The sequence below is a fragment of the Pararhodobacter marinus genome, assembly GCF_003122215.1.
Lineage (GTDB): Bacteria > Pseudomonadota > Alphaproteobacteria > Rhodobacterales > Rhodobacteraceae > Pararhodobacter > Pararhodobacter marinus.
On the sequence record NZ_QEYD01000007.1, the window covers coordinates 1 to 55,885 of the forward strand.

Annotated in this window: 54 protein-coding genes and 2 pseudogenes (1 of these 56 cut by a window edge); 26 read left to right on the forward strand and 30 right to left on the reverse strand. The window is 67.2% G+C overall.

What is annotated here, in order from left to right; translation table 11 throughout:
• Positions 1-137, reverse strand: a pseudogene (locus C4N9_RS12180) (MBL fold metallo-hydrolase); the annotation flags it as partial.
• A gap of 88 nt (positions 138-225) precedes the next feature.
• Between C4N9_RS12180 and C4N9_RS12185 the strand changes: the two are divergent.
• Entirely contained in the window at positions 226-654 is a 429-nt protein-coding gene (locus tag C4N9_RS12185; RefSeq protein ID WP_210404029.1) for a MarR family winged helix-turn-helix transcriptional regulator, read from the forward strand.
• An 11-nt stretch (positions 655-665) separates the two neighbouring features.
• Positions 666-1,565, forward strand: a complete 900-nt coding sequence (locus C4N9_RS12190; protein ID WP_109533618.1) for a patatin-like phospholipase family protein — start codon at positions 666-668, stop codon at positions 1,563-1,565.
• Between the two features lie 582 nt (positions 1,566-2,147).
• Here C4N9_RS12190 and C4N9_RS12195 read toward each other — a convergent pair.
• Both C4N9_RS12195 and C4N9_RS12200 read right to left on the reverse strand, forming a co-directional pair.
• On the reverse strand, positions 2,148-4,439 hold the full coding sequence (locus C4N9_RS12195; RefSeq protein WP_109533619.1) for an arginine/lysine/ornithine decarboxylase: 2,292 nt from the start codon (positions 4,437-4,439) through the stop codon (positions 2,148-2,150).
• 166 nt (positions 4,440-4,605) lie between these two features.
• Positions 4,606-5,094 carry a MarR family winged helix-turn-helix transcriptional regulator gene (locus C4N9_RS12200; protein ID WP_109533620.1) on the reverse strand — a complete coding sequence of 163 codons (489 nt, stop codon included), beginning with the start codon at positions 5,092-5,094 and terminating at the stop codon, positions 4,606-4,608.
• A gap of 235 nt (positions 5,095-5,329) precedes the next feature.
• Here C4N9_RS12200 and ectA point away from each other — a divergent pair, with 235 nt between their 5' ends.
• The 8 genes from ectA to C4N9_RS12240 all read left to right on the forward strand — a co-directional run bounded on the left by ectA (position 5,330) and on the right by C4N9_RS12240 (position 13,214).
• Complete coding sequence (gene ectA, locus C4N9_RS12205; protein ID WP_109533621.1) at positions 5,330-5,857, forward strand: diaminobutyrate acetyltransferase; 528 nt, start codon at positions 5,330-5,332, stop codon at positions 5,855-5,857.
• 47 nt (positions 5,858-5,904) lie between these two features.
• The gene (ectB, locus tag C4N9_RS12210) at positions 5,905-7,197 is read left to right on the forward strand and encodes a diaminobutyrate--2-oxoglutarate transaminase (protein WP_109533622.1); all 1,293 of its coding nucleotides are present in this window, start codon (positions 5,905-5,907) and stop codon (positions 7,195-7,197) included.
• A 6-nt stretch (positions 7,198-7,203) separates the two neighbouring features.
• Positions 7,204-7,596: an ectoine synthase gene (locus C4N9_RS12215; RefSeq protein ID WP_109533623.1), complete on the forward strand. Its 393-nt coding sequence runs from the start codon at positions 7,204-7,206 to the stop codon at positions 7,594-7,596.
• Positions 7,597-7,675: 79 nt separating this feature from the next.
• Positions 7,676-9,067 (forward strand): aspartate kinase, encoded by a 1,392-nt coding sequence (locus tag C4N9_RS12220; protein WP_245902529.1) that lies wholly within the window; start codon positions 7,676-7,678, stop codon positions 9,065-9,067.
• Positions 9,068-9,291: 224 nt separating this feature from the next.
• Positions 9,292-9,951 (forward strand): paraquat-inducible protein A, encoded by a 660-nt coding sequence (locus C4N9_RS12225; RefSeq protein WP_245902530.1) that lies wholly within the window; start codon positions 9,292-9,294, stop codon positions 9,949-9,951.
• Positions 9,918-10,547 (forward strand): paraquat-inducible protein A, encoded by a 630-nt coding sequence (locus C4N9_RS12230; RefSeq protein ID WP_109533625.1) that lies wholly within the window; start codon positions 9,918-9,920, stop codon positions 10,545-10,547. Before C4N9_RS12225 ends, C4N9_RS12230 begins: the two co-directional genes overlap by 34 nt.
• Entirely contained in the window at positions 10,544-12,625 is a 2,082-nt protein-coding gene (locus C4N9_RS12235) for a PqiB family protein (protein ID WP_109533626.1), read from the forward strand. Before C4N9_RS12230 ends, C4N9_RS12235 begins: the two co-directional genes overlap by 4 nt.
• Before the next feature lies 1 nt (position 12,626).
• A complete protein-coding gene (locus C4N9_RS12240) occupies positions 12,627-13,214 on the forward strand; it encodes a PqiC family protein (RefSeq protein WP_168192219.1) in 588 nt (195 codons plus the stop codon).
• A gap of 73 nt (positions 13,215-13,287) precedes the next feature.
• Here the strand turns inward: C4N9_RS12240 and C4N9_RS22250 are convergent, their stop codons facing one another.
• Positions 13,288-15,918 carry a mechanosensitive ion channel domain-containing protein gene (locus C4N9_RS22250; RefSeq protein WP_245902531.1) on the reverse strand — a complete coding sequence of 877 codons (2,631 nt, stop codon included), beginning with the start codon at positions 15,916-15,918 and terminating at the stop codon, positions 13,288-13,290.
• Positions 15,919-16,056: 138 nt separating this feature from the next.
• Positions 16,057-16,770 (reverse strand): orotidine-5'-phosphate decarboxylase, encoded by a 714-nt coding sequence (gene pyrF / locus C4N9_RS12250; protein WP_109533628.1) that lies wholly within the window; start codon positions 16,768-16,770, stop codon positions 16,057-16,059.
• A 103-nt stretch (positions 16,771-16,873) separates the two neighbouring features.
• On the opposite strand from pyrF, the gene C4N9_RS12255 reads away from it, so the two are divergent.
• Positions 16,874-18,025 carry an alpha/beta hydrolase family protein gene (locus C4N9_RS12255; protein WP_109533629.1) on the forward strand — a complete coding sequence of 384 codons (1,152 nt, stop codon included), beginning with the start codon at positions 16,874-16,876 and terminating at the stop codon, positions 18,023-18,025.
• Positions 18,026-18,053: 28 nt separating this feature from the next.
• Here the strand turns inward: C4N9_RS12255 and C4N9_RS12260 are convergent, their stop codons facing one another.
• From C4N9_RS12260 to truB, 5 genes are all read right to left on the reverse strand, one after another.
• Positions 18,054-18,509 (reverse strand): universal stress protein, encoded by a 456-nt coding sequence (locus C4N9_RS12260; protein ID WP_109533630.1) that lies wholly within the window; start codon positions 18,507-18,509, stop codon positions 18,054-18,056.
• 62 nt (positions 18,510-18,571) lie between these two features.
• A complete protein-coding gene (locus tag C4N9_RS12265) occupies positions 18,572-19,345 on the reverse strand; it encodes a hypothetical protein (protein WP_146195162.1) in 774 nt (257 codons plus the stop codon).
• Positions 19,346-19,462: 117 nt separating this feature from the next.
• Entirely contained in the window at positions 19,463-20,245 is a 783-nt protein-coding gene (locus tag C4N9_RS12270; RefSeq protein ID WP_245902532.1) for a potassium channel family protein, read from the reverse strand.
• Positions 20,242-21,099, reverse strand: a complete 858-nt coding sequence (locus C4N9_RS12275) for a branched-chain amino acid aminotransferase (protein WP_109533632.1) — start codon at positions 21,097-21,099, stop codon at positions 20,242-20,244. Before C4N9_RS12275 ends, C4N9_RS12270 begins: the two co-directional genes overlap by 4 nt.
• 186 nt (positions 21,100-21,285) lie before the next feature.
• The gene (truB, locus tag C4N9_RS12280; protein WP_109533857.1) at positions 21,286-22,191 is read right to left on the reverse strand and encodes a tRNA pseudouridine(55) synthase TruB; all 906 of its coding nucleotides are present in this window, start codon (positions 22,189-22,191) and stop codon (positions 21,286-21,288) included.
• Positions 22,192-22,402: 211 nt separating this feature from the next.
• On the opposite strand from truB, the gene C4N9_RS21690 reads away from it, so the two are divergent.
• Positions 22,403-23,122, forward strand: coding sequence for a hypothetical protein (locus C4N9_RS21690; RefSeq protein WP_146195163.1), 720 nt, complete (start codon positions 22,403-22,405; stop codon positions 23,120-23,122).
• 129 nt (positions 23,123-23,251) lie between these two features.
• Here the strand turns inward: C4N9_RS21690 and C4N9_RS12285 are convergent, their stop codons facing one another.
• From C4N9_RS12285 to rocF, 3 genes are all read right to left on the reverse strand, one after another.
• Positions 23,252-24,256 carry a tetratricopeptide repeat protein gene (locus C4N9_RS12285; protein ID WP_168192220.1) on the reverse strand — a complete coding sequence of 335 codons (1,005 nt, stop codon included), beginning with the start codon at positions 24,254-24,256 and terminating at the stop codon, positions 23,252-23,254.
• A gap of 213 nt (positions 24,257-24,469) precedes the next feature.
• Complete coding sequence (locus tag C4N9_RS12290) at positions 24,470-25,528, reverse strand: ornithine cyclodeaminase (RefSeq protein WP_109533634.1); 1,059 nt, start codon at positions 25,526-25,528, stop codon at positions 24,470-24,472.
• Positions 25,529-25,538: 10 nt separating this feature from the next.
• Positions 25,539-26,471: an arginase gene (gene rocF, locus C4N9_RS12295; protein ID WP_109533635.1), complete on the reverse strand. Its 933-nt coding sequence runs from the start codon at positions 26,469-26,471 to the stop codon at positions 25,539-25,541.
• A gap of 119 nt (positions 26,472-26,590) precedes the next feature.
• Here rocF and C4N9_RS12300 point away from each other — a divergent pair, with 119 nt between their 5' ends.
• A complete protein-coding gene (locus tag C4N9_RS12300; RefSeq protein ID WP_109533636.1) occupies positions 26,591-27,028 on the forward strand; it encodes an Lrp/AsnC family transcriptional regulator in 438 nt (145 codons plus the stop codon).
• Positions 27,029-27,254: 226 nt separating this feature from the next.
• On the opposite strand, the gene C4N9_RS12305 is transcribed toward C4N9_RS12300, so the two are convergent.
• Positions 27,255-27,776 (reverse strand): helix-turn-helix domain-containing protein, encoded by a 522-nt coding sequence (locus C4N9_RS12305; RefSeq protein ID WP_168192221.1) that lies wholly within the window; start codon positions 27,774-27,776, stop codon positions 27,255-27,257.
• A 277-nt stretch (positions 27,777-28,053) separates the two neighbouring features.
• Here C4N9_RS12305 and C4N9_RS12310 point away from each other — a divergent pair, with 277 nt between their 5' ends.
• The 3 genes from C4N9_RS12310 to C4N9_RS21925 all read left to right on the forward strand — a co-directional run bounded on the left by C4N9_RS12310 (position 28,054) and on the right by C4N9_RS21925 (position 29,846).
• Positions 28,054-29,271: an AAA family ATPase gene (locus tag C4N9_RS12310; RefSeq protein WP_109533638.1), complete on the forward strand. Its 1,218-nt coding sequence runs from the start codon at positions 28,054-28,056 to the stop codon at positions 29,269-29,271.
• A gap of 70 nt (positions 29,272-29,341) precedes the next feature.
• On the forward strand, positions 29,342-29,482 hold the full coding sequence (locus C4N9_RS21920) for a hypothetical protein (RefSeq protein ID WP_168192222.1): 141 nt from the start codon (positions 29,342-29,344) through the stop codon (positions 29,480-29,482).
• A gap of 202 nt (positions 29,483-29,684) precedes the next feature.
• The gene (locus C4N9_RS21925) at positions 29,685-29,846 is read left to right on the forward strand and encodes a hypothetical protein (protein ID WP_168192223.1); all 162 of its coding nucleotides are present in this window, start codon (positions 29,685-29,687) and stop codon (positions 29,844-29,846) included.
• A 293-nt stretch (positions 29,847-30,139) separates the two neighbouring features.
• On the opposite strand, the gene C4N9_RS12315 is transcribed toward C4N9_RS21925, so the two are convergent.
• Positions 30,140-30,451 (reverse strand): phosphoribosyl-ATP diphosphatase, encoded by a 312-nt coding sequence (locus tag C4N9_RS12315; RefSeq protein ID WP_109533639.1) that lies wholly within the window; start codon positions 30,449-30,451, stop codon positions 30,140-30,142.
• Positions 30,448-31,209, reverse strand: a complete 762-nt coding sequence (gene hisF, locus C4N9_RS12320; protein ID WP_109533640.1) for an imidazole glycerol phosphate synthase subunit HisF — start codon at positions 31,207-31,209, stop codon at positions 30,448-30,450. The genes C4N9_RS12315 and hisF overlap by 4 nt, the downstream gene beginning before the upstream one ends.
• Before the next feature lie 148 nt (positions 31,210-31,357).
• On the opposite strand from hisF, the gene C4N9_RS12325 reads away from it, so the two are divergent.
• The 5 genes from C4N9_RS12325 (at position 31,358) to C4N9_RS12345 (ending at position 36,636) form a co-directional block, all read left to right on the forward strand.
• Complete coding sequence (locus C4N9_RS12325) at positions 31,358-31,783, forward strand: hypothetical protein (protein WP_146195164.1); 426 nt, start codon at positions 31,358-31,360, stop codon at positions 31,781-31,783.
• A 76-nt stretch (positions 31,784-31,859) separates the two neighbouring features.
• Positions 31,860-32,285 carry a hypothetical protein gene (locus C4N9_RS12330; protein ID WP_109533642.1) on the forward strand — a complete coding sequence of 142 codons (426 nt, stop codon included), beginning with the start codon at positions 31,860-31,862 and terminating at the stop codon, positions 32,283-32,285.
• Between the two features lie 34 nt (positions 32,286-32,319).
• Positions 32,320-33,342, forward strand: coding sequence for a cysteine synthase A (locus C4N9_RS12335; protein ID WP_109533643.1), 1,023 nt, complete (start codon positions 32,320-32,322; stop codon positions 33,340-33,342).
• Positions 33,343-33,379: 37 nt separating this feature from the next.
• Complete coding sequence (locus tag C4N9_RS12340; protein WP_109533644.1) at positions 33,380-35,923, forward strand: DUF3772 domain-containing protein; 2,544 nt, start codon at positions 33,380-33,382, stop codon at positions 35,921-35,923.
• Positions 35,920-36,636 (forward strand): alanyl-tRNA editing protein, encoded by a 717-nt coding sequence (locus C4N9_RS12345; protein ID WP_109533645.1) that lies wholly within the window; start codon positions 35,920-35,922, stop codon positions 36,634-36,636. Before C4N9_RS12340 ends, C4N9_RS12345 begins: the two co-directional genes overlap by 4 nt.
• Positions 36,637-36,963: 327 nt before the next feature.
• On the opposite strand, the gene C4N9_RS12350 is transcribed toward C4N9_RS12345, so the two are convergent.
• Both C4N9_RS12350 and puuE read right to left on the reverse strand, forming a co-directional pair.
• A complete protein-coding gene (locus C4N9_RS12350) occupies positions 36,964-37,398 on the reverse strand; it encodes a hypothetical protein (protein ID WP_146195165.1) in 435 nt (144 codons plus the stop codon).
• A 277-nt stretch (positions 37,399-37,675) separates the two neighbouring features.
• Complete coding sequence (puuE, locus tag C4N9_RS12355; protein WP_109533647.1) at positions 37,676-39,058, reverse strand: allantoinase PuuE; 1,383 nt, start codon at positions 39,056-39,058, stop codon at positions 37,676-37,678.
• Positions 39,059-39,243: 185 nt separating this feature from the next.
• Here puuE and uraH point away from each other — a divergent pair, with 185 nt between their 5' ends.
• Positions 39,244-39,600 (forward strand): hydroxyisourate hydrolase, encoded by a 357-nt coding sequence (gene uraH / locus C4N9_RS12360; protein WP_109533648.1) that lies wholly within the window; start codon positions 39,244-39,246, stop codon positions 39,598-39,600.
• Between the two features lie 20 nt (positions 39,601-39,620).
• On the opposite strand, the gene C4N9_RS12365 is transcribed toward uraH, so the two are convergent.
• From C4N9_RS12365 to C4N9_RS12375, 3 genes are read right to left on the reverse strand one after another with little or no spacing between them, the layout of a single operon-like run.
• Positions 39,621-40,451, reverse strand: coding sequence for a metallophosphoesterase family protein (locus C4N9_RS12365; protein ID WP_109533649.1), 831 nt, complete (start codon positions 40,449-40,451; stop codon positions 39,621-39,623).
• Positions 40,448-41,380, reverse strand: a complete 933-nt coding sequence (locus C4N9_RS12370) for a diacylglycerol/lipid kinase family protein (protein WP_109533650.1) — start codon at positions 41,378-41,380, stop codon at positions 40,448-40,450. The genes C4N9_RS12365 and C4N9_RS12370 overlap by 4 nt, the downstream gene beginning before the upstream one ends.
• Entirely contained in the window at positions 41,364-42,368 is a 1,005-nt protein-coding gene (locus C4N9_RS12375) for a LysR family transcriptional regulator (RefSeq protein ID WP_109533651.1), read from the reverse strand. The genes C4N9_RS12370 and C4N9_RS12375 overlap by 17 nt, the downstream gene beginning before the upstream one ends.
• Positions 42,369-42,464: 96 nt before the next feature.
• Here C4N9_RS12375 and C4N9_RS12380 point away from each other — a divergent pair, with 96 nt between their 5' ends.
• Entirely contained in the window at positions 42,465-43,682 is a 1,218-nt protein-coding gene (locus C4N9_RS12380; protein WP_109533652.1) for a urate hydroxylase PuuD, read from the forward strand.
• A 181-nt stretch (positions 43,683-43,863) separates the two neighbouring features.
• Here the strand turns inward: C4N9_RS12380 and C4N9_RS12385 are convergent, their stop codons facing one another.
• The 5 genes and pseudogenes from C4N9_RS12385 to C4N9_RS22255 all read right to left on the reverse strand — a co-directional run.
• A complete protein-coding gene (locus C4N9_RS12385) occupies positions 43,864-45,291 on the reverse strand; it encodes an amidase family protein (protein WP_109533858.1) in 1,428 nt (475 codons plus the stop codon).
• A gap of 120 nt (positions 45,292-45,411) precedes the next feature.
• Entirely contained in the window at positions 45,412-45,879 is a 468-nt protein-coding gene (locus C4N9_RS12390) for a DoxX family protein (protein WP_109533653.1), read from the reverse strand.
• Positions 45,876-46,610 carry an HvfC/BufC N-terminal domain-containing protein gene (locus C4N9_RS12395; RefSeq protein ID WP_109533654.1) on the reverse strand — a complete coding sequence of 245 codons (735 nt, stop codon included), beginning with the start codon at positions 46,608-46,610 and terminating at the stop codon, positions 45,876-45,878. Before C4N9_RS12395 ends, C4N9_RS12390 begins: the two co-directional genes overlap by 4 nt.
• Positions 46,594-47,472, reverse strand: a complete 879-nt coding sequence (gene bufB, locus C4N9_RS12400) for an MNIO family bufferin maturase (RefSeq protein ID WP_210404030.1) — start codon at positions 47,470-47,472, stop codon at positions 46,594-46,596. Before bufB ends, C4N9_RS12395 begins: the two co-directional genes overlap by 17 nt.
• 165 nt (positions 47,473-47,637) lie before the next feature.
• Positions 47,638-47,973 (reverse strand): annotated as a pseudogene (locus tag C4N9_RS22255) (BufA1 family periplasmic bufferin-type metallophore); the annotation flags it as partial.
• Positions 47,974-48,143: 170 nt separating this feature from the next.
• Here C4N9_RS22255 and C4N9_RS12410 point away from each other — a divergent pair.
• On the forward strand, positions 48,144-48,692 hold the full coding sequence (locus C4N9_RS12410) for a sigma-70 family RNA polymerase sigma factor (protein ID WP_245902533.1): 549 nt from the start codon (positions 48,144-48,146) through the stop codon (positions 48,690-48,692).
• The gene (locus C4N9_RS12415) at positions 48,689-49,321 is read left to right on the forward strand and encodes an NrsF family protein (RefSeq protein ID WP_109533657.1); all 633 of its coding nucleotides are present in this window, start codon (positions 48,689-48,691) and stop codon (positions 49,319-49,321) included. The genes C4N9_RS12410 and C4N9_RS12415 overlap by 4 nt, the downstream gene beginning before the upstream one ends.
• A 205-nt stretch (positions 49,322-49,526) precedes the next feature.
• Here C4N9_RS12415 and C4N9_RS12420 read toward each other — a convergent pair whose 3' ends face one another.
• The 3 genes from C4N9_RS12420 to putA form a co-directional block, all read right to left on the reverse strand.
• The gene (locus C4N9_RS12420; RefSeq protein ID WP_109533658.1) at positions 49,527-50,459 is read right to left on the reverse strand and encodes a pirin family protein; all 933 of its coding nucleotides are present in this window, start codon (positions 50,457-50,459) and stop codon (positions 49,527-49,529) included.
• A 132-nt stretch (positions 50,460-50,591) separates the two neighbouring features.
• The gene (locus C4N9_RS12425; protein WP_342748802.1) at positions 50,592-51,398 is read right to left on the reverse strand and encodes a rhomboid family intramembrane serine protease; all 807 of its coding nucleotides are present in this window, start codon (positions 51,396-51,398) and stop codon (positions 50,592-50,594) included.
• Complete coding sequence (putA, locus tag C4N9_RS12430) at positions 51,395-54,817, reverse strand: bifunctional proline dehydrogenase/L-glutamate gamma-semialdehyde dehydrogenase PutA (RefSeq protein WP_245902534.1); 3,423 nt, start codon at positions 54,815-54,817, stop codon at positions 51,395-51,397. The genes C4N9_RS12425 and putA overlap by 4 nt, the downstream gene beginning before the upstream one ends.
• 135 nt (positions 54,818-54,952) lie before the next feature.
• On the opposite strand from putA, the gene C4N9_RS12435 reads away from it, so the two are divergent.
• Positions 54,953-55,411, forward strand: a complete 459-nt coding sequence (locus C4N9_RS12435; RefSeq protein ID WP_109533660.1) for an Lrp/AsnC family transcriptional regulator — start codon at positions 54,953-54,955, stop codon at positions 55,409-55,411.
• 127 nt (positions 55,412-55,538) lie between these two features.
• Here C4N9_RS12435 and recO read toward each other — a convergent pair whose 3' ends face one another.
• On the reverse strand, positions 55,539-55,885 hold the 3' end of the coding sequence (gene recO / locus C4N9_RS12440; protein WP_109533661.1) for a DNA repair protein RecO. It continues 376 nt past the right edge of the window; 347 of the gene's 723 nt are visible here — the last part of the coding sequence; its start codon lies off the right edge, out of view — the gene reads right to left on this strand; it ends in the stop codon at positions 55,539-55,541.

A 55,885-nucleotide genomic window follows, 5' to 3' on the forward strand; every position in this document is an offset into this window, starting at 1 on the left:
ATCACGCTGTCATCGCCGATGATCACGCCCGTATTCGGATCCCCCTCGGCGGTGAAGGCGTAAAGCCCCTCGCCCACCTGCGTGAAGGAGATCGTCTTCTCGTCCATATCCCCGGCTGAGGCAAAGGCTTTGGCCATGATCAATCTCCCGTTTCCTGTCTGTACGAATCATGTTTGGGAAGGATATTAGTTGAAAATGTAACTATCAACGTGGATTGATACAGATATGTTTTTGAAAGGATATCTTCCCTATCGTCTGAATCTTCTGGCCGAATTGACCTCGGAGAACACGCAGGCGATCTACCGGCGCCGGCACGGGCTGACGCGCATGGAATGGCGGGTTCTGGTCAATCTGTCCGAGGCGCCGACGCTGACGGCGAGCGAGCTGTGCGAAAGGGTTCCCGCGCACAAGACCAAGGTCAGCCGCGCGCTGGCGGCACTGGAGACGCGCGGCTGGGTGACGCGGCGCAGCGACGAGGCCGACCGCCGTTTCGCCCATGCCGCCCTGACGCTGAAGGGCAAGCGGGCCTTCAACCGAATCCGCCCCGAGATGGTCGCCGCGACCGAGGAATTGCTGGCGCCGCTCAGCGCGGAGGATCGTCACAAGATCGACGAAGGGCTTAAGGTATTGGAAAGACTCTTCGGGCAGGATTGAGGGGACGCGACATGACAAGGCCGGTGATCGGGCTGGCGCTGGGATCGGGCGGCGCGCGCGGCTGGTGCCATATCGGCGTGCTGCGCGAACTGGAAGACATGGGCATCCGCCCCGACGTGGTGGCCGGCTCTTCCATGGGCGCGCTGGTGGGCGCGGCCTACGCGGCGGGCAAGCTCGACGCGCTGGAAGACTGGGCGACGGGATTGACGCTGCGCACGATCCTGCCGCTGATCGATGTGGGCATTGCCGGGGCCGGGCTGGTCGGCGGCGCGGGCATCCTGACCATGCTCAAGGGGCTGGACATGCCCGAGACGATCGAAGAGCTGGCTTTGCCCTTTGCCGCCGTCGCGACGGAATTGCGGCACGGGCGCGAAATCTGGCTGCGCAAGGGGAAGCTGGCGACGGCGGTACGGGCCTCGGTGTCGATCCCCGGTCTGCTGCGCCCGCAATTGCACGAGGGGCGCTGGCTGATCGACGGCGGCGTGGTGAATCCGGTGCCGGTTTCTGCGGCGCGGGCCCTTGGCGCCGAGTCGGTGATCGCGGTCAACCCCGATGCGGGCATCGCCGGGGGGTTCTATGACGTGGCGGAAGCGCAGCCGCGCGGCGCGGCCATCGGTGCGCTGATCCCCGAGGCTTTGCGCAATCTCTGGACCGACAGCAAGGAGGAGAACGACGCCGAACCCGCCCCGCCAGAGCCATCCTACATGACGCTGGCCATGGCAGTGATCGACATCATGTCCGAACAGATCCGCCGCTCGCGTCTGGCGGGCGACCCGCCGCAGGTTTTGCTGGGCGCGCGGCTGAAAGGCGTGTCCATCATGGACCTGCACCGCGCGCCCGAATGCATCGCGGAGGGCCGCAGGCTGGTCCGCGCGCAGGCCGAGCACATGGCGGACGCGCTGGGATTGTGAGCGACGGGGATCGGACGGGTCCGCGCCCCACCGGCAAGCCTGTCTCGGTCGGGCGCGGGGTTGCCGGGCAACGCCCGAAGGCAAGCTGTCGGACACAGGCGGCCGGGCCGATGCGACCCCATGGGCGGGGCTGGTCCGAACGTCAAACGCTCCTGCCCCGCAACCCGACATCCCATTATGGCCGCAGCGCGCTGGGGGTTTGTCGAGACAGGCAGGAGGTCGACCGGGGCTTTCGCAACGCGTCGTCCGGGCCAAGGGGCATCTTCCGGCCTCGGATTACAGGGCCAGACGCGACACTCCGCGCGAGACGTACCCACGCAAGGCGCGCCACGAAAGGCCCCCTCCGGGAACCAACCCTTCGCGAAAGCTCAGACAGAAAAGCATTCGGGAAAGATCGCGCCACGACCGCGATCAGGGCTCCGAGGTCGGGCACCCGCCACCTGCGCGCTGCGCGGCGACCGGGGCGCGGGCCATCCCGGAGGCCGGAGAGGTCCGACCTTGGCCCGGCCTCGCCGCAGGTTCGGTCCCGCACCGACCAGCGCCCCGGGACAGCGCCGACCGCCACCGGCCGGCGCCCGCCCCCTATTCCGCGACACAATCCGCGTAGTGATGCACGACGCCCTCGTCGTCGGTTTCCAGCACCAGACCGTGGATATCCGTCTCGAATCCCGGACAGGTGCGGCCGAATTCGCGGTTGAAGCGCAGGTAATCGACGATCTTCGCGTTGAACACCTCGCCCGGGATCAGCAGCGGGATGCCCGGCGGATAGGGGGTCACCAGCGAGGTCGTCACCCGCCCCTCGAGCTCGTCGATCGGCACGCGCTGCGTCTTGCGGCGCGCGATATGCGCGAAGGCGTCCGAGGGGGTCATCGCCGGCGTGTGATCGCTGAGATAGATCTCGGTCGTCAGCCGCGCGACGTCGTGCTTGGCGTAAAGCGCGTGCACATGCTGGCTGAGATCGCGCAGGCCCATCCGCTCGTAGCGCGGGAACTTGGCGCAGAATTCGGGCATCACGCGCCAGAGCGGCTGGTTCTTGTCCAGATCGTCCTTGAACTGCTGCAACGCGGCCAGAAGCGTGTTCCAGCGGCCCTTGGTGATGCCGATCGTGAACATGATGAAGAAGCTGTAAAGCCCGGTCTTTTCCACCACGACGCCGTGCTCGGCCAGATACTTGGTGACGATCGAGGCGGGGATGCCCCAATCCTCGAACCGGCCGTCCAGATTGAGACCGGGCGTGATGATCGTGGCCTTGATCGGGTCCAGCATGTTGAATCCGGGCGCCATGTCGCCGAAGCCGTGCCAGCTGTCCTCGCCATCGGCCAGATGCACGCCGTCCTCGTCGGTGCGCCGCAGGACCCAGTCCTTGTTGCGGCCGATGCCTTCCTCTTCCAGCTGATCGGGGCCCCAGACCTTGAACCACCAGTCGTTGTCGCCGAATTCCTGATCCGTCTTGCGCATGGCGCGGCGGAAATCGAGACATTCCAGGATCGATTCCTCGACCAGAGCGGTGCCGCCCGGCGGTTCCATCATCGCGGCGGCCACGTCGCAGGACGCGATGATCGAATATTGCGGGCTGGTCGAGGTGTGCATCAGGTAGGATTCGTTGAACAGGTGCCGGTCGAGCGGCACCTCTTCGGCATCCTGCACCAGCACATGGCTGGCCTGGGAAATCCCGGCCAGCAGCTTGTGCACCGATTGGGTGGAATAGGTCACCGACTTCTTCGTACGCCCGCGCTTGCGCCCCATGGCGTGATAGGTGCCATAGAACGGGTGGAAGGCCGCGTGCGGCAGCCAGGCCTCGTCGAAATGCAGGTTGTCGATATAGCCGTCGAGCAGGCCCTTGATCACCTCGGTATTGTAGAGGACGCCGTCATAGGTCGATTGGGTCAGCGTCATGATGCGCGGCTGCACCGCGTCGGCGTCGTAATCCTTCAAGAGCGGGTTCGCGCGGATCTTGGCCTTGATCGCCTCGGGTTCGAATTCCGAGCGCTGGATCGGGCCGATGATGCCCCAATGGTTGCGCGTGGGCTTCAGGAAGACGGGGATCGCGCCGGTCATGATGATCGAATGCAGGATCGACTTGTGGCAGTTGCGGTCGACAACCACCACGTCGCCGGGCGCGACGGTGTGATGCCAGACCATCTTGTTCGACGTCGACGTGCCGTTGGTGACGAAAAAGCAGTGATCGGCGTTGAAGATCCGCGCGGCGTTGCGCTCGGAGGCACCGATGGCGCCGTTATGGTCCAGAAGCTGGCCCAGCTCCTCGACCGCGTTGCACACATCGGCGCGCAGCATGTTTTCACCGTAGAACTGGTGATACATCTGGCCGATGGGCGATTTCAGGAAGGCCACGCCGCCGGAATGACCCGGGCAGTGCCAAGAATAGGACCCGTCCTCGGCGTAATCCAGAAGCGCCTTGAAGAAGGGCGGCTGGATCGCTTCCAGATAGGATTTCGCCTCGCGGATGATGTGCTTGGCCACGAAATCCGGCGTGTCCTCGAACATGTGGATGAAGCCGTGAAGCTCGCGCAGGATGTCGTTGGGCAGATGGCGCGAGGTCTTCGTTTCGCCATGCAGGAAGATCGGCACCTCGTCGTTCTTCCAGCGCACTTCCTCGATGAAATCGCGCAGGTGCTGGACGGCGGGGTCCAGTTCGGGGCCCGGGGTGAATTCTTCGTCGTCGATCGACAGAACGAAGGCCGAGGCGCGGCTTTGTTGCTGCGCGAACTGGCTCAGATCGCCGTAGCTGGTGACGCCCAGCACTTCGAAACCTTCGTTCTCGATGGCCGAGGCCAGCGCCCGGATGCCCAGACCCGAGGTGTTCTCGGAGCGGAAATCCTCGTCGATGATGATGATGGGAAAGCGGAACTTCATCGATCTTCCTTTCGATCGGTGGCGCGGCTGAGGCTGTGTTTCCGCCCCCTTGGTCCCGCCGTCAAGAGCGGGGTTCGGGGTGCCGGGAAAACAGCGTTCCGCAAGGTCGCGAAGCGGGCGCCGGCGCTCGCGCGTCCGGCGTCAGGGATACCCAAAGGGGCCCCCTTTACATGGGCCTCACGAGGGTATTGCTGATCGAGCCGGTATCAAGCACCGGCGAGGCGTCGATTTCGTCGGCATCCAGCATCGAGGCCACGCGTTCCAGCGACGCGATGATCATCGCCTGTTCCCAGTCCTCCATCGCCTCGAACTTGCGCACGAATCGCTGCTGCAGCGCGTCGGGCGCGTCATCGACCGCCTGATGACCCTTGTCGGTGACGACGATGTTGGTCTGGCGCCGGTCGGTCTGCGAGCGTTCGCGCACCACCATGTCCTGCCGCACCAGCTTGTCCACCAGCGAGGTCACCGTCGCCTGCGTGATCCGCATGCGATGCGAGATCTCGGTGGCGGTGCAATGGCCCTCTTCGGCGACGATCTGCAGCACGCGGAACTGCGCAGCCGTCAAACCCACGCTTTGCGCGAGCTTGCGACCGAACTCGTCGGTGGCACGAAGGATACGGCGGAGGGCAATCAGAGAGATATCGACACGGTCCATGGGTTGATCTTGCAGAAGGGCGCGGGACTTGCAAACAGCCGCCGCATGACCCTTCATTTAGCTAAGCAAAGCAAAATGTCCAGAGGCAGACCCCCAAAACACCCTTAAAAATAAGGCCACGTGACCGTTACACGCGCGCGATGGGCAGAAAAATGCGCTAATTTCCCCAGCAAGGTTGAAACACCCCGGGGGCAATGCTACTTAGCCTTTCGAAGTAAATGCGAGGCCACAGCACATGCAACACGCACGAGACCTATTCCGTCGAAGCGATCTGACGCTGCGCAAGCCCAATGCCGAGGATGGCGCCGACATCTGGGAGCTGGTGCGCGCCTGCAAGCCGCTCGACGAAAATTCGATGTATTGCAACCTGATCCAGTGCGACCATTTCCGCGATACCTGCGTGGTGGCCGAGCTGGACGGCGAGATCGTGGGCTGGGTGTCGGGCTATGTGTTGCCCCACCAGCCGGACACGGTCTTCGTCTGGCAGGTCGCCGTGGGTGAGGCCGCGCGCGGTCTGGGTCTGGGTGGCCGGATGCTCAGCACGCTTCTGCACCGCGATGTCTGCAAGGACGTCACCAAAATGCAGACCACCATCACCGCCGACAACGACGCCTCGTGGGCGCTGTTTCGCAAATTCGCCGACCGCCGGGACGCCGATCTGTCTTCGGAAGCGCATTTCAAGAAATCCGTGCACTTCCGCGATCAGCACAACACCGAGCACATGGTGACGATCTCGATGGAGGACAGCCGCGCGATGGCCTGAGGGCCGATCAAACGCCGCGTCCCCTTCCCCAAGAAAGGAATTTTCTCATGACGGACAAGTCCGCTACAGCCAGTATTTTCATACGCCGCGAATCCGACGCGCGCAGCTATTGCCGCGGTTTCGATACCGTGTTCACCAGCGCGAGCGGCTCGTATCTGAAAGACGCCGGGGGCCGCGAATACATCGACTTCCTCGCCGGCTGCTCGTCGCTGAATTACGGGCATAACGACCCGGACATGAAGGCCGCGCTGATCGAGCATATCGCGGGCGACGGCATCGCGCATGGTCTCGACCTGCATACCGATACGAAAAGCGGCTTCCTGACCGCCTTCGACGAACACATCCTTGCGCCGCGCGGCATGGACCACAAGGTCATGTTCACCGGCCCGACCGGCGCCAACGCGGTGGAAGCGGCGATGAAGATCGCGCGCAAGGTTACCGGTCGCAACGACATCATCGCCTTTACCAACGGCTTTCATGGCGTGACCATGGGGGCGCTGGCGGCGACCGGCAACGGCTATCATCGCGGCGGTGCTTCGGCGCCCCTGAACGGTGTGATGCGCCTGCCCTTCGACGGCTACATGGAAGGGCTCGACAGCGCGGCCTATCTGGAAGCCGTGCTGAAGGACGCCTCGAGCGGCGTCGATGCTCCGGCCGCGATCATGCTGGAAACCGTGCAGGGCGAAGGCGGCCTGAACGCCGCGAGCGCCGATTTCATCCGCCGCGTGGCCGCGCTGGCGAAAGAGCACGGCGCGCTGCTGATCATCGACGACATCCAGGCCGGCTGCGGCCGCACGGGCAGCTTCTTCTCGTTCGACGAGATGGGCGTGATGCCCGACATCGTGACGATGGCGAAATCGGTTTCGGGTTTCGGCCTGCCGATGGCGCTGGTTCTGGTGCGCCCGGAATACGACGTGTTCGGCCCGGCCGAGCATAACGGCACGTTCCGGGGCAACACCCATGCCTTCGTGACCGCCCGCGTCGCGATCGAGAAATTCTGGGCCGACGAACGCTTCCAGTCGGAACTGGTCGAGAAAACCACGCTGATCCATACCCGCCTGTCCGAGCTTGCCGATCTGGTGCCCGGTTCGGCGATGAAGGGCCGCGGCCTGATGCAGGGCGTCGACGTGGGCTCGGGCGATCTGGCCTCGGCGATTTGTGCACGCGCCTTTGAAAACGGGCTGGTCATCGAGACCTCGGGGTCCGAAGGTCAGGTGGTCAAGGTGCTGGCCCCGCTGACCACCAGCAAAGAGACATTCACCAAGGGGTTCGACATCCTGATGGACGCCGCCCGCGCGGTCATCGGCGAGATGGCGGACACCAAGATTGCTGCGGAGTAAACCAACATGATCGTTCGCGATTTCAACAAGATCCTCGAAGACGACCGAAGCCGCGTCGTGTCGGATGCCAAATGGACCTCGGTCCGGATGCTGCTGGCCGATGACGGGATGGGGTTCTCGTTCCACATCACCTTTCTCGATGCGGGCTCGGAGCACACTTTCGAGTACAAGAACCATTTCGAGAGCGTCTATTGCATGCAGGGCAAAGGCTCGATCACCGATATCGCCACCGGCGAGACGCACGAGATCAAGCCCGGCGTCATGTACGCCCTGAACAAGCATGACCGGCACATTCTGCGCGCCGAGGAAGAGCTTGTGATGGCCTGCTGCTTCAATCCGCCTGTCACCGGCAAGGAAGTCCACCGTGAAGACGGTTCCTACGCGCTGGTGAACGACTAACAGAGGGCCCGGCCCCGCGTCGGGTAGAAGACATTTGACCTATCCCGCCCACACTGTCGAAAAAATCGGCGGCACGTCGATGAGCCGCATCCCCGAGCTGACGGACACCCTGTTCGTCGGCGACCGGAGCGGCGAGGACCTGTATCACCGCGTCTTCGTGGTCTCTGCCTTCAGCGGCATCACCAACCTGCTGCTGGAACACAAGAAGACCGGCGAGCCGGGCGTCTACGCGATGTTCGCCAATGACGACAACGATCACAGCTGGCTGGGCGCGCTGACCCGCGTGGCCGAGGCGATGACCGAGGCGCATGAAGCCGTCCTGTCCCATGACGAGGACCGCGTGAAGGCCGACGCCTTCGTGCGCGACCGCATCTCGGGCGCGCGCAGCGTGCTTCTGGACCTGCGGCGGCTGTGTTCCTACGGGCATTTCCGGCTGGCCTCGCACATGCTGATCGTGCGCGAGCTGTTGTCGGGGCTGGGCGAGGCGCATTCGGCTTACGTCACGATGCTGCATCTTCAGCGGCACGGCGTGAATGCGTGTTTCGTCGATCTGTCCGGCTGGCGCGACGAGACCGAATGCACGCTCAGCGAACGGATCGCCCACGGGCTCGACAACGTGGACCTGACGCGCGAGATGCCGATCGTCACGGGCTATGCCCAGTGCAGCGAAGGGCTGATGCAGGAATACGACCGGGGCTATTCGGAAGTGACCTTCTCGGCGCTGGCCGCCCATAGCGGTGCGCGCGAGGCGATCATCCACAAGGAGTTCCACCTGTCCTCGGCCGATCCGAAGCTGGTGGGCGAGGATGCGGTCCGCAAGATCGGCCATACGAATTACGACGTGGCCGACCAGCTGTCCAACCTGGGCATGGAAGCGATTCATCCCAACGCCGCCAAGACTCTGCGGCAGGCGGGGATCCCGCTGCGGGTGACGAATGCCTTCGATCCGGGCGATCCCGGCACGCTGATCGACGACACGCCGGGCGGCAAACCGGGGGTCGAGATCGTCACCGGGCTGAACGTGGTGGCGCTGGAATTGTTCGAACCCGACATGGTCGGCGTGAAGGGCTATGACAGCACCACGCTCGAGGCGCTGACGCGTCACAAGGTGCGGATCGTGTCGAAGACCTCGAACGCGAACACCATCACCCACTACGTCGAAGCGCCGCTGAAAACCGTGCGCCGGGTGATCCGCGAGCTGGAAAGCGCCTATCCCTCGGCGCAACTGAGCGCGCGCAACCTTGCGGTGGTCTCGGCCATCGGGCGCGATCTGAGCGGGCTGAAGGCTTTCAGCCGGGGTCTTGCCGCGCTGGAAGAAGCCGGGATCGACGTGATCGCCGCGCACCAGACGCCGCGCAACGTGGACATCCAGTTCATCGTCGCGCGCGATCAGGCCGATCATGCCGTGGGCGTTCTGCACAGCACGCTGGTGGGGCACAAGCAGCCCCAAACCGCGCGCGAAGCGGCCTGACCTCCGGCGCGGCATAGCGCCGCCATCGACCCTCAAGGGCGCCCGGCTTAACGGCCGGGCGCCCTTGTTACGTGCCGCGCAGACGCGGTCCTGGGCGAAAAGCCCCCGTTTCACGGGAGTTTGCGGGACGCCATCGCGGCAAGGCTGGTTGAAATCGGCCAGTTCGGCTTACCTTGGACCCAAGGGCGCGCAAGGCGCCGCGCAAATGGGCAGGACCGGGTGCGTTGACGGAAAAACAGAACGAGGCAGCCAGACAGGACGACACGGGAGCGCTGAGCGACCTGATCGTCTGCCCGAGCTGCGACGCGCTCTACAAGGTCGCCGAGGTCCCGACCGGCGGGCGCGCGCGCTGCGGGCGCTGCGGGCATTCGCTGATGGCCCCGCGCGAGAACGCGATGGCGCGCATCGTCATGCTGGCCGCGACCTCGCTGGTGCTGATGACCGCGGCGTTGTTCTTTCCCTTCATCGAGATCACCGCCGGCGGCATCACGCGCCGCACCTCGGTTCTGGACGCGGCGCTGACCTTTTCGCAATCGCTCAGCCTGCCGCTGGCTCTGGCGGTGGCCGCCTTCATCATCGTGCTGCCGGTGCTGCGGCTTCTGGCGATCGTCTACGCGCTGGCGCCGATGTCGCTGGGCTGGTACGCGCCGCGCCACGCCCGCACCGCGCTGCGGCTGGCGGAAGAGGCGAAGCCCTGGGCGATGGCCGAGATCTTCATCCTCGGCGTCGCCGTGGCGCTGGTCAAGATTGCGGGGCTGGCCCATGTGGGGCTGGGCGCGGCCTTCTGGGCGCTGGCGCTGCTGGTGCTGGTCAACATTCTGAACGACAACTTCATGTGCAGGCTGACGCTATGGCGCACGCTCGAACAACGCAGCCGGTCCTGACCGCGCAGAAGGCGGGCCTTCTGGGCTGCCGGATCTGTGGCCGCGCCAATCCGGGCGCGGCGCAGAGCTGTTCGCGCTGTGGCGCCGCCCTGCACCGCCCCGGCGGATTGCAGGCGGTCATGGCGTGGCTTCTGGCCGGGCTGGTCGTCTACATCCCCGCCAATACCTACCCGATGCTGCGCACGAAGATGCTGGGCGAGGAAACCGACAGCACCATTCTGGGCGGTGCCATCGATCTTGCGCATCACGGCTCGTGGGGGGTGGCGGGCATCGTCTTCGTCGCCTCGATCCTGATCCCGATCGCGAAATTCATCACCATCGGCTACCTGGCGCTGGCGGTGCACCGGCGCTGGCCGATGCGGGGGCGGTTGCGCTTTCACCTGTACGAGGCGGTCGAATTCATCGGCCGCTGGTCGATGATCGACGTTTTCGTGGTGGCGATCCTTGTCGCGCTGGTGCAGTTCAACCTTGCCGCCACCATCGCGCCGGGCATCGCCGCCGTCTCTTTCGCGCTGTCGGTGATCTTCACCATGCTGGCGGCCCAAGCCTTCGACCCTCGCCTGATCTGGCAATCCGCGGATACCGATACCGAATGACCACGCCCTCCGACATGGAGATCACTCCGCCCCGCCGGTCCTTCTGGCGCAATCTCTCGCCCGTCTGGCTGGTGCCGGTGCTGGCCGTCGCGGTGTCGCTGGGCATCGCGTGGCAAAGCTTCGCGGATCGCGGCACGCTGATCGAGATCGAGTTCGAGAATGCCGCCGGTGTCGTGGCCGGGACGACCGAGATCCGCTATCGCGACGTGGCCATCGGCATGGTCGAGACGGTTTCGTTCACGCCGGACATGCAGCAGGTCACGGTGGGCGCCCGGATTGACCGCACCGCCGCCGAGGCGCTGTCGGCACAGGCACAGTTCTGGGTGGTGCGCCCGCAGGTCAGCGCGCGCGGGATCTCGGGTCTGAACACGGTTCTGTCGGGCGTCTATATCGAGGCCGCGCTGGACCCCGGCAGCGTCCCCGATGGCAGCCGCCGCTTCACCGGGCGCGATGATCCGCCTTTGGTCATGCCGGGGAGGCAGGGCACGCGCATCACCCTGCGCGCACCCGATGGCAACCGCCTGACCCCCGGCGCGCCGATCCTGTTTCGCGGCGTCGAGGTCGGCGCGATCGAGGCGCCGCGCCTGCTGGACGGGGCCGAGGGCGTGCTGGTCGACGGGTTCATCGAGGCGCCTTACGACCGGCGCCTGTCCACCACGGCGCGGTTCTGGGACACGTCGGGTTTCGCGGTATCGCTGGGCACCGGCGGGCTGCGGCTGAGCGTGGGCAATCTGGCGTCGATCCTGACGGGCGGCATTGCCTTCGACACGCTGACGGATGCCGGCGAGCCCATCGATGCCGACACGGTGTTCGAGCTCTATTCGGACGAGGACACGGCGATGGCCAGTTCGACCTCGGTCGCCTCGCCCGATCAGCTGCGCATCGCGGCCGAGTTCGACGGCTCGGTGCAGGGCCTCTCGCCCGGTGCGGCGGTCCGGTTCCGGGGCGTGCGCGTGGGCGAGGTCACGGGCATCGCCGCGCGGCAGGTCGACATGGGTCCCGCCCCGCTGATCCGGATGCAGGCGGCGCTGGCGCTGGACCCCTCGGCCTTCGGGCTGGGTTCGGAGGCATCGCCCGAGCGGCTGATGGCTTTCCTGGAAGCGCAGGTCGCAGCGGGTTTGCGCGCGCGGCTGTCGGCCTCGGGCGTGTTCTCGACCTCGCTGGTCGTCGAATTGCTGGAAGTGCAGGACAGCCCGCCCGAACGGCTGCTCCGGCCGGAAGATGCGCTGCCGGTGATCCCCTCGGCGCCGTCGGACCTGACGGATCTGACGACCTCGGCGCAGGGTCTGATCGAGCGGCTGACCGAGCTGCCCATCGAGGGGGTGCTGCAACAGGCGATCAACCTGATGGAAGCCGCCGAGGACCTGCTTGAGGATGAGGGCACGCGCGCCCTGCCCTCGTCGGTCGTGTCGCTGGTCGACGATGCGCGCGACTTCGTGGGATCCGAGGCGTTGCAGGCGCTGCCGGGCGACATTCAGGGCACGGTGGGCGATCTGCGCGCCGTGCTGGCGCGGTTCGAGGAACAGCGCGCGGTCGAGACGCTGGTCGAGACGATGGAGGCCGTGCAGGGCGTCGCCGCGAATATCGACAGCGCCACGACCGAGGTGCCCGCGCTGATCAGCGAGGTGCGCCGCGTGGTGGGCCGGATCGGCGATCTGGATGCCGAGGGGCTGGTCAATGCCGCGCGCGACCTGCTGAACACCGCCGACACGTTCCTTGACGACGAGGGCACGCAGGCGGTGCCCCCCGCCCTGGCCGGCGCGCTGCGCGAGGTCGAGCTGGCGCTGGCCGAGCTGCGTGGCTCGGGGCTGGTGGACGAGGTCAGCGAAACGCTGGGTTCGGCCCGCTCGGCCGCCGATGCGATCGCCACCGCGACGCAGGACCTGCCGCAGCTGGCCGAGCGGCTCAACGGGCTGGTCGCGCAGGCCGAGGCGCTGGTCGCGGCCTATGGCGCGCGCTCGCCCGTCAACGAAGAGGCCCTTGCCACCCTGCGCGAGGCGCGCGACGCCGCGCGTGCCTTCGCCCAGCTTGCCCGGACGCTCGAGCGTTCGCCCAATTCCATTTTGTTCGGACGCTGACATGACCCCATTCTTCCGCCTTGCCGCCCCCGCCCTTGCCCTGTCGCTGCTTTCGGGCTGCGTTCTGGGTGGGAATGCCGTGCTTTACCCGCTGGAAACGCCCACCGGCACCGAGACCGCGCAACGCAGGCTCTATGTTTCCAGCATCGAGGTGCGCGACGTGCTGGTCCCGGCCTATGCCGAGGACAGCCAGATGCAGTATCGCGGTCCCGATGGCGGGCTGGTGCCGCTGCCCGACGCGCAATGGGCCGCGCCCACGGGCGCCGCGATCACCGCCGAGCTGGCCCGCGCGCTGGATCTGGCCAGCACCGCCAGCGTCGCAGCCGAACCCTGGCCGCTGAGCGACCGGGCGGCGGTGCAGTTGCAGGTGCGCATCGACCGGCTGATCCTGAACCATGACGGCCGGTTCGAGATGGGCGGGCAATTCGCCGTGGCCTCCGTCGACGAGGTGGTGCGCGAATTCATCGACCGGTTCGAGATCACCTCGGTCGTGGCAGAGATGCCCGCCTCGCCCTCGGCGCTGGCGGCGGCCTATGGCGATGCGCTGGCCCAGCTGCGCGACCGGATCCTGACGCGGCTGTCACGCTGACCCCACCGCCCGCGCAAACAAAAGGCGCCGCGTCCATCCGGGTCGCGGCGCCTTTCTCGTTTCGCGCTATGCCTCAGCGGGTCTGAGGGCCCGGCAGCCCGTTCTGCCCGTCGCCCTGCAGCCGCAGCTTGAATTCCTGCGTCTCGCCGGCTTTCGATTCGCCCAGGAACAGCGTCTGATGCGGGAAGGGGATCTCGATATTGCGGGCATCGAAGATTTCCTTGACCACGCCGTTATAGGCGCGCCCGACCCCCCATTGCATCCCCGGCACGCATTTGATCCGCGCGCGCATGACCACGGCGCTGTCGCCGAAGGCGTTGATGCCGAACCATTCCAGATCGCCCATGATCGCGTCGCGGTAATCGGGGTCCATGCGCAGCTTCTCGAAAGCGTCGAACATGGCCTGTTTCACGTCCTCGGTCTTCTCGCGGTAAGCGACGCCCATGTCGCAGACGAAATAGCCGAATTCGCGCGCGAAGTTGGTGACCATGTCCACCGACGAGAACGGGATCACGTGGAAGGCCCCGGTCACGTCGCGCAGGCTGACGGACCGGATCGTCAGCCGCTCGACCACGCCCGTCGTGCCCGCGACGGTGACGACATCGCCGACATTCATCGCATTTTCGAACTGGATGAAGATGCCGGTGATGATGTCCTGCACCATCTTCTGGGCACCGAAACCGATGGCCAGACCCAGCACCCCGGCCGAGGCCAGAAGCGGCGCGATGTCGAGACCGATCTCGGACAGCACGAACATCAGCGTGATGACCACGAGCGCGATGGTCGCGGCGTTGCGCAAAAGCGTCAGCAACGTGCGTTCGCGCGCCGTGGCGACCGAGCCGAATTCCGGGTTCAGCCGGTAATCCACCCACGAGGTCAGCGCGACCCACAGGATGAACGACATGATCAGCACGCCCGCCACCGACAGCAGCACGCTGGTCAGGCGCAGGCCGATCTGGCTGGCCAGCCAGCTGCGGATGTCGATCACGCTGATCGCGTTGAGGGCTACGGCGATGACGATCACGAAGATCGCCAGCCGCAGGACGAACAGCGCCTTGGGCACGAAGGCGTTGAGGCGTTTTTCCAACAGCGGCATCCGCGCCGTGACGCTGTCTGGCAGTTGCACACCGCGCACCATCATCCGGGTCAGCGCGCCCGAGACGACGACGCCCAGAAGCAGCACCAGAAGCACCTGACCCGAATTGAGCAGCGCATGGAAGGCCGCGTTGCCGGGGCGCGTCAGGACGATGACCAGCATGAACAGCAGATACAGGCTGACCGGCCAGTGCCAGTTGCGCGCCAGCACGCCCAGCGGGCCGCGCCTGCGCGGCGTGGCGGGGGCAGCAGGCGCCGGTTCCGGTGCGGCGGCCTGCGCGGCAGCCTCGCGGGCGGCGCGTTCCTCGGCCTCGCGCTCGGCGGCTTCCTCGGCCGCCTGTTCGGCAACAATGGCCTTTTCTTCGGCCGCTTCCTGCGCCGCAGCCTCGCTCATGGTGAATTCGCTGGGGGCTCCTGCAATGCCGCCATCCTCGCGCGCCTCGCTTTCGGCCAGCGCGGCCTGGCGCGCGGCTTCGGCCTGGGCGGCCTCTTCCTCGGCGATCTGGCGCGCGGCTTCCTCGGCGGCGCGCTGGGCTTCGAGATATTGCGCCTCGGTCTGCCCCCCGCGTTCCAGCCATTCGGCGACCGGGCGGCGGTTGCGCCAGACCAGCCAGAAGGCCAGCCCCATGGTGACAAGCGCGATCAGCGCCGAGGTGGCGCTGCCTGCCGCGAACGAGACATTGGCGTTGATGATCGGCACGACCAGAAGCTGGCCATAGCCCACCAGGCCCACCATCAGGTTGAAGCGCGAGGCCATGTATTTGGCGGCGGCATCCGACACCGGCAGCGGACGCAGGTTCGAGGCCGAGGGCGACAGGGCCAGCCGCACCACGACCTTGGCCAGTTCGACGATCAGGAAGGCGTTGAGATACAGCGTCTGGCGGATGCCCACGCGCCCGAAACTGCCGATGAACAAGGTCGCGATCAGGTAGCCCACGGCCCAGGCCGCCAGCACGATCAGCGCATCGACCAGCACCGAACCGATGAACAAGAGCGCGGTCCGCAGGAAGCCGCTCTCGCCCGCCGCCGTCCCCATCCGGGCATACAGAACCTTGCCCAGGCGGCGCAGTACGATGAACACGGCCACCGTGCCGATTATGATCAGCGCCAGTTCCTGCAACGCGGTCAGCAACACGCCGGCCTCGCGCCCGCTCAGCCCGTCGAAGACGTCGGGCGCGCGCATCAGCTGGTTCCAGGTGGTTTCCGCGCGGCTGGCGATATCCTCGGCCGCCTGCTGGGTGATCAGCGCGATCCGGCGGCTGAAGGACAGCTGCTCGGGCGGGACCGGGTTGTCGCCGGCCAGTGTCTGAACGACCGCCTCGTCGGCCGGGACAGCCTCTTGCTGCGCGGCGCGCAGATCGGCGATCAGCGCCTCGCGGCTGTCGGGATTCTCGATCACGTCGAGCAGAAGCTGCAGACTGGATTGCGGCGTCGTGGCCGACGGCGTCTCGCTGGCCGAATCTGCGCTGTCGGCGGTACTGTCAGCGGTGCTCTCGTCACTGGGCGAGGCGGGGATGAGCCCGGTCTGGGCGCTGAGCGTGGCGGGCGCAGCAAGGCTGAGCACCAGAAGCACCAGAAGCGCCCGAAGGCGGAAAAGCGTGAAGGTCATGGTCGTCGGTCTGCCCGTGTGGTTCCGTTAGCGGCCGTTTTCATCGCCGTCAGCGATGCGACTTAGCCCGATTGCACCCGATCGCCAGAAAAGACGCAACCGGGATACCTGAAATAAGGGGAAAAGCGTCCGGCCCGGTCAGGCCGAGGCCAGTTCGCGCACGATGGCGGCAGCGGCGGCGGCGGGGTCCGTGGCGGCCCAGACCGGACGGCCCACGACGATATGATCGGCGCCCCCGCGCACCGCCTCGGCGGGGGTGGCGATGCGTTTCTGGTCATTGGCGGCGCTGCCTTCGGGCCGTACGCCCGGCGTCACGATCAGCCGCCCCGCCGCATTGGGCAGCGCGCGGATCATCGCCGCTTCATGCGGCGAGGCGATGACGCCGTCGGCGCCCGCGTCGAATGCCCGCGACGCGCGCTCGGTCACGATCTGCGCCATATCGCCCGGCACGATCATCGACGCGTCCAGATCGGCGCGGTCCATCGCCGTCAGGATCGTCACGCCGAGGATCTTCAGGTTGCTGCCCGCCGCGCCCTCTTTCGCGGCGCGCACGACATGCGGGTCGCCATGCACGGTCAGGAAATCCAGGTCGAACTGTGCAATGCCGCGCACCGCCGCCTCGACCGTGGCGGGGATGTCGAAGAATTTCATGTCCAGAAAGATGCGCTTGCCGTGTTCCTGCTTCAGCTCGTTGGCCAACGCCAGCCCGCCCCCCGTCAGCATCCCCAGCCCGATCTTGTAGAAACTGACCGCGTCGCCGATCCGGTCCGTCAGTTCGAGCCCCGTCACCACGTTCGGAACATCGAGCGCCACGATCAGGCGGTCATCGGCGGGCAGATTGGCTGCGGTCATGGGGCGCTCCGGGTCTGGCGGATTGGGGACGGGGCGCTGATACGCCGATCCGGGCGTTGCGGCAAGCTTGCGCTCGCGCCCGCCGCGCGGCAGCATCCGCGCGATGGAGCATAACCGCGTCGACGCCACCCGCCCCGATTCCCCGCCGCTGGCCGGTCCCGGCCCGCTGCCCGTGGGGGTGCGCACGCTCACCCTGACCGATCCCGCACGGCCCGATCTCGACGCTCTGGCGGTTCTGCCCGAAGGCGCCCCCCTGCCCCGCAGCGCGCGCAGGCTCACGGTCGATCTGTGGTATCCGGCCGAGCCCGGCACCGCGCCGGGCGGGCGCTACGAGACCCTGCTGCGCGACGGCGAGCGGCGGGCGGTGCTGCACGGGCGGGCCGCCCGCGATGCCGCGCCCGGGCCGGGACGCTGGCCATTCGTGCTGCTGTCGCATGGCTATCCCGGCAACCGCTACCTGATGGCGCATCTGGCCGAGGCTCTGGCCTCGCGCGGGTATCTGGTCGCCGCCGCCGATCATCCGGGCAGCACCTATGACGACCAGAAACCCTTCGGCCAGACGCTGTATCACCGCCCGCTGGACCAGCGCTTCCTGCTCGACACGCTGGCGCAGCACGAACTGGCCGATCCCGACCGCGCGGCGATCGTGGGTTTCTCGATGGGCGGCTACGGCGCGCTGGTGACGGGCGGCGCGGGGCTGGTCCCGGCAATGGTTCGTCACGAGCTGGCTCCGCCCCACGGCGTGCTGCGCGCGCATCTCGAAGGCCAGCTTCCCCCGCCCCCGGCGAATCTGCGGGCGCTGATCGCCATCGGGCCATGGGGCAACGGTCACGGGCTATGGTCCACCCGCGCATTCAGACGGCTAAGCCTGCCGCTGATGGTGATGGCGGGCAGCGTCGACGAGATTTCGGGCTATTCCGCGATGCGCGCGATTGCCGAACTGTCGGGCGGCACGCTGCTGACCTTCGTCAATGCGGGGCACAACGCCGCCGCGCCAATCCCCGCCCCGCTGGAAAGCTACGCGCAGAGCGACCGGCTGGGCTGGGCGCCGTTTCGCCATTACGCCGATCCTGTCTGGGACACCGTGCGCATGAACGCGCTGGCGCAGCATTTCGCGGCGGCGTTCCTGGACCGGCACCTGAAGGGCGACACGGCGCGCGATGCGGATCTCGCCCCCGCCACCGCGCTGAGCGAGGCGCAGGGCTTCGAACCCGCGCTGGCCAAAGGCCTGACGCTGGAGCGCTGGCAGGGTTGAGCCCGCCGTTCAGGCCCGCATCAGCGGTTCAGGCGATGGATTCCATCCGTTCCTTGTCCATCGCGCCCGGCACGATGGTGATCGGCACCGGCAGCGAGCCGGAATTGCGCGACAGCTGCGACACGAGCGGCCCGGGCCCCGAGCGGTCGGACCCCGCGCCCAGCACCAGAACGCCGATTTCCGGGTCCTCGCCGATCAGGCCCAGGATCTCGTCCACGGCCTGCCCCTCGCGGATCACCAGCTCGGGCTGGATCGCGTGCTTGTCGCGCATCCATTTGGCGAAGACTTCGAAATGGGCTTCGATCCGCTCGCGCGCTTCCTCGCGCATGAGGTCGGCGACGCCGATCCAGTGCTGGAATTCCTCGGGCGGAATGATCGACAGGATCGTCACCCCGCCGCCGGTATGCGCGGCCCTCAGAGCCGCGAAACGGATCGCGTTGAGGCATTCGCGGCTGTCATCCAGCACGACGAGAAACTTGCGCATGAAGGTCTCCGATAACGTGGCGCCATACTGGCCGAAGGCCGTTGCCCTGTCCAGAAGCCGCGTTAAGGCTTTCGACGCGATGTAGGACCGGGCCGCACCAATGTCAGTCCCGCCCGCAGGAACGCGACCGCCGCTGCCAGCACGAGCGCCAGCAAACAGACCGCCTGAAAGCCCCCGAACCATTCCACGCTGGCGCTCTCGACCGTGCATTGCGGATCGCCCGCCGCGCCCTGCGTCAGCGTCTCCGAACTCGTCAACCGCATGGGCAGGCCCGGCGCGGCGAAGAACTGGCCGCTGTTGCGCTGCCAGTCGCGGCTGTCCGCCACCGGGCGCCAGATAGCGCCGTTTTCGGTCTGCAGCTCGACGCAGACGATGCCATAGCGCACCAGGGTTTTGGCGGAATGACCGAGCGTGTAGATCGGCAGAAGCGCAAAAAGGACAAGCGCGCACAGCGCAAGGCATCGGTGCACGACGTCTTCCGGTTTCAGCGAAAAAAGCCTGAGCGGAACCCGGCCCCAGAACCCGCCCCTGGACAAGCGCGCGTGACGCGCAAGAACCAGATTTCCGGCGATCCCGAACAGGCCCAGCAAGATCACGCCCCAAAATCCGGCAAGGGCCTCGGGCGTCTCGTCGCCGATGCTCAGCGTCAACGCGGGAAGCCCGCCGAGGCCGAGATCACCCCCCTGCGTCAGGACCAGCACATTTGCGCAAACAAGGAGCGCCGGGACGCCGAGCGCCATCCAAAGCTGTCGCAGGCCCGAAACGCCGTCGTCCTGCGCCGGGACAATCCCGCTGCGCCGTGGCTTGCCGATATGGCGGGACCGGGGCTTTCGCATGGGTATACTCGCGACCGTTCTTCTCGGAAACGTCCGAACCGCGATTTGACACCACGCGGCCGATCACCGGCAAGGGTCAAGCGCGCCGCCGGGCGATATCTCTGCGGCGCATGCGCCTTACTCGCTGAAGCCCTCGGTCGGGATCTTCAGCGTCTCGCCGCAATGCTTGCAATGGACCGCGTCCGCGTCGTGGCGGCTGAGGCCGCATTCGGGGCATTCGTGTTTCACCTTGGTGGGCTGGAACAGGGCGCGGGCGAAGTTCACGAACAAAGCCACGCCGATCACCATCACCCCGACCGAGAACAGCTTGCCCCCGGGCGAATCCAGCACGATGTCGCCATAGCCCGTCGTCGTCAGCGTCGCCACGGTGTAGTAAAGCGCGTCGATATAGGCGCCGACGCCGGCATGGGCCTCGAAGAACAGCGCGAAGGCCAGCGAGGTGGTCACGAACAGGAAGACCAGCAGGTTCATCCCCGAGATGATCTGGTCCTCGTAATGGCGGAACAGTTTCACGTCGCGCCGCAGATCGGTGAGCAGATGATAGGAATGCAGCAGCCTGAGCCCCCGCAGGATCCGCAAAAAGGCGATATCCTCGGTCACGAAGGGCGCCAGGAGAAGCGAGGCCAGCACCACCATGTCGGCGATCGTGTAGATCCGGCGCAGCATCTTCATCCGGTTGCGCGCGATCCACAGCCTCGCCGCGAAATCGGCGGCGATCAACAGGGTCAGGCCCGCATTGATCGCCATCAAGAGGCCCGAATAGGGCAGCGCGGCGGACAGGATGAAATAGACGATGGTCGCGGCGTCGAAGGCGATCAGCGCGTAGCGGAACCGCTTCGCGCGTTTCGAATGCCCCTCATAGAGCAGGCGGACGCCGCGCTTGAGCCGCCCTTCGCTCAACGCTGCGAGGCCGCCCAGTCCCAGTAGAGTTCGCGCGTGCGCTTGGTGATCGGCCCGGTCTGGTAATTCACGTCGTCAAAGGCGCGCACCGGCGTGACCTTGGACATGTTGCCCGACAGGAAGACCTCATCCGCGCCCCGGAAATCGTCCAGCGTCAGCACCGTTTCATGCACCGTGATCCCGTCCTGGCGCAGGTTGTCGATATGGCGCGCCCGCGTGATGCCCGACAGGAAGGTGCCGTTGGCGATGGGCGTGAAGACCTCGCCGTCCTTCACCATGAAGGCGTTGGCGGTGGCGCTTTCGGCCACGTTGCCCTGGCTGTCGCAGACCAGCGCGTTCTCGAAGCCTTTCGACACCGCCTCGGCCAGCATCCGCGCATTGTTCGGGTACAGGCAGCCCGCCTTCGCATCCGTCACCGCGCAATCCAGCGTCGGACGGCGGAAACGCGTGGTCGTCAGCGAGGTCGTGGCCGTATCGGGCGCCATCGGGATCTCTTCCAGGCACAATGCGAAACCGGTCTCGCCATAGGCCGCCAGCACGCCGCCTTGCCCGCCATGGATGGCCCAGTACATCGGCCGGATATAGACCGCCTTGCCGAACCCCTCGAGCCCTTCGCGCGTGATCTCGAGCATCTCGTCCACCGTCATCGTGGGCTTGATCATCAGCGCATGGGCCGAGCGGTTGACCCGGGCAAGGTGACGGTCCAGATCGGGCGTCATGCCGTCGAAAAAGCGCGCGCCGTCGAACACCGTGGTGCCCAGCCACGAGCCGTGATCGGCCGCCTTCATGACCGGCACGTCGCCCTCGTGCCAACGCCCTTCGAAATAGGTACGGATGCGGGAACCGACGGCCATGGGACACTCCTTTGTCTTGCCGCGCGAGTTAAACACCCTGCGCGCGGCAAGGTCCAGAGCCGCGCCGCGTCACACCACCGGCGCGCCGCAGCCGGCCGCGCGCGGGGCCCCTCCTGCAAGACCCCGCCCCTTCATTCTGCCCCAAATACTCACCTTCGGAGGCGACCCGGCCACCCGCGCCCGACGTCAGAGGTTGAACACCCGGCTCGGATGCAGCTCACCGCCCATATAGGTGCCCACGGCGACCGGCCTGCCCTCGAAACTGGCCCAGGCGGTTTCGCCCGGCGCCGCGCGGGACGACAGGACGCGGCCGGGATTGCCGTTTCTCAGCCGCACCGCGCCATCGGGGGCCAGCGGCAATTCGGGCAGATCGGCCAGCCCGGTCTCGACCGGCAGCAGATAGGCGTCAAGCTCGGGCGTGCGCGCCAGCTCCTCGATCTGCGCCAGACCCAGCCCGGCCTCGGCGCGAAACGGCCCCGACCATTCCCGCCGCAGCCAGACCACATGGCCCAGACATCCCAGAGCGGCGCCCAGATCCCGCGCGATCGAGCGCACGTAACCGCCCTTGCCGCAGACCATCTCGAATTCGGCGGTATCATCGTCGGGACGGCGGATCATCCGCAGCGTTTCCACGAAGAGGGGACGCGCGGCAAGGTCCATGGCCTCGCCCGCGCGGGCGATGTCATAGGCGCGCTCGCCCTCGACCTTGACAGCGGAATATTGCGGCGGAACCTGCTCGATATCGCCCCGGAACGCCACCAGCGCCTCCTCGATCTGCGCATCGGTCGGGCGCGCGTCGCGGGTGGCGATGACCGTCCCTTCGGCATCGTCGGTATCGGTCGCCTGCCCGAAGCGGACCAGGAAGCGGTAGCTCTTCATCGCGTCGGTGACGAAGGGCACGGTCTTCGTGGCCTCGCCCAGCGCCACGGCCAGCACCCCGGTCGCCGCCGGGTCGAGCGTGCCCGCATGGCCCGCCTTCTGCGCATCGAAAGCCCAGCGCACCTTGCCCACCACCGAGGTCGAGGTCACCCCCGCGGGCTTGTCGATCACCACCCAGCCCGAGATCGGGCGGCCCTTGGTCTTGCGTGCCATCTGCATCCCCTTGCGGTCAGAGGCGGCGGATAGCCGGTCATGGTCCGCGTAGCAAGCACCGTCGGGCGTGGATGGGATGCACAAAGGTGGTAAACCTATCGTTCCGCAAAGCCTCGGAAACACGGAATGGCTTAGTCCGGATTGAAAAACAAGGCAAAACAGGCATCGTGGTGGTCGCCAAAGGCAACAGTTCGTTCAAGGGTGATTCAAGTTGCACAAGATACTGGAAGAATACCTGACAGGCTCTCGCCTATTGATCCGTGAAAGGGAACAGGGACGGGACGAAAAAGATTATCGCTTCGATGCAAGTAGCGTGCACGGCATCTCCGAAAAAGACATTCGCCGGTTCTTTATAGCACGCGGCATCGATGCACTTACGGAAGCGCCCAATGGCTCATTCGTCGCTTCTGGAAAAGGAGGGCGAGAGCACCTGTATTCCCACGGCCTCAAGACAGTTTTCCCTCGAATAGTTACAGTTGCCAAGGAATCGATCATCACCATCGGTGCTGCTGGTCGGCTGATTACCGAATTCAATTGGAATGTTGACAACATTGGTTTTCAGTACAACTGGAACGGCTCTTGGCCGTTTGATCTTTTCTGCGTTGAACCCGGTGACGTTGTTGTTCGCATAATGTGCGAAGTAAAGAAATCGAAGGCTGAGCTCGACACTATGTGTAACGTGATCGAAGCAAATTTCGCGGAACTCACTGTCCCTCCTGGAGTCCCAAGGCATGCAATTGTTAACGCAGCACCGAAAATCACCTGTCTTCGCGCTATGCGGCCCAGTATTTTCTGGGCTCTAGGGCCGGACGATTATCAAAGGATCTACCGCATTGAACAAGACATAACGTCGGGAGCGCTGCGCCTTTCTGCGGGTGGTCCGGAAGATTTGCACTGCCCCGCGTCAAGCACTCGCGCACATCGCGAGTAAGAACTGAAAAGGCGCTTCCCAAACTGGTCGGCGTGTAGCAGCTTTCGGGCCAGCGCTGTCCCCCGGCGATGGTTGCTTCGCCGGTACTCTACATGAACCGTTTCAGCACCCTCCGCCGGCTACCAAGCGTTACCGCAAATCGTCCGCCTTGTCGCAGCCTTCGGGATCGCCCAGCCAGCAGGCATGTTCCAGCACCGACAGCGCGCGCGGCAGGTCCACCGGCACGCCGCGGCCGTCCGACAGGATGTCGCCCAGCGTGACGCAGGCATAGGGGTCGTTGCCGTCGCAGCCCATGGCGAAGAGCCGCGTGGCTTCGACCATGTCGGGCGGAACACCCAGCCCCGAGCGATAGATCTCGCCCAGATAGCTGCAGCCCTGCGGTTCACCCCCGTCGCAGGCATCGCGGTAGAGCGCCTGCGCGCGGGCCGGGTCATGCGCAACGCCGTCGCCCAGTTCCAGCCGGAATCCCAGCTGGCTGCATCCCAGCAGATCGCCCGCCGCGCAGCCCGCCTCGAACAAAGCCGCGATGCGCTCAGGCAGCGTGTCGAAATCGCCGATGCCCCGCAGATCGGTCTGGAAGGCCAGCTGCGTGCAGGCCGCGCCCCAGCCTTCGCCGCAGAGCGCACCGAGCAGGCGAAAGCCGGTCTCCAGATCGGTCGGCCCGCCGCGCCCTTCGATCATCATCACGCCCAGCCGCGTGCAGCCCGGGCGCGACAGCGGCTCGGGCGCAAGATCGCAGGCCTGCCGGTAAAACCCGCGCGCCTGACGGTCGCCGGTGGGCAGGCCCGCGCGCCCGGTCTCGTAGAGCCGCCCGATCTCGGCGGCAACCAGCGCGGGGAGGGCCTCGGTCGCGGTGTCGAGCAGTTCGAGCACACTGCTGTCCTCGGGCTTGGCCGCGACGCGCGCGCGCGCCAGCAGCACCGAGAGGAAGGGATCGCCCGGGGAGGCGCGCCGCGCCTCCTCGCAGGCCGCGACCGCCGCATCGGGGTAGCGGATGGCATAAACGCCCGGCGCGTCGGGCAGACGCGGAAGGGCGCGGAACCCGGCAAGCCGGTCGCAATCGGAAAGTGGCGCGGTCTCCGCCAGCGCCAGCGCGCCCCCCGGCGCGAGGATCAGCACGAAAAGCCCGGCCACGAACGGGGGGCGGCCCGGAAAGCCGCCCGGAAAACGTCGGAAAGAACGGAAAGCAAAAGGGCGGGGAAAGTGACCGGGAAAACGCGTCTCGCTCATCGCTGCCCTGCCCTCCTGCGGCCCCATACGCGCGAAGCCTAGCATGGTGAGGCCCGGCTTCCCAAGAGGGCGCGGAGGACACGCGCCGCGCCTGTGGGCGCCGTGCCACAAGGCGCCTCAGCGCGCGCGCTGAAGCATCCCGTACAGATCGCGCGGATCGTCGGGGTCGGCGATCACGTCCAGCATCGTGCCACCCGGCTGGATCTGATCATAAAGCCAGTTGAGCGCCGAGAAATCCTCGACCGCGAAGCCCACGCCGTCGAACAGCGTCACCGCCTGCGCGTCGCGCCGCCCCGGCGCCTGCCCACCCAGAACCTGCCACAGCTCGGTGACGGGATGATCGGCGCCGACCTGCTGGATCTCGCCCTCGATCCGGGTCTGGGGCTCGTATTCCACGAACGTCTCGGCGCGCGACAGGATCGCGGGGGCCAGCTCGGTCTTGCCCGGGCAATCGCCGCCGATCGCGTTGATATGCACGCCCGCGCCGATCATGTTGTCATGCAGCACCGTCGCCAGCCGCTTGTCGGCGGTGCAGGTGGTGATCACGTCGGCGCCCTCGCAGGCGGCCTCGGCGCTGGTGCAGGGGATCAGCATGAGACCGCTCTCGGCAAGGTTCCGTGCGCATTTCGCCGTCGCCGCCGGGTCGGTGTCGAACAGCCGCACCGTGTCGATGCCGCAGACCGCCTGCAGCGCCAGCGCCTGAAACTCGGCCTGCGCGCCGTTGCCGATGAGCGCCAGCACCCGTGAATCGGGCCGCGCCAATGTCCGCGTCGCCAGAGCCGAGGTCGCCGCGGTCCTGAGCGCAGTCAGCATCGTCATTTCCGAGATCAACAGCGGATAGCCCGTGTCGACCGCCGAGAGCACGCCGAACGCGGTGACGGTCTGCAGCCCGGCCTTGGTATTCGCCGGATGGCCGTTCACGTATTTGAACGCGTAGCGCGCGCCATCCGAGGTCGGCATCAGCTCGATCACGCCGATCGGCGAATGCGCGGCCACGCGCGGGGTCTTGTCGAAATCGGGCCAGCGGCGGAAATCGGCCGCGATCCTGTCGGTCAGATCCATGAGCGCCGGTTTCAGCCCGATGCGATGGATGATCGCCATGATCTCGGCCACCGAGACAAAGGGGACCAGCGCCTGCGCCGAGGGGGCGGGCGGAGTGGCGCGATTGGCCTGCATTGTCAGCTCCTCAATGCTGCCCGCGAAAGGCGCGGGTCGGACGGTCGAACACCTTCTTGCCCATCAGCGAGGCGACCAGATCGACCATCAGATGCGCGGTGCGCCCGCGCTCGTCGAGAAAGGGGTTGAGCTCCACAAGGTCGAGCGAGGTCACGAGGCCGCTTTCATGCAGCATCTCCATCACCAGATGCGCCTCGCGGAACGTGGCACCACCCGGCACCGTGGTGCCCACGGCGGGCGCGACCATCGGGTCGAGGAAATCCACATCGAGCGAGACGTGCAAAAGCCCGTTCGCCGCCTCGACCCGCTCGAGAAATTCGCGCAAGGGAGCGACGACGCCGCGCTCGTCAAGCACGCGCATGTCGTTGATGGCGATCTCGTGCTCCAGCAGCGCGGCATGTTCGGCCGGATCGACCGAGCGGATGCCGAACAGGCAGATATTCTCGGGCGGCACGGGCGCGGGAAAAGGCGGAAAGGCCTCGAAATCGCGCCCGGCCAGATAGGCCACGGGCGTCCCGTGCAGATTGCCCGATTCGGTGGTCGCGGGCGTGTGGAAGTCGCTGTGCGCGTCGAGCCAGAGAACGAAAAGCGGACGGTCCGCGTCGCGCGCGGCCTGCGCCATGCCCGCCACCGAGCCCAGCGACAGCGAATGATCGCCGCCCATGAAGATCGGCATCCCCTGCGCCATCGCCTGCGTTCCGGCCTGCGCCAGCGCGGCGCTCCAGCCCAGCGTTTCGGGCAGGTGATGCACGGCGGGATTGATGCTTGTGGCTTCGACCGGCGCACAGGAGACGTCACCCAGATCGGTGACCCTGTGGCCCAGCGCCTGAAGCGCCTCGGCCAGCCCGGCGGTGCGATAGGCGGCGGGGCCCATCAGGCACCCGGGACGGCGCTGGCCGGTATCGACCGGCGCGCCGATCAGGAGGCAATGGGTCTGGGGCATGGGGACTCCTGTGTTGCGTGCCGGGAAGTGTAGCGGTCGCGGCAGCGGAATCCACTTGACGCCTTGCCCGTTTCGCGCCGTTCATTGAGCGTTTCGCACAATCGAAGTGAGCGTTTTGCATGACAGACGATACCGACCTGCGCCTGATCGCGGCGCTCAGACGCGACGGCCGCGCGGGGCTCGCCACGCTTGCCGCCGATCTGGGGCTGAGCCGAAACACCCTGCGCGCGCGGCTGAACCGGCTGATCGAGACGGGCGAGATCCAGGGCTTCACGGTGCTGACCCGTTCGGACCTGGCCGAAAGCCCGGTGCGCGCGCTGATGATGGTGGCGATCGAAGGCAGCGGGACGGATCGTGTGGTGGGGCGGATGCTGACGCATCCGGCGGTGCGCGCGGTGCATGCGACGACCGGACGCTGGGACGTGATCGTGGATCTGGCGACCCACAGCCTCGCGCAGCTCGACGAGACCCTCTCGCGGATCCGCAAGCTCGACGCGGTCACGCAATCGGAGACGCATCTGCTGATGTCCACCCGGCGCGCCGCGCCACCGCGGTAGTGACGGCCCTCATTGATTTGATACTGGCCGAAAATTTTTACAAGTTAAATCAGTTGCTTGAAAAATAGGAGAATCAATAGGTTTGATGCCGATCAGCCCTTTTGGGGGGGCGAAGATGGGTTTGTCAGCAATTCTTGCAGAAAATTTGGCAGTGTTTTCAATGGGGCGTTGCGCAACGTGTGGCGCGATCACGCCACACGCCACACCTGATAGCGTAAGGTTTTGGCTATTGTGTGGAGCTTGGAGACGTCATTCGGGAGACCCGATCTCGCACCATTTCCTGAATACGTTCGGCTCGTTGCTGCCGCCATGTCAGCAGGTCTTCCTTCGTCGTTCCGACGACGGCAAGTTCCCTTGCCTGTTCACCGGCGCGTGCGCTGAGGTCAGCTGCCCAAACCTCTAGCTCTAGTCCGAGGATGTTGCCATCTTCGACCACTCTACCGTCGGAGCCTTCACTGTGACGCACGATGGTCTCCGCGAGCGTCATCACGGCGTTGTAGGCAGTTTTCTCTGCGATAAGCTCGATTCCCTCCCCAGCGGTGTCTGCGCCCAGAACCAACCAATCGAGTGAGACGCCGAGGCCCTTTGCCAAAGCGCATACAGCATCGAAACCCGGCAAGCTCGCTCCTGATCGAAGCATGTATTTGTCTAAAGTGCGCTTCGGAATCCCGGTTCTTTCAGCCATATCGGCTACTGTCCAACCGTTCTTGTCGCGGAGTTCGCGCAGTTTCGAGGCGAGGTCCAGCATCCGCATCTCTTCTTGGCAGAGCCCAAATTAGGGTATTAAAATCTCCCAAATCTGGGTTATTCTTATCCGTGAGAAGCGTATCAGCAATTGGCAGGTCTGACCACCGCCTTGCGCAGGTGCGGGCGGGCTTTGTCGGCCGCGGCACAAGCTTGCATGCTTGGTGCAAGAACAATGGCGTCGATACCGCAAATGCGCGCAAGGCACTGGCCGGACGATGGATCGGCCCCAAGGCAACTGAACTGGTAGAAAAGCTTCAGCACGCGGCAGGTGTGACGGAATGATTGGCGTACAGGTCCGTCAGTTGCTTGGCACGAGCGGGATCCCGGTAGATCGGAGGCATGCCGGGACCTGGCTGCGCGTCAGGGGGGTGAAGACCTTCAAGGTTCCATCTCGCGGCGGTGACGCTGATGCGGTCCTGCTGTCCGACCTGCCGGAGGCGGTACGGCAAGAGTACCTGTTGAAGCATATCAACGGGCAAGAGCTTGACCCTGGCACCTATGACGACGCGGCGCACGAGGGGTTCCTGCAAGCCTGTGTCAGTCGTCGCGAGCGTGCCGAGCGCAAGGCCGAGGTCGCGCGCTTTCTGGTGGCGATGGGGCCGGGTGTGAAGTGGCCGGACCGGCTGCGGCTGGTGCATGCGAAATTCGGCGTGATGGGGCATTCACAGCCCCGTTTGAAAGCCCTTCTGACGCGGCTCAAGGGGGTTGAAGCCCGCCTCTCAGAAGAGACGAACATGGCACAGCATCTGCGGATTGCCAATGCCGATTTCCGCCCACGGCGACCGGGCGACTTTGCGCATACCGAGACGGCGCAGGACATCTTGCACAGCCTTGAAATGTTGCGGCATCGGCAGGAGCCGAGCGTCGCGATGATTGCCGGCGCACCGGGTGTCGGGAAAACCAAGGCACTGCAAAGCTTTCTGTCGGCACTTGGACATGACGCCTTCAGATTGGAAGTTGCCAATGGTGAAGGCCGGCCAAGCGGCGTTGCCTATTCGCTGCTGAGGGCGTTTGGTGCCCAGGGTAATGGCATGAGTCTTCCGGCCATGAAGGAAGCGCTTGTCGGATACATCGGTCGGGGGCGAATGGTGGCTCTTGACGACGCGCACAACCTGCAACCACAAGGCGCGGATTGGGTCGCGGCGCTGGCGCGCGATGGCGAATTTAATCTGGTGCTGTGCGGCGGCCTTGAACTGCAGCATCAGGTCAACAAGATCGCCTCGCTTCGCAGCCGGGTGCATGCAAGCCGTCCGGTGTGCATCAAACGCGTGAGACGCGCGGACGTGGCGGCTTTGGTCGAGGGCACCGCATTTGCGACCGATGCGGCAATCAAGGCGCTACATGCCGTAGCACCGTTCCACGGCGGCGGGCTTCGCAATGTCCAAGCCGCGATGGATCAAGCGGCGCTCTTTTCTGGAAATGACTGCCCCACGCTGGAGCATCTGTCGTGGGCGATCCGCGATCTGAAATTCGTGCCGAATGGAGGTGACGCATGAGCACGGTTAAGCTGGCAATTCAGATTCGGCTGGAACAATCCTCTTTGCCCATCGCGCCGCACGCGGCTGGATGCCCAGACGTGTTCCCCTGGCAAATGCATGGCTTTCGGCCATGCTGGCGTGGCAAGGGCTGCCGGTGAGCGATATCGCCCGCAAACTGCGCGTGACTGACGTAACAGTGCGCAAGATGCTCAAGGAGCAGCGCGAATGACTCCCGCCGCGCGCAACGCTTTACAGCGGGCCATTACCGCCAGTCGTGCCGCGCGCCTGACTCTGGTGGACTTGGAAAGCACTGCTTCACGCGCCCTTGAAGAGGGTATTGAAGGCCCCCTCTTGACGACCTGCCCGCAGCCGCCGCCCACCGCCGCGCTCACCGCCCCGGAGTGCCGTCGAAACTGGCGACGGACCCTGAATTGCAGGCTTTCGTCCTCGCCCGCATCGACACGCTGACCTTTAGCCAGATCACGGCTGAGGTCACCGCCAGCTTCCCGCCCGAGCGCCGCATCAGCCGCTCGTCGCTGCACCGCTGGTGGCACCGTCATGGCCGCCACCTCGCAAACCTCAACCACCTCTGATCAGCCGTTCCCAGCAAATCCCGCAAATCGCCAGTTGGTATCAGACCTATTGATTTGATACTGACAGATCTGATGAATGCACACAGGTAGCCCGCAAGAACAGGAAGGGGGGCTCTGCCCCCCTCGCGCTGCGCGCTCACCCCCCGGGATATTTCCGGCGTAAAGATGCGCGGTTAACGCAAACTTAACGCCCCGTCTTTGTTCCTTAAATATCCTCGGGGGTGTCCAGAGGGGGCAGACAGCCCCCTCTGGCCCCGGCCCGCCACGGGACCGGCGCCGGAGGATGCGCGGCGTCAGCCGCGGGCGGCTTTCTCGGCGATGCCCGAGACACCTTCGCGGCGCTCGAGTTCGGCCTCGATATCGGCGAGCGACACATCACGGGCCGCGCACATGACGAGCAGGTGGAACAGCACATCCGCCGCTTCCGAGGCCAGCTTCTCGCGGTCGCCCTTCACCGCCTCGATGATCGCCTCGACCGATTCCTCGCCGAATTTCTCGGCACATTTCTCGGGCCCCTTGGCAAGGAGCTTGGCGGTCCAGCTGGTTTCGGGGTCGGCGCCCTTGCGGGTTTCGATGGTGGCGGCAAGGCGGTGGATGGCGCTCATGACAGTCTCACGGGAATGCCGGCGGCGGCCATATGGGCCTTGGCCTCGCCGATCGTATAGGTGCCGAAATGGAAGATCGACGCGGCCAGCACGGCCGAGGCCTTGCCCTCGGTCACGCCCTCGACGAGGTGATCGAGGGTCCCGACCCCGCCCGAGGCGATGACCGGAACGTCGACGGCCTCGGCGATGGCGCGGGTGAGCGGCAGGTTGAAGCCCGCCTTGGTGCCGTCGCGGTCCATCGAGGTCAGCAGGATCTCGCCCGCGCCCTTCGCGGCCACGGTGCGGGCGAACTCGACCGCGTCGATGCCCGTGGTCTTGCGGCCGCCATGGGTGAAGATTTCCCAGCGGCCGGGTTCCACCGTCTTCGCGTCGATGGCGCAGACGATACACTGGCTGCCGAAGCGGTCGGCGGCCTCGGCGATCACATCCGGATTGGCAACGGCCGCCGAGTTGAAGCTCACCTTGTCCGCCCCTGCCAGCAGAAGCGCGCGCACGTCGTGATGCGTGCGCACCCCGCCACCCACGGTCAGCGGCATGAAGCATTGCTCGGCCGTGCGGGTCACGAGGTCGAACATCGTACCGCGGTTTTCATGCGTGGCGTGGATATCGAGGAAGCACAGCTCGTCCGCCCCCGCCGCGTCATAGGCCTTGGCCGCTTCGACCGGGTCGCCCGCGTCGATCAGGTTGACGAAGTTCACGCCCTTGACGACGCGGCCATCGGCCACGTCCAGGCAAGGGATGATGCGGGTTTTCAGCATGGCCACGCTCTTTGGTCTTGCAGGGCTGTCGATCCTTCCCTAGCGCCCCGTGCCGCCGGGGGAAAGGGCTGATGCGGCTTTCGCGGGAGCGGGCCGGGCGCGATTTACACGTCAGGGACGAGCGGCTAAACCACGCGGCATGGTCTCCGTGCTGTCCCCTTCCCGCTCCGCTCCGTTTCGCGCGTTCCTGCGCGCGGCTCCGCTGGCTTTGCTGGCCGCCTGTGCTGCGCCCGCTCCCGCCCCCGAACCTGCGCCCGATGCGGTCGACCGGATCGCCGCCGAATGCGCGCTTCTGGAGCGCGCCGAGACGATGATCGGGGCCGCCGGCCAGACCGCCCCTTCCGGCCTGCGCGAAGGCTGTCCGGGCGTGAGCGCGCGCGACACCCGCGCGCTGGACGAGCAGATGGCTTCCCTGCGCGCGGCGACCGGAGCGCCCTTGCCGCCGGGGGTGCAGCCGGGCAGCCGGGCCGAGACGGTCTATCGCCGGATGATCACCCGCGGCGTCCCGGTGTCGTTGGCCCGGCAGCTGACCGGCGATCCGCTCTTTGCGATCGCGTCGCACAGCGCTACCTGAGGACCGGATCGTCGCGGGGGCTGGACACCGCCGCCCGTGCGCGCCACTTTGAACCCGAACAGAACAGGCACCGATCATGGCCCAACCGACCGCCCCCGCCCCGTCCTCGCTGATGCCCGTAGCCCTGATCCTGCTGATCTGGCACGGCCTTCTGGGCGCCGATTACGTGATCGCGCGTTTCGGACTGGGCGCGCAGGACTGGCCCGCGCTGATGCCGCTGATGCCGCTCGACGCGCTGTGGCTGCAGGTGACCTGGGCGCTGGGCGTCTGGCTGGGCGTGGTGGCCGCGATTTTCCTCGCGCTGCGCGACGATGCCTCGGTGCTGCTGTTCTTCGCCGCCTTCGCCTTCGAGGTTGCCGTGGGGATCGGCCTGTTTCTGGCCGCGCCGCCGGTGATGCTGTTGCCCGTGCCACTGCTGGCGGTCATCGCCGTCCTGGTGGTGATGCCGCTTTTCGGCTGGCTCTACGCCCGCGCCCAGAACCGGCGCGGCGTGCTGCACTGACCCTTCCTGTCCTGTCCGTGAAAGGATGACCCGCATGATCCGCCGCAATCTTGCCGAGGCGATTGGCAACACGCCCCTGATCCGTCTGCGCAAGGCGAGCGAGGAAACCGGCTGCGAGATCCTCGGCAAGGCCGAGTTCCTCAATCCCGGCCAGTCGGTCAAGGACCGCGCCGCTTTGTTCATCATCCGCGACGCGGTGGCGAAAGGGCTTTTGAAACCCGGCGGCACCATCGTCGAGGGCACGGCGGGCAATACCGGGATCGGGCTGGCGCTGGTCGGGGCCTCGATGGGGTTCAAGACCGTCATCGTCATCCCCGAGACCCAGAGCCAGGAAAAGAAGGACATGTTGCGGCTGGCGGGCGCCGAGCTGGTGCAGGTGCCGGCGGTGCCTTACAAGGATCCGAACAATTACGTGAAATATTCGGGCCGTCTGGCCGAGGAACTGGCCAAGACCGAGCCCAACGGCGCGATCTGGGCCAACCAGTTCGACAACGTGGCGAACCGGCAGGCGCATGTCGAGACGACGGGCCCGGAAATTTGGTCGCAGACCGGCGGCGCCATCGACGGGTTCACCTGCGCCGTGGGGTCGGGCGGGACGCTGGCGGGCGTGGCCGAGGCGCTGCAGCCGCGCGGCGTGAAGATCGCGCTGTCCGATCCCGAGGGCGCGGGCATGTACAAGATCTATACCGGCGAGGAAAATCCCGGCAATTCCATCACCGAGGGCATCGGCCAGGGCCGCGTGACTGCCAATCTGGAAGGCTTCACGCCGGATATGTCGTTCCGCATTCCCGACGCGGAATCGGTGCAGGTCTGCTTCGACCTGCTCGAGCATGAGGGCCTGTGCCTGGGCGGATCGTCGGGCGTGAACGTCGCGGGCGCGATGCGTCTGGCCAGGGAGATGGGGCCGGGCCACACGATCGTGACGATCCTGTGCGATTATGGCACGCGCTATCAGTCCAAGCTGTTCAACCCCGAGTTCCTGAAGGGAAAGGGCCTGCCGGTGCCCGAATGGCTTGACCGCGCGCCCCTGCCCCTGCCAGTGATGTTCCAGGATTAACCGGAACGGGCGGCCCGGGTTTTTCGGGCCTGACACGATGAACACAAAGACTTTCCGCCTGCCGGGGCTTTCGCATCTGGCAGCGCTTCTTCTGGCCGTCCTTGCGGGCGCTATGGTGGCATCGCTGCCCCCGGCGCCCGCTGCCGCGCAAGGCGCCGAGGCCGGGGTGATCGATTACGACGCCTGGGCGCGGCTTGCCACGCGGGTCGAGACGGCGCTGGAGAACGATTTCACCACCGACGAGACGCTCAACCAGCTGCGCGTGCAACTGGTCGAGATGCGCGAGCAATTCACCACCACGCAGGCCGTGATCGACGAGCGGCTGACCTTGCTGCGCGAGCAGATCGCCTCGCTTGGCCCTGCCCCGGGCGAGGGTGAAAGCGAACCCGACGACATTGCCCAGCGCCGCGCCGAGTTGCAGGCGACGCTGGCCGAACGCGAGGCGCCGATCCGCGCGGCGGGCGAAGGTCTGGCGCAGGCCGAGGCGCTGATCCGGCTCATCGACCGCGAATTGCGCGCGCGGCAGGCTAACGCCCTGATGACGCTGGGGCCGACGCCGCTGAACCCGGCGACCTGGATGGCCGGGCTCGATGCGATGATCGTATCGTGGGAGAACATGCGCGCCGAGGTGCTGCGCGCCTGGAACGATCCCGCCAACCGCGAGGAACTGCTCAGCGACCTGCCCGTCACCATCGTCTGCCTGCTGCTGGCGCTGCTGCTGATCCTGCGCGGGCGCCACTGGATGGAGCGGCTGACGATGCGGCTCTTGCATCACAGCTCGATCCTGCGCGGGCGGGTGGTGGTGGCGTTCTTCGTCTCGCTCTCGCAACTGGTGGTGCCGTTCCTGGGGCTGGTGCTGCTGGCCGTGGCGATCCGGCTCACGCATCTGACCGGGACCACGCTGGACGCGCTGTCGGTGGTGCTGATCCCCGCGGGCATGGCGTTCTTCATCGCCCGCTGGCTGTCGCTGCACATCTTTCCCATCGTCGAGGATCCGCGCCTGTCGCTCAATCTCAGCGCCTCGGACCGGCGCAAGGCGCGCGGGCTGTCGCTGATCTTCGGCGCGCTGGCGGGGATCGAGCTGCTTTACGGCACGGTGCTGGTCGAAGAAACGCTGAACCAGGCCGCTCTCGCCGCGCTCACCTATCCGCTGGTGCTGCTCTGCGCGCTGACGATGATCCGCTTCTCGCGCGTGCTCAGCCGCCACCAGCCCCGGCAGGTGATGCAGGACGGCCAGCCGGTCGCGGCCTCGCCCTTCTTCGACCGGATGCTGACGCTGGGCTGCCGGACGCTCTTGCTGTTCGGGCTGATCTCGCCGGTGCTGGGCGCCGTGGGCTATATCGCCGCGGCGGCGATGCTGACCTACCCGCCCGTGAATTCCTTGGGCGTGGTGGGCACGGTGATGGTGCTGCACCGGCTGATCATCGCCATCTATGTCACGATCATCGGCGATGACGACCGCGCCGTGCAGGGGCTGGTGCCGGCGCTGGCGGGGCTGGTCCTGTCGCTGGCCGCTCTGGTCCCGCTGGCGCTGATCTGGGGCGCGCGCGAAACCGACATGCTGGAGCTCTGGGCGCGGTTCTCGGAAGGCGCCAGTTTCGGCGGCGCGCGCATCTCGCCCGCCAGCGTGATGTGGTTCGTCGTGGTGTTCTGCATCGGCTACCTGACCACCCGGACCTTCCAGGGTGCGCTGGGAACCTCGATCCTGCCCAAGACCACGCTGGAGAAAGGCGCGCAGAAGGCGATCATCTCGGGCGTGGGCTATCTGGGCATCACCGTGGCCGCGCTCATCGCCTTCTCGGTGGCGGGCATCAACCTGTCGGGCCTTGCCATCGTCGCCGGCGCCCTGTCGGTGGGCGTCGGTTTCGGGCTTCAGACCATCGTGTCGAACTTCGTCTCGGGCATCATCCTGCTGATCGAACGCCCGGTTTCCGAGGGCGACTGGATCGAGGTCGGCGGCAATCAGGGCATCGTCGACCGGATCTCGGTGCGCTCGACGGTGATCGAAACCTTCGACAAGTCGAAGATCATCGTGCCCAATGCCGACCTGATCTCGGGCTCGGTGACGAACTATACGAAATCCTCGCTGACCGGGCGGCTGGTGCTGACGATCGGCGTGGCTTACGGCACCGATACCCGCAAGGTCGAGGCGATCCTGCGCGAGATCATCGAGAACGAACCGATCGTCGTGCTCGATCCCGAACCGGGCGTCGATTTCGTGGGCTTCGGCGCGGATGCGCTGGAATTCCGCATCCGGGCGATCATCCGCGACGTGGGCATGAAATTGCCGCTCGCGACCGAGGTGAACCACAAGATCGCCGAACGCTTCGCCGCCGAGGGGATCGAGATCCCCTATGCCCAGCGCGATATCTGGCTGCGCAATCCCGAAACGCTGCGGCCGTTGGCCGACAGCCCGCCCCGCCCGCAAGCCCCCGCGCCCGCAGCCCCTGCACCCGAGCCGGCAGAAATACCGGCCGAGCCTCGCGACGGCGGGCTCGGCACGCGCACTCCCGAGGCCTGGGCCGACCAGACCGTCGAAACCGAGCCCGACGGCTCCCCCGACCCCGAGCAGGACCGATGACGACACCCCTTTTCCGCGAAACCCCCTATGCGCGCGAAGCCACCGCGCGCGTGATCCGCGTGGCCGAAGACGGCGCGCTGGTGGTCGATGCCTCCGTCTTCTATCCGGCGGGCGGCGGCCAGCCCGGCGACAGCGGCACGCTGCGCTGGGAGGATGGCGAGGCCGCGATCGCCGATACCCGCAAGGAGGGCGCAACCGAGGTGGCGCTGATCCCGGCGGAGGGCGCCGCGACGCCCCCGCCCGGAACCGAGGTCACGATGATCCTCGACTGGGACCGGCGCCACCGTCACATGCGGGTCCACACCGCGCTGCACCTTCTGTCGGTGGTGATCCCGCTGCCGGTGACGGGCGGCGCGATCGGCGCCGAGAAGGGAAGGCTCGATTTCGACATGCCCGAGGCGCCCGAAGACAAACAGGCACTGGAAGATGCGCTCAACGCGCTCATCGCCCGCGACCTGAGCGTGTCGGAACGCTGGATCACGGATGACGAGATGGCCACGAACATGGATCTGGTGAAGACCATGTCGGTGGCCCCGCCCACGGGTCAGGGCCGGGTGCGGCTGGTCCGGATCGGCACCCGCGACGAACAGGTCGATTTGCAGCCCTGCGGCGGCACCCATGTGGCCTCGACCGCCGAGATCGGGCCAGTGCGGCTGGGCAAGATCGAGAAGAAGGGCAAGCAGAACCGGCGCGTGTCGCTGTTCCTGGCGTGACGGAGACGCGGGGGCTGCCGCCCCCGCACCCCCGCCCGGGGGAGGGCAGGCCCTCCCCCGGACCCCCTCCGGCGGGTCTGTGTCGAAGAGCGTCGTGGCGATGTCTTTGCGGTAACCGCGCATTTTTGTTGCCGGCATTTCCTCGGGGTGATGCCAAAAAGAAGAGCAGACAGCCCCACCCCGGCGCGGCCTGTGGTTGCGGGCAGGATGCGCCGGTTGAGCGCGATCGCCCCGGTCAGGCGGGCTTGGGCGCGGGTGGTGGTCCCCGGGGGTTTCACACCCCCGGCCCCCCGTGGAGTATTTTCGACAGAGTGAAAGGGGCGCGGTTCAGCGCCGAGCGCGTCGCTTGGGCGGGCGGAGCCTCGGATGGCGGTTCAGGTCCTTGGCGAGACGTTGGCGGATGGGGCCGGGTTCGCCGGTGTAGCCTGCCTGCGGCCAGAAGGTGCGCAGCCATATGAAGTCGCTCGCCTCCACCTGGGCCCGGTCGCGGTTGCCCTTGTAGGCCGCCTTGGCTTCGACCGCGCAGAGGGCATGCTTCATGACATGGGTTTCCTCGAACGGCATCGGGCCGCCGGACACGAAGGCGACATCAGTCACAGGCATGTCGTCGTGCAGTTGCGGCGGATCGACGACGCGGGTCGTGGGTCGGACACCCTTTGTCCGGGGCACGGCGGCGGACCCGTGGTATTGTTCATGGGTCACCACGCTGTCGCGCGGGCCGGGACGGGTCGCCAATCCGCGCAGGGCGCGCGAGATCGGCATGAATCCCAGCGCCACTGGGCACGGCCGTCGAGCATGAAGAGCATGCCCTCAGCCAGTGGATCGGGTGCGGGCCGGCCGGCAGTGCGCCGTCGGGATCGGGGCGCAGGATGCCTTGCGCGACGGTCCCGAAGAAGCCCGGATGCGCGCGAAGATCGGGACCTGCGTCTGTTTCCGGCCCGCCAGCTACGAGGTGACGATGTTGCACGTCACCCGCGCGGGGTCACCGCCTGGGCCTCGATGAAGACAGCGCGCCCGGCATGGAGCCGGGCTCAGGGGCTCATGGCAGCAGGTCCGAGAGGCGGATTTCGGCGATCCGCTCCACCTGACGGCAGGCAGTGGCGAATTCGGTGTCGGTGTCGTTGGCGATGCGGGTATCGAAGGCCTGCAGGATCGAGGCCCTGGAATGGTCGCGCACGGCGATGATGAAGGGGAAGCCGTGTTTCTTCACATAGGCCTCGTTGCGCGCCTGGAAGGCCGCGCGCTCGTCGTCGGTGAGCGCGTCGAGCCCGGCGCTGGATTGCTCGTTCGAGGATTCCGCCGTCAGGCGCCTGGCCTGCGCGAGTTTGCCCGCAAGATCCGGATGCGCCTTGAGAACGCCCAGTCGTTCTTCACGCGTGGCCGAGCGGAACATGCGCGCGAGCGCGTTGTGCAACCCCGCCGCGGTGTCATGGGCGGGGCCCAGTTCGAGCTGCCAGGCGCGTTCGGCGATCCAGGGCGAATGTTCGAAGATCGAGCCATAGCGCGCGACGAACGTGTCGCGGTCCATGCGGCTCGGGCGCTCGTAGCGCAGGGGCGGATAGGTCGCGGCCCAGAAATCGGCGATCTGCGAGCGGGTGGCGAACCACGCCCCGCCCTTTTCGGCCACGTGGTCGAGGAAGCGGACAAGACCCGCCAGCTTGCCCGGGCGCCCGATCAGGCGGCAATGCAGACCGATCGAGAACATGCGCCCGCCCTCGGCCAGGAGCGTCTCGTAGCTGTCGATCAGGTACTGCCCGAAATCCTGCCCCGTGACCCAGCCGGGCGACGTGGCAAAGCGCATGTCATTGGCTTCGAGCGTGTAGGGGATGACAAGCTGATCGCGCTCGCCCAGTTCCAGCCAATAGGGCAGATCGTCATCATAGGTGTCCGAGATCCAGTCGAGCGCGCCGGTCGCGGCGGTCAGCGCCACGGTGTCGACCGAGCAGCGCCCGGTATACCAGCCGCGCGGGGGCTCGCCCACGACCTCGGTATGAAGGCGCAAGGCCTCGGCGATCTGCGCACGCTCCTCGGCCTCTGGCATGTCGCGATGCTCGACCCATTTCAGCCCGTGGCTGGCGATGTCCCAGCCTGCCTCCTTCATCGCCTTGACCTGCTCGGGCGAACGGGCGAGCGCGGTCGCGACGCCGTAGATCGTCACCGGCAGGGCGCGGTCGGTGAACAGGCGGTGCAGGCGCCAGAACCCGGCGCGGGCGCCATATTCGTAGATCGAATCCATGTTCCAGTGGCGCTGACCCGGCCAGGGCGCGGCACCGGCGATATCGGACAGGAAGGCTTCGGACTGGGCGTCGCCATGCAGGATGTGATTCTCGCCGCCTTCTTCGTAGTTCAGCACGAGGCTGATCGCCACGCGCGCGCCGCCGGGCCAGACGACGCGGGGGGCGCGGGGGCCGTAACCGATCATGTTGCGGGGATATCGGGGGGCGTCTGGCACGATACTGTCCTTGGCTCAGGGGGTTCGATCCTCAAACTAGCCAAAAAAATCGGCACGTTTATCAAAATTTCCCGAAAGGACCTGTGCCCGCGCGGCGGACTGGCTTTTGCGCGCGCAGCAGGCAGAATGGCCGGGCAGCGAACAGGAGACCCCCGATGCCCGGCTATCTGACCACCCATGTTCTCGACACCGCGCGCGGCCTGCCCGCCGAGGGGATCCGCATCGCGCTCTACCGGGTGAGCGGCAATGCGCATACGAAGATCGCCGAGACGGTGACCAATGACGACGGCCGCAGCGACGCGCCGATCCTGCCGCAGGAAGCGTTCAAGCCGGGCACCTACGAGCTGATCTTCTTTTGCGGCGATTACCTGCGGGCGACCGGGCAGGCCGGGGCGGATCCGCTGTTCCTGGACCAGGTGCCGATCCGCTTCGGCATGAGCGACCCCGAGGCGCATTACCATGTGCCGCTGTTGCTGTCGCCGCACGGGTATTCGACCTATCGCGGCAGCTGAGCCACCCTTTGCGGGGGGGGTCAGGCGCGCGCGCTGCGGGTGCGCGGCGTGACGCCCGCCCCTGAGGCTGTGTCTCTCTGCCAACCCCCGGGCGCTAGCGACCAGTGTTCGGGGTGATGCGGCACATAGCGCGTGCCATCGGCGACGTGGCGGGTGATCCGCACGCGGTCGCGGCCGGTGTCGAGGGTCAGGAACAAGTTGTCCTCGCCCCGGCGCCGGGTGGAAAGCGACGTGCCGTTCTGCACGAACAGCACCTCGGGCGTGTCGGTGAAGGGGGCGACATAGCTGACATGGACATGGCCTGACAGCACGATCCGGGCGCCCATGCCCGGCAGCGCCGCCAGAAGCCGCCCCGCGCCCACCATCAGCGGGTCGATGTTGAGCGCGGCATGTTCCAGCGGGTGGTGCATGACAGCGATCCGCAGCCGGTCGCCCGCCTCGTCGAATCCGTGGCGCAGTTGGTCGATCTGGCCCGGATCGATCTCGCCGCGTTGCCAGTGCAGGCGGTGCGCGGTGTTGATGCCGGCCAAAGCCGTGGCATCGTCGCGCCAGACGGGCTCGGTCGGGCCCTGCGTGGCGCGGCGGAACCGGCCATAGCCATCCACGAAGCGCAGGATCGGGTTCCAGTGCGGCAGGTCGTGGTTGCCCGGCACGCAAAAGCGCGGCCCGGGCAGCGCGTCCAGCAGGGCCCGGGCCTTGGCGAACTGGCCCCGTGTCCCGCGCTGCGCCAGATCGCCCGAGATCACCACAAGGTCGGGTTGCGCGGCATGGACCGCTTCGCAGAGCGGGTCGATAAGGCCGGGTTCATGGGCACCGAAATGCAGGTCCGACAGATGCGCGATGCGCGTCATGCCGAAATCCGGTCGGCGGGATCGGGCACGATGATGCTGAGCGCGTCGTCATGGATCTTGAAGGTCAGCGGCGAGGGCATGCGTTTCTTCTCGCCGTCGAAGGCGACATAGGGCCGGGGCTGGCGGGTTTCGATCACCATCTCGCGGGTCGAGATCAGCTCGATATCGCGGCCCGCCTTCATCGTGCCCATGGCCAGCCGCAGCGCCAGTTTCAGCATCTGCCAGCGCGAGCCGGGGCGGGCGACGAAGACCGCGAATTCGTCATTTGCGATGGCATCCGAGCCTTCGAGCCCGAAATAGCCCAGCTGGTAGGCCGAGCGCGCGACGAAGACGAGCGGAGAGCGCAGACGCCGTTCGACCCCGCCCGAGGTGGTGATGTGCATCGCATGCGGGCGCTGGAAGCGATAGATCGTGCGAATGAGCGACAGATGCGCCAGAAAGCGCCAGCGGCCCCATCGGTTGTAGACATCCTCGCGCGCCCTCAGCGCGGCCGGATACAACCCCAGCGAGGCATTGTTGAGAAACACGGTGCCGTTGACCGACCCGACAGAGATCCGGTGCGCGCGGCCCTTCAGGATCGCCCGCGCGGCCGGGGCCGGTTCCTGCGGCAGGCCCAGACCGCGCGCGAAATAGTTGAACGTGCCCAAAGGCAGCACGCCCATATGCGCGGGCTGGCCCATCATCGCCTGCGCCACGCCCATCACGGTACCGTCACCGCCCGCGGCGACGATCACCTTGAAGCCTTCGGCGATGGCGGACTTGACCTCGTCCTCCAGCCCGCCCTCGCGCGACCAGCGGCGCAGCTGTGCGCCGGAACCCAGCGCTTCCATCGCCTGCTCGATGGCCTGCGCGTCCTTGCTGTTGCGCCCGGATTTGGGATTGGCCACGACGCAGATGTCGCGGCTGGTGATGTCATCGCTTGTGAGCATGCCGCCCTGAAGCCTCCAATGCCGGCCTGTCGGGAATATCGGAATCAGGGATATCCGTTCCCGGAAGGTCGAGCCCCTGCACCTGTGCCGCCATATCGGCGCGGATGCGACCGACAATGAAATCAGCAAACAACCGCACCTTCGGATCGCGGAGCCGCCGGTGCGGCGTGAGCAGGCTCAGCGTGACGGGCAAGGGCGGCGTCGCGCGCGCCACCGGCACCAAGGCGCCCGTCCGCAGGTAAGCGCCCACCTCGAAGACCGGTTTCATCACGACGCCGTGACCGGCCAGCGCCCAGTCGGTCAGCACGTCGCCATCGTCGGATTCGAACGGGCCGGAAATCTCGTAGCTCTGCTCGCCCTGCGGGGTCCGCAAGGTCCAGCGGAATTCCTTGGCGCCGGGATAGCGCAGGTTCAGGCAATCGTGCCGGTCGCGCACCAGCGCCGCCCCATCCGCGGGAAGGCCGCGCCGGGCGATATAGGCGGGCGAGGCGCACAGGATCCGGGGGCATTCGGCGATCACCCGCATCTTCAGCGCGCTGTCTTCCAGCCGCCCGAGATGCAGCACGGCATCGAGCCCCTCGGCGGTGACGTCGATGATCCGGTCGGACAGCCGCAGCCGCAGGTCGATCAGCGGATACTCGGCCTTGAAGGCGGGCACGAAAGGCCCCAGAAGCCGCCGCCCCACGCCCAGCGGCGCGCCCACATACAACACCCCGCGCGGGTTCTGCGTGGCGTCGGCGACCGCCGCCTCGGCCTCTTCGATGGCCTGCAGGATGCCCTGCGCGCCGTCGTAGAAGATCCGCCCGTTCTCGGTCGGCTGCAGCTTGCGCGTGGTGCGGTTGAACAGCCGCACGCCCAGATGTTTCTCAAGCTCGCTGATCCGCCCCGAGGCCACGGCCGGCGAGGTGCGCTGATCGCGCGCGGCGGCGGACATGCTGCCCAATTCGTAGACACGCACGAACATGCGGATCATGTTGACATAGGACATTTTAAGCCCCCGCTTGAAAGTCCTCAGAGATTTGACGGATTATCAGAAAGACACAGGCCGGTATAGCCTGCGCGCAAAGAACAAGGGGACACCGGAATGTTCGAACTCGCCATCATGGGGGCCTGGGCGGAATTCGCGCTGCGCTGGCTGCATGTCGTCACCGCCATCGCGTGGATCGGCTCGTCCTTCTATTTCATCGCCCTGGATCTGGGGCTGAACCGGAATATCCCCGGCCCGGCCGATGGCGAGGAATGGCAGGTCCATGGCGGCGGCTTCTACCATATCCAGAAATACCTCGTGGCGCCCGAGCGGATGCCCGAGCATCTCGTCTGGTTCAAATGGGAAAGCTACGCGACATGGCTGTCGGGCTTCGCGCTGATGGTAGTGGTCTATTACCTGGGATCGGAATTCTACCTGATCGATCCGGCGGTGATGGATCTGGCGCCGTGGCAGGCGATCCTGATTTCCGTGGCCTCGCTGGCCTTCGGCTGGCTGGTCTATGACCAGATCTGCAAGCGCTTCGTGAATTCGAACCAGACGCTGGTGATGATCGCGCTGTTCGTGGTGCTGGTCGGCATGAGCTATTTCTACACCAGCGTTTTCTCGGGCCGGGCGGCGATGATCCATCTGGGCGCGTGGACCGCGACGATCATGTCGGCCAACGTCTTCATGATCATCATCCCCAACCAGAAGATCGTCGTGGCCGACCTGAAGGCCGGGCGCAAACCCGATCCGAAATACGGCAAGATCGCCAAGCAGCGCTCGACGCATAACAACTACCTGACGTTGCCCGTGATCTTCCTGATGCTGTCGAACCACTATCCGCTGGCTTTCGCCACGGAATACACCTGGATCATCGCGTCGCTGGTGTTCCTGATGGGGGTGACGATCCGGCATTACTTCAACTCGAACCATGCCCGCACCGGCAACCCGACCTGGACCTGGGCGGTGACGGCGGTGATCTTCATCCTGCTGATGTGGCTGTCGATCGCCCCCGCCATGCGCGAGGAAGAGGACGTGGCCGCCCTGCCCCCCGCCATCGCGCGCTTCGCCCAGGCCGAGGGTTTCGACACGGTGCATTCGGTGGTCGCCGGGCGCTGCTCGATGTGCCACGCGGAGTATCCGGGCTATCCCGGCATCAACTGGGCGCCGCGCGGCCTGCGGCTGGAAACCCCGGCCGAGGTCGCCCGCGCGGCGCGGCTGATCTACCTGCAGGCCGGGCGCTCGCACGCGATGCCGCCCGCCAATGTGAGCTGGATGGAAGAAGACGAGCGGGCGCTGATCCGCGACTGGTACCGCTCGGTGGCGGGGTGAGGCGTTAACCGGCGCGCAGCCCCGCCGCTTTCAGGAAGACCGGGGGGGCTGCCGCCCCGCCGCTATCGATAAGACCGGGGGGCTGCCGCCCCCCGGGGCCCCCCGCTTCAAGGAGGGTTTTCCACCCTCCTTGAAAATCCTCCCGAGAATATTTCCGGAACAAAGATGTCCGGACGGTGCCTCAGGCGCGGTCCATGCGCGACCACAGGCGCGGCGCCATCGGGCCGATGCCCTCTTCGATCGCCGCCATTGCGCCCACCACCAGATCCTCGCGCCAGCGCCGGCCGATGATCTGCACGCCGATGGGCTGCGTCCCGCTTTCCAGCCCCGCGAGCCGCGCCGGCACATTGCCCGCAGGCAGCCCGAGGAAATTCATCGGCGTCGACCAGATCGCCGATCCCAGCACCTCGGCCACACCCTCGGGGCCCTCGCTGTCACGGCCCGGGGCGAAGAAGGGCTGCGGCAGGAACGGGGTCAGCACCAGCGGGTAATCGTCAAGCAGGAGCGACCAGCGCCGCGCGAATCCGGTGCGCGCGGCGATGACCCGCTGGTATTCCTCGGGCTCGTAGGGCGGGAAGGCCGCGAAATACTCGGCGAAGATCCCCTTGATCACATCCGAACCAAGCCGCTGGATATCGGCCCCCAGCAGGGCCTCGGTCTCGGTCATCAGGGCGCGGAACGCGGTCGCCGCCAGCTCGCGCAGGCCGGGCGGCGTGATCTCTTCAACAATGTAGCCCGCGTCGATCAGCGCCTCGCGCGCATCGTCGAGCGCGGCCTCGACCTCGGGGTGAAGCGGGAAATCGAGTGTCTCTTTCGTGAAGCCGACCTTGATCTTCCCCTCGATCTGCGCGCCCTTCCACGGCAGCGGCATATGGAACGGATCGCGCGGATCGGGGCGGATCATCACCGGCATGGCCAGCGCCAGATCGCGCGCCGAGCGGGTGATCAGCCCCTGCACCGACATCGCCTGCGCCAGCATCCCGCGCTCGGCCTTCTGCGACGGGTTCCAGGCCGGTACCCGGCCCAGCCCCGGCTTGACCGTGACCGCGCCATTGGCCGAAGCCGGGTAGCGCAGCGAGCCCGCGATATCGTTGCCATGCGCCAGTGCGCCGATCCCCGCCATGACCGAGGCCCCCGCCCCGCCCGACGAGCCCCCCGCCGAAAGATGCGGGCCCCAAGGGTTGTGGGTGCGCCCGAATAACGGGTTGTCGGTATCGACGCGGAAGGAAAACTCGGGCGTGTTGGTGCGACCGATCACCACCGCGCCCGCCTCCTGCAGCGCGCGCACCAGCGGCGCGTCCTCGGGGGCGATCACATCCTTCAGGCCGGGCAGCCCGTTCGAAGTCGCCTGCCCCGCCTGATCGACATTGATCTTGATCGTCACGGGCACGCCATGGAGCGGCCCTTTGGGCGCGTCCGAGGCGTCGAGCGCGCGGGCGCGTTTCAGCGCCGCCTCGGACAGGTCCACCACCACCGCGTTCAACGCCGGGTTGACCGCCTGCATCCGCGCGACGGCCGCGCCCACGGCCTCTTCGGCGCTGACCTCGCCCGCGCGCGTCAGCGCCGACAGCTCGGTCGCCGTCAATTGCCAGAGGGGGGTATCGGTCATGCGGCGCTCCATCGCGGTGAGCGCGCAGGTTAGGACCGCCGCCCCCTGACGCGCAACCGCCAATCGGGCTTTCATTCTGCCACAAATACTCATCCGCGACGCCCGCCAAGGTACGCGCCCTCAGCGGTCGATGCCCAACGCCCGGTCAAGCGATACGACCCCGGCGCCGCGCGACAGCACCAGAAGCAGGCAGGCCGCCCAGGTGCCGTGCAGGACCCAGGCCTCGGGGAAAACGAAGACCTGGATCACCGCCACCATCACCAGAAGCCCGGCGGCGGCGAAGCGGCTGGCAAGCCCCGCGATCAGCAGCACCGACAGCGCGTGTTCCCCCAAGGTCGCCGCCACCGCCGCCCAGTCCGACGGGATCAGCGGCAGGTCGTAGACGTTTTCGAACAGGAAATAGGTCTGCTCGCGGATAGAGACCCCCTCGACCTTGGTGCGCGCGGATTGCCAGAAGACAATCCCGACGGCCAGCCGCGCGGCAAGCTGCGCCAGATCCAGCGGCACCAACCGCGCGGCAACCGCATTGAGCGCGCGCAGGCGCGGGCGAAGTCCGGGTCCGGAATGTCTGGCGGTCGTTTCGGTCATGGCCGTTCTCCGATGCGGGATATGAGCTGATGGCGCAGAAGCAGCGCCAGCAGCGGGGCGGGATCATGGGTTGCGGCCTCGCCCAGCGGGACGCCCCGCAAAAGCGCCGTGAGGATCGCGTGCGAGCCCGCGTCGAGCGGTTCGGTGACGATGGCGAAATCCGGCCTGCGCGCGATCAGTGCGTGGTCGCGGCCGGACCCGGGCGGCGCGGGCGCCCGGCCCGGCTGGTTGGCCTGCCAGATCCGCAAGGCCGGATGGGCCGACGCGAAGGCATGAACCGAGGGCGCCAGCGTCAGCACCAGCCGCGCGGGATCGCCCGCGCTCAGCGCGGCGGGATCGGCCACCGGCGCATCGGCGGCGTGATACGCGTGCCCGCGCAGGGCTTCAAACCGGGCGACATCGGGCAGATAGGGCAGTCCCGCGACGGGCGGGAAGCCCGACAGGAAGGCCGGGAAATCGCCGCCCCATTCCGACAGGACCGGCGTCGCGGGCGGATGCGCGGCGGCGAAGACACCCGCCATGGCGCTGAAGAATTCTGCCCCGACCAGCCGCTCGACCACCGGAAACCGGGCCGCCAGTGCGCGCGTCAGCCCGTGGCGGACATTGTTGCGGTAGACCGCGACGCGGCGGTCCAGCGCATCGGCCGGGGCCAGCCCCTCGGGCGTGTCGGGCGACCAGAGCGCGGCGTGGAAGGCGGTCTCGGTCGCGGCGTGGTCAGGCAAGGACCGCATGGCGCGCGCCCTCCATGATCCGGTCCGCCCGCCGCGCCTCGTCGGTCAAGACGTCGAAGGCAGGCACGTCGTTATCCCATTCGATCAGCGTCGGCAGCGGCCCGGTGCGGGCGATCACCTCGGCATAAAGCGTCCAGACAGGGTCGGCCACGGGCCGTGAATGGCTGTCGATCAGCAGAGGACCACCGGGGAGGTCCTCGGCCTCGTGCCCGGCCAGATGGATCTCACCCACCGCCGCCAGCGGGAAATCGGCCAGATAGGCGCGCGGATCGCTGCGGTGATTGATGGCCGAAACGAAGACGTTGTTGATATCCAGAAGCAGCCCGCAGCCGGTACGCCGCGCGACCTCGCTCAGGAAATCGGGCTCAGACCAGGTGCTGGCGGCGAAGGTGACATAGGTCGCGGGGTTCTCCAGCAGCATCGGACGGCCCAGAGCCGACTGCACGGCATCGACATGCGCGCAGATCCGCGCCAGCGTCTCGTCCGTGTAGGGCAAGGGCAGAAGATCGTTGAGCCACGCCGCCCCGTGCGAGGACCAAGCCAGATGTTCCGAGAAACTGGCGGGCTGATAGCGGTCGACCAGCGCCTTCACCCGCGCCAGATGCGCGCGGTCCAGAGGCCCGGCCCCGCCGATCGACAGGCCCACGCCATGCACCGACAGCGCATGATCCGCGCGCAGCTGCGTCAGCATCGCATGCGGTGCGCCGCCGGCGCCGAGGTAGTTCTCGGCATGGATCTCGTAGAACGCCACCGGCGCTTGCAGCGCGGCCTCGAAATGCTCGGCCTTGAAGCCCAGCCCGGCGCGCCGGGGCAGACTCGTGGCGGGCAGGCGCGTATCGGGCCGGCAAAAATCGGGATGCATGGCAAATCCTCCGTCAGACAGTCGCGGCCCCGGCAAGGGCGATCACCGGGGCCGCGGCGAGGGTCAGCCCTCGTTGGTCATCGATTCGTCGGACATGTCGTCATGCATCATGTCGCCGTCCATCATGGCGGGCATGTAGGTGGCGACCACCTCGGGATCGAGGCTGGCAGGAAGGTCGCGGGCGATGCCGGGGCCATAGCCGCCTTCCTCGAGCGTGGCGGCGGTGACGCCCATCCGGGCATGGCCCATACCGTCCTCGGGCAGCATCATCTCGGCGCAGGTGCCCGCCGGAACCAGCGTCCAGGCATTGCCCTGATAATCGAGCGTCGAGGTGCCCGCGCAGCTGGTGCCGGGGCCAGCCGCGCAATCGTTCTCGCCCGCCAGCGACACGCCGTAGCAGCGCTCTTGCTCCTGGGCCTGCGCGGCGCCCGCGGCCATCGCCAGAGCGGCGGCGATCGAGGCGGCAAGAAGCGGGGCGGCGGTCGGTTTGGTCTTGGTCATCGGAACTCTCCCGTTGGAACGGCCCGCACCATGCGGTCCTGATCGCCAAGACGCAGGAGGCCTCCTCGCCGTTACGCCCGCTCACGCAGCCGTGACATCGGTGGAATTTTCGTCGAAATTGGCCGGGGGCGGTGTAACAACAGCCCCGCCGCCTGCGTATTGGAGCCTGTGTGAGACCGTCCGAGAGCCTGTCATGGGAAGCGCTGATGCACGCCGCCAATCGCGGCGACCAGCGTGCCTATGCCCGGCTTCTGGGCGAAATCGCACCCGTCGTCCGCGGCATCGTCCGGGCCCGCGGCGGTGCGCTGGGGGCCGAGGGCTGCGAGGACGTGGTGCAGGAGGTGTTGCTGACGATCCATCTGAAGCGCCAGACATGGCGCGAGGATGCGCCGCTGCGCCCGTGGCTCTACGCGGTGACGCGCCACAAGGTGATCGACGCGCTGCGGGCGCGCGGCACGCGGGTCGAGATCCCGGTCGAGGAGATGGCCGAGATCCTGCCCGCCGCCGAAGGGGTCGACCCGTTCGAGGCGCATGACATGGAGCGGGTGCTGGGGCAGCTCGACCCGCGCGCGGCGCAGATCCTGCGCGCGATCGGCATCGACGGCGACAGCACCGCCGAGACGGGGGCGAAACTGGGCATGACCGAGGGGGCGGTCAGAGTGGCATTGCACCGGGCGCTGAAAGCGGTGGCCCGGCTGCGGGAAAGGATGATCGAATGAAGACCGACGCGCTGATCGCGGCGCTTGCCGCCGACACCACGCCGCGCCCCTCGCCGGGCGCGCGGATGGTGCGTGTGCTGCCCCTGGCGGTGGCGCTGTCGCTGACGGCGCTGCTGACGGGCTGGCATGTACGCGCCGACCTGGCCTCGGCGCTGGGCTCGGTCGCGGTCTACAAGACGGCGGTGCCGCTGGCGCTGGCGCTGAGCGCGCTGTGGCTGGCGCGCGGGCTTGCCCGTCCCGAGGCGCGGGCGGGCCGGGAATGGGCGCTGATCGGCGTGTTGATGGCGGGGCTGGCGCTGGCGCTGGCCTGGGGGCTGGCGGTGACGCCCGTGCCGCGCATCGCCGAGATCCTCGATACGCCCGATTACGCCAATTGCCTGATCTCGGTGCCCGTGCTGGCGGCGCTGCCGCTGGCCGGCGCGCTCTGGGCCCTGCGGGCGGGGGCGACGCTGCATCCGGCCACGAGTGGGGCGGCGGCCGGGCTGATCGCAGGCGGGGCGGCGGCCGCGATCTATTCGCTGCATTGCCCGCATGACCACCTGATGTATTTCTTCCCGGCCTATGGCGTGGCGATGGCGGGGGTGACGCTGGCCGGCGCGCTGCTGGGCGCGCGGCTCTTGCGCTGGTGAGGGGGTGGTGCGTGCAAAGCACGCACCCTACAGCCGCGTCCCGCCGGGAATGATGCTCCCGGCAATCCGAGCCAGAACTGCGCGGCGACACGACCAGAACCCGGAGCAAGCCGAGGGCGCCGGCCGCCTCCGGCAGGCGCGCGCGCCCGGCAGCCCGAGCCGGACGCTGTAGGGTGCGTGCTGTGCACGCACCATGCGCCGGATCTCAGTCCGGCAGCGGGATGTATTCCGCGTCATCCCCCGGCGGCAGGTCGAACAACCCCTTGCCCCAGCGGCCCTGGCGCCATTCTTCCTTGGCCTCCTCGATCCGCTCTTTCGACGAGCTGACGAAGTTCCACCACAGGTAGCGCGGACCGTTCAGCGTATCGCCGCCCAGCACAAGCAGCCGTGCGCCCGCCGCGCCCGCCTGCAGGGTGATCGCGTCACCCGGACGGAACACCGCCATCTGCCCCGCACTGATCTCCTGCCCGCCAACATGGACCGAACCCGACAGCACGTGCAGGCCGCGATCCTCGTGCCCGTCGGGCATCGGCAGCTTGGCCTCGGCTTCCAGCCGGACATCGGCATAGAACACGTCGCCGAAGGTCGAGACCGGCGCCTTCACGCCCCAGGCATGGCCCAGGATCACCCGCGCGCGCTTGCCCTCGGCATCGAGCAGCGGCAGCACTTCCTTGCCGTGATGCTCGAAGGCCGGCTCCATTTCTTCGCGGTCCTCGGGCAGCGCCAGCCAGGTCTGCACCCCGAACAGGTCGTGGCGGCCCTGGCGGCTCTGGGCGTCGGTGCGCTCGGAATGGGTGATGCCGCGCCCGGCGATCATCCAGTTGACCTCGCCCGGATTGATCCGCTGGTCCGAGCCGAGGCTGTCCTTGTGGATGAAATGCCCCTCCAGCAGGTAGGTCACCGTGCCCAGCCCGATATGCGGATGCGGGCGCACGTCGATGCCCTCGCCGGTGATGAACTCGGCCGGTCCCATCTGGTCGAAGAACACGAACGGCCCCACCATGCGCCGCTCTGCCGCGGGCAGCGCGCGCCTGACCTCGAACCCGCCCAGATCGCGCGTTCGCGGGATGATCACGGTCTCGATCGCGTCGGGATCCGTGGTCAAGGGACCGGGGTCGAAATTGGGGTTCCAGCTCATCCTGAGGCTCCTCTGTCGGGTCGTCTCTTTAAGATGGCGTTGGCGGCACCGGCGGCAACCGGTGCAGACAAGACCTGCACCCCTGCACAATAGCCCGCCCCCTCGACGGCACAATCCCCGCTCAGGGCACGCTCAGCGCCGGAACAGGCCGTTGGGCTGGGCGGGCGGCAACGGGGCCGCGCCGCGGCGGCGGACCACCGGGATCACCACCTGCGCGGTGGGATGCGGGGGCACCCCGCCGAAGCGGCGCCAGAAGATCCGCCCGCCCCTCAGCCGCCATGTGCGCGAACACAAAGCCACGCCCGCAAGGAAGCCGCCGACATGCGCCCAGAACGCGACCCCGCCATCGGCGGGCGTCGTCATACCCCCCGCGACCTGCACGACGAACCACGCGCCTAAAAGCGCCCAGGCGGGCACCGCGACGACCCGCAGACCGACGACGTACCACAACAGCATCTCGACCCGGGCGCGGGGGAACATCAGCAGATAGCCCCCCATCACGCCCGCCACCGCGCCCGAGGCCCCGGCGATGGCGACGGGGCTCGACGGTTCGGCCAGCACCTGCAGCGCGAAGGCGACGATCCCGCAGGCGAGATAGAACAGCCCGAATCGCAAGGAGCCCAGCTCGGCCTCCAGATTGTCGCCGAAGACGCGCAGGAACAGCATGTTGAGCGCCAGATGGATCCAGCCGCCATGCACGAACATCGCCGTGAGCGGCGTCACAAGCCCCTCGCCCCGCAGGAAACGGTCGGGGATCAGGCCCCAGTCGTGATAGATCCGCGCCACCGAGGCATCCGTGCCAAGCGGGTAAAACGCCGCAAAGGCCAGCACATTGGCGATGATCACCGCCCAGGTCACATAGGGCACACACCCCGACGGGTTACGGTCACGAAACGGCAGCATGGCAAAGGGGATGCGCGACGCGCGCGCCTCCGTCAAGCCGCCGATGCGTCAACAAGCAGTTGCGCGTTTCCGCCCGATGCCGTCGTATCGACGCACAGATGCCGCTCGGTCAGGGCATGGGCGGCATCGGGCATGGCGGTGATGACGGGCAGGATCGCTCCCTTGCGCCGTGCCAGCGCCTGCGCATAGGACCGCGCGGTCTCGTCATCGCCCCACCAGACAACGCCCGAGAATCCCTGCGCCGTCTCGAGCCAAGCGGCCGGAACCGTGCCGCCCGCCTCGAGGGCGACGCCGCCTGCCGCGCGGATCGCCGCCGCCTGCGCCGCTTCGGCCCCGGCCCCCGGCCCCAGACACAGCACTGCCGCGCGGGGATAGAGGCTCAGCCGGTTCGATTCGCCCGTGGGTCCGGGCATGTCGTGCACCGCGACCGGCTCTTGCGGCACCGGCCGGGCCAGCGCGCGTTCCAGCGCCTTCAGATCCGCCTCGCCCGCGGCCTCCTCGCCGGAAAGGCCGCCCGCCGGCGCGGCCAGCCGCGCGACGTAATCGGGACCGCCCGCCTTGGGACCGGTGCCTGACAGGCCCTCGCCGCCGAAGGGCTGGCTGCCCACCACCGCGCCGATCTGGTTGCGGTTGACGTAGAGATTGCCGACGCGCATCGCCTCGACCACCTCCTGCACGCGGTTGTCGATCCGCGTGTGCAGCCCGAATGTCAGCCCGTAGCCGCGCGCATTGACCGCCGCCATCACCTTGGGCAGGTCGCGGCCCTTGAACCGCGCGACATGCAGCACAGGCCCGAAAACCTCGCGCGGCAGATCGTCGATGCCGTTCACCTCGATCACCACGGGCGCCACGAAATGGCCCGATCCCGGCGCGCGCAATTCGTGCAGCACGCGCCCCGCCTTGCGCGCCTCGGCGACATAGGCGCGGATCTCGCGCGCGGCGTCGGCGTCGATCACCGGGCCCACATCGGTGGTCAGGTGCCACGGATCGCCCATCACCAGCGCCTCCATCGCGCCGCCCAGCATCTCCAGCATGTGATCCGCCACGTCTTCCTGCACATAGAGGCAGCGCAGGGCCGAACACCGCTGGCCCGCCGACTGGAAGGCCGAGGCGACTATGTCGCGCACCGCCTGTTCGGGCAGGGCGGTGGAATCCACCACCATCGCGTTCAGTCCGCCGGTTTCCGCGAGCAGCGGCGCGCCGGGGGCGAGATTGTCGGCCATCGCCCGGCGGATCGCCTGTGCGGTGTCGGTCGAGCCGGTGAACACGACCCCGTCGACGCGCGGGTCCGAGGTCAGCGCGGCGCCCACCTCGGCGCCTTCGCCCGGCAGGAATTGCAGCACCGCGCGCGGCACACCCGCTTCGTGCAGAAGCGCCACGGCATGGGCGGCGATCAGCGGCGTCTGCTCGGCCGGCTTCGCCAGCACCGCGTTGCCCGCGGCCAGCGCCCCGGCGATCTGGCCGGTAAAGATGGCCAGCGGAAAGTTCCACGGCGAGATGCAGACGATCCGCCCGCGCGGGGCCATGTCGGGGGTGATGCAGGCGGCGTAGTAATGCAGGAAATCGACCGCTTCGCGGACCTCGCCCACGCAATCGAGATGGGTTTTCCCCGCCTCGCGCGCGAGCAACGCGAAGAACCGGCCGAAATCGCGCTCGTACAGCGTCGCCGCGCGGACCAGCACCGCCGCGCGCTCTTCGGGGGGGGCGTCCCAGACCTTGGCGGCGCCCAGAGCGGCGTCGACATCCGCGCGGCTGGCCTGCGTCACGCGGCCCACCCGCTCGCCGGGGCGCGCGGGGTTCAGTGCATCGACCGCCGCACCGCCCTGCGCGGGCACGGCGAGCAGCGGCGCGGCGTCGAAATGCTCGATGGCGAAGGGCTGGCGCGCGGCGCCAATCGCGGCAAGATCCGGCGCGGCGGTCAGGTCCCAGCCGCGCGAATTGGCACGGTCCGGGCGGAACAGGTCGGGCCCGGTGGTCAGCGCGAAGGGTTTGTGCGCCGCCAGCGGATCGGGGACCACGTCCTCGGGCGGCACGCTGTCATCGACGATGCGGTTCACGAACGAGCTGTTCGCGCCGTTTTCCAGCAGGCGCCGCACCAGATAAGCCAAGAGGTCGCGATGCGCCCCCACGGGCGCGTAGATCCGGCAGCGCGTGCCTTCGGCTTCCAGCACGATGTCGTGCAGGCTTTCGCCCATTCCGTGCAGGCGCTGGAATTCGAAGGCGTCGCGCGGCAGGTCGCCGGCCATTTCCAGCACGGTGGCGACCGAATGCGCGTTATGGGTGGCGAATTGCGGATAGATCCGGTCGGTCATGCCCAGAAGCTTGCGCGCATTGGCCATGTAGGAAATGTCGGTCGCGGTCTTGGCGGTGAAGACCGGGAAACCGGGCAGGCCCATCACCTGCGCGCGCTTGACCTCGGTATCCCAATAGGCACCTTTGACCAGCCGCAGCATCAGCTTGCGGTCAAGCCGCGTGGCCTCGGCGTAAAGCCAGTCGATCATCGCGCCGGCGCGCGGCCCGTAGGCCTGCACGACGACGCCGAACCCGTCCCAGCCTTCGAGCGCCGGATCGGCCAGCACAGCGGCGATCACGTCGCGCGACAGGACCAGCCGGTCCTGTTCCTCGGCGTCGATGTTGAAGCCCATGCCGCGTTTGGCCGCCATGCGCGCCAGCTTCGTCACGCGGGGCACGAGGTCTTCCATCACCTGTTCGCGCTGCGCTTCCTCGTAGCGCGGATGCAGCGCCGACAGCTTGACCGAGATGCCCGGATTGGCCTTCACGTCGCGCCCCTTGCAGCCCTTGCCGATCGCCTCGATCGCGCGGGCATAGGCGTCGAGATAGCGCAGCGCATCGGCCTCGGTGCGCGCGGCCTCGCCCAGCATGTCGTAGGAATAAGCATAACCCCGCGCCTCCATCCCCTGCGCGCGGCTCATCGCCGACTGGATTGTCTCGCCCAGCACGAACTGACGGCCCATCTCCTTCATCGCGCGCCCCACGGCGGTGCGGATCACCGGCTCGCCCAGTCGTTTCACGGCGCCCCGCAGATGGCCGGCAATGCCCGGCTCGCGCTCGTCGAGCACGCGGCCCGTCAGCATCAGCGCCCAGGTCGAGGCATTGACCAGCGACGAGGCCGAATGCCCCAGATGCTTGCCCCAGTCCGAGGGCGCGATCTTGTCCTCGATCAGCGCGTCCATGGTGGCGGCATCGGGCACGCGTAGAAGCGCCTCGGCCAGGCACATCAGCGCGATGCCCTCTTCGGTGGACAACCCGTACTCGGCAAGGAAGACCTCCATCAGACCCGGACGGGCGCCGTCGCGGATCTGGCGCACCAGCGTGACGGCGCGGTCCCGCACCCGGGCGCGCGCCGTGTCGTCAAGCGCGACCTGCGCGGCAAGGCGGCTGACCAGCGCCTCTTCGCTGGCGGGAATAGGGTCGAGAAGGGGATCCATGCTCATCGGGGGAAACCTGCGCGCGAAGGGGTGAAGGCCAACAGAAATCGGACCCATGATACCCCGGTTGCGGCCCACCTTCTTCCCGATTACGGTCGCGCGGCAGGCAAATACGCCGATTTTCGGCAGGAAGGCAGGAATATGAACCGCGAGGATCTCGACAGTTTCGACCATGCGATCCTGCGGCTGATGCAGCAGAACGGCCGGATCAGCGTCACCGAACTGGCCAGCCGGATCAGCCTGTCGAAATCGCCCACCCAGGCGCGGCTGCGACGGCTGGAACGCGAGGGATTCATCACCGGCTACCAGGCGCGGCTGGATCATCACCGGCTGGGACAGGCGCATGTCGCCTTCGTCGAGGTGAAGCTGTCCGATACCCGCGAGGCGGCGCTGACGGCCTTCAATAAGGCGGTGCTGCTGACGCCCGAGATCGAGGAATGCCACATGATCGCCGGGGCGTTCGATTACCTGCTGAAGGTGCGCTCGCAGGATATCCTCGATTACCGCCGGACGCTGGCCGAACGGATCTCGGCGCTGCCGCATGTGTCGTCGACTTCGACCCATGTGGCGATGGAATCGGTCAAGGAAGGCGGGCGCTGAGGGGCATCGAGCCCCCCAGCGCCCGGCGGGCTGCCGCCCGCCCCTGCCCGGAGGGGACGCAGGCGCCCCCTCCGGACCTCCCCTCCCGCGACGCTCCCTGTGGATCCTGGTGGCTTGAGAATACCGCTCAACGATCGAAGCGGGCCGCGAGACGGTTCCGGGCTTCGGGAACAGGTTTCGACCCCAGTGCAGGCGCCAGCACGTCGCGCAGGAAATGGCCGGTGGTCTGCAGTCCCTGCGCCATCTGCGCGCGGTCCTCGGGCGCGGTGGCGTCGATCAGCAGCGCGGGCAGCGGCAGCAGCCGGTCGGCGTAGTCGCCCGCGCCTTCGCGCGTAACGGCGCGCCCGGTCCGTGGCGAGACATAGGCCAGCCCGTCCACCGCCCCCGTCACCGCGCAGGCCGAGAAGTCGAGCCCGTAGCCCGTTTCGTCGAGCAGCGTGCGCTCCCACAAGAGATAGGCGCCGAACCAGCGAT

Excerpts from the sequence above, each read along its gene's own strand:
- C4N9_RS12185 (WP_210404029.1), top strand. The coding sequence starts at position 226 with ATGTTTTTGAAAGGATATCTTCCCTATCGTCTGAATCTTCTGGCCGAA.
- C4N9_RS12190 (WP_109533618.1), top strand. The coding sequence starts at position 666 with ATGACAAGGCCGGTGATCGGGCTGGCGCTGGGATCGGGCGGCGCGCGC.
- C4N9_RS12195 (WP_109533619.1), bottom strand. The coding sequence starts at position 4,439 with ATGAAGTTCCGCTTTCCCATCATCATCATCGACGAGGATTTCCGCTCC.
- C4N9_RS12200 (WP_109533620.1), bottom strand. The coding sequence starts at position 5,094 with ATGGACCGTGTCGATATCTCTCTGATTGCCCTCCGCCGTATCCTTCGT.
- ectA (WP_109533621.1), top strand. The coding sequence starts at position 5,330 with ATGCAACACGCACGAGACCTATTCCGTCGAAGCGATCTGACGCTGCGC.
- ectB (WP_109533622.1), top strand. The coding sequence starts at position 5,905 with ATGACGGACAAGTCCGCTACAGCCAGTATTTTCATACGCCGCGAATCC.
- C4N9_RS12215 (WP_109533623.1), top strand. The coding sequence starts at position 7,204 with ATGATCGTTCGCGATTTCAACAAGATCCTCGAAGACGACCGAAGCCGC.
- C4N9_RS12220 (WP_245902529.1), top strand. The coding sequence starts at position 7,676 with ATGAGCCGCATCCCCGAGCTGACGGACACCCTGTTCGTCGGCGACCGG.
- C4N9_RS12230 (WP_109533625.1), top strand. The coding sequence starts at position 9,918 with ATGGCGCACGCTCGAACAACGCAGCCGGTCCTGACCGCGCAGAAGGCG.
- C4N9_RS12235 (WP_109533626.1), top strand. The coding sequence starts at position 10,544 with ATGACCACGCCCTCCGACATGGAGATCACTCCGCCCCGCCGGTCCTTC.
- C4N9_RS12240 (WP_168192219.1), top strand. The coding sequence starts at position 12,627 with ATGACCCCATTCTTCCGCCTTGCCGCCCCCGCCCTTGCCCTGTCGCTG.
- C4N9_RS22250 (WP_245902531.1), bottom strand. The coding sequence starts at position 15,918 with ATGACCTTCACGCTTTTCCGCCTTCGGGCGCTTCTGGTGCTTCTGGTG.
- pyrF (WP_109533628.1), bottom strand. The coding sequence starts at position 16,770 with ATGACCGCAGCCAATCTGCCCGCCGATGACCGCCTGATCGTGGCGCTC.
- C4N9_RS12255 (WP_109533629.1), top strand. The coding sequence starts at position 16,874 with ATGGAGCATAACCGCGTCGACGCCACCCGCCCCGATTCCCCGCCGCTG.
- C4N9_RS12260 (WP_109533630.1), bottom strand. The coding sequence starts at position 18,509 with ATGCGCAAGTTTCTCGTCGTGCTGGATGACAGCCGCGAATGCCTCAAC.
- C4N9_RS12265 (WP_146195162.1), bottom strand. The coding sequence starts at position 19,345 with ATGCGAAAGCCCCGGTCCCGCCATATCGGCAAGCCACGGCGCAGCGGG.
- C4N9_RS12275 (WP_109533632.1), bottom strand. The coding sequence starts at position 21,099 with ATGGCCGTCGGTTCCCGCATCCGTACCTATTTCGAAGGGCGTTGGCAC.
- truB (WP_109533857.1), bottom strand. The coding sequence starts at position 22,191 with ATGGCACGCAAGACCAAGGGCCGCCCGATCTCGGGCTGGGTGGTGATC.
- C4N9_RS12290 (WP_109533634.1), bottom strand. The coding sequence starts at position 25,528 with ATGCAGGCCAATCGCGCCACTCCGCCCGCCCCCTCGGCGCAGGCGCTG.
- rocF (WP_109533635.1), bottom strand. The coding sequence starts at position 26,471 with ATGCCCCAGACCCATTGCCTCCTGATCGGCGCGCCGGTCGATACCGGC.
- C4N9_RS12300 (WP_109533636.1), top strand. The coding sequence starts at position 26,591 with ATGACAGACGATACCGACCTGCGCCTGATCGCGGCGCTCAGACGCGAC.
- C4N9_RS12305 (WP_168192221.1), bottom strand. The coding sequence starts at position 27,776 with ATGCTGGACCTCGCCTCGAAACTGCGCGAACTCCGCGACAAGAACGGT.
- C4N9_RS12310 (WP_109533638.1), top strand. The coding sequence starts at position 28,054 with ATGATTGGCGTACAGGTCCGTCAGTTGCTTGGCACGAGCGGGATCCCG.
- C4N9_RS21920 (WP_168192222.1), top strand. The coding sequence starts at position 29,342 with ATGCCCAGACGTGTTCCCCTGGCAAATGCATGGCTTTCGGCCATGCTG.
- C4N9_RS12315 (WP_109533639.1), bottom strand. The coding sequence starts at position 30,451 with ATGAGCGCCATCCACCGCCTTGCCGCCACCATCGAAACCCGCAAGGGC.
- hisF (WP_109533640.1), bottom strand. The coding sequence starts at position 31,209 with ATGCTGAAAACCCGCATCATCCCTTGCCTGGACGTGGCCGATGGCCGC.
- C4N9_RS12330 (WP_109533642.1), top strand. The coding sequence starts at position 31,860 with ATGGCCCAACCGACCGCCCCCGCCCCGTCCTCGCTGATGCCCGTAGCC.
- C4N9_RS12335 (WP_109533643.1), top strand. The coding sequence starts at position 32,320 with ATGATCCGCCGCAATCTTGCCGAGGCGATTGGCAACACGCCCCTGATC.
- C4N9_RS12340 (WP_109533644.1), top strand. The coding sequence starts at position 33,380 with ATGAACACAAAGACTTTCCGCCTGCCGGGGCTTTCGCATCTGGCAGCG.
- C4N9_RS12345 (WP_109533645.1), top strand. The coding sequence starts at position 35,920 with ATGACGACACCCCTTTTCCGCGAAACCCCCTATGCGCGCGAAGCCACC.
- C4N9_RS12350 (WP_146195165.1), bottom strand. The coding sequence starts at position 37,398 with ATGCCGATCTCGCGCGCCCTGCGCGGATTGGCGACCCGTCCCGGCCCG.
- puuE (WP_109533647.1), bottom strand. The coding sequence starts at position 39,058 with ATGATCGGTTACGGCCCCCGCGCCCCCCGCGTCGTCTGGCCCGGCGGC.
- uraH (WP_109533648.1), top strand. The coding sequence starts at position 39,244 with ATGCCCGGCTATCTGACCACCCATGTTCTCGACACCGCGCGCGGCCTG.
- C4N9_RS12365 (WP_109533649.1), bottom strand. The coding sequence starts at position 40,451 with ATGACGCGCATCGCGCATCTGTCGGACCTGCATTTCGGTGCCCATGAA.
- C4N9_RS12370 (WP_109533650.1), bottom strand. The coding sequence starts at position 41,380 with ATGCTCACAAGCGATGACATCACCAGCCGCGACATCTGCGTCGTGGCC.
- C4N9_RS12375 (WP_109533651.1), bottom strand. The coding sequence starts at position 42,368 with ATGTCCTATGTCAACATGATCCGCATGTTCGTGCGTGTCTACGAATTG.
- C4N9_RS12380 (WP_109533652.1), top strand. The coding sequence starts at position 42,465 with ATGTTCGAACTCGCCATCATGGGGGCCTGGGCGGAATTCGCGCTGCGC.
- C4N9_RS12385 (WP_109533858.1), bottom strand. The coding sequence starts at position 45,291 with ATGACCGATACCCCCCTCTGGCAATTGACGGCGACCGAGCTGTCGGCG.
- C4N9_RS12390 (WP_109533653.1), bottom strand. The coding sequence starts at position 45,879 with ATGACCGAAACGACCGCCAGACATTCCGGACCCGGACTTCGCCCGCGC.
- C4N9_RS12395 (WP_109533654.1), bottom strand. The coding sequence starts at position 46,610 with ATGCGGTCCTTGCCTGACCACGCCGCGACCGAGACCGCCTTCCACGCC.
- bufB (WP_210404030.1), bottom strand. The coding sequence starts at position 47,472 with ATGCATCCCGATTTTTGCCGGCCCGATACGCGCCTGCCCGCCACGAGT.
- C4N9_RS12415 (WP_109533657.1), top strand. The coding sequence starts at position 48,689 with ATGAAGACCGACGCGCTGATCGCGGCGCTTGCCGCCGACACCACGCCG.
- C4N9_RS12420 (WP_109533658.1), bottom strand. The coding sequence starts at position 50,459 with ATGAGCTGGAACCCCAATTTCGACCCCGGTCCCTTGACCACGGATCCC.
- putA (WP_245902534.1), bottom strand. The coding sequence starts at position 54,817 with ATGAGCATGGATCCCCTTCTCGACCCTATTCCCGCCAGCGAAGAGGCG.
- C4N9_RS12435 (WP_109533660.1), top strand. The coding sequence starts at position 54,953 with ATGAACCGCGAGGATCTCGACAGTTTCGACCATGCGATCCTGCGGCTG.